The organism is Escherichia sp. MOD1-EC5495, assembly GCF_002965965.1.
GTDB classification, from domain to species: domain Bacteria; phylum Pseudomonadota; class Gammaproteobacteria; order Enterobacterales; family Enterobacteriaceae; genus Escherichia; species Escherichia ruysiae.
In genome coordinates, this window is the sequence record NZ_PTRI01000001.1 from 1 (window position 1) to 57,671 (window position 57,671).

Genomic DNA, 57,671 nt, shown 5'->3' on the forward strand with positions numbered 1-57,671 from the left:
GTAATGAACGTTTCACCACCTTTGAAGTGGCGGAACTGGTTATGCCGCGCGTTGTAAAAAGCAACGACGTGCGTGAACCGTTTAATGAAGAGAAATTGCGCAGCGGAATGCTGCGGGCGCTGGAAAAACGTCCGGTAAGTTCCGACGACGTTGAAATGGCGATCAACCATATAAAGTCACAGCTCCGCGCCACCGGTGAGCGTGAAGTGCCGAGCAAGATGATTGGCAATCTGGTGATGGAACAATTGAAAAAACTCGATAAAGTCGCCTATATCCGTTTTGCCTCTGTCTATCGCAGTTTCGAAGATATCAAAGAATTTGGCGAAGAGATCGCGCGCCTGGAGGATTAAACCGTGCAGGACGAGTATTACATGGCGCGGGCGCTAAAGCTGGCGCAACGAGGACGTTTCACTACTCACCCAAACCCAAATGTTGGGTGTGTCATTGTGAAAGATGGCGAAATTGTCGGCGAAGGTTACCATCACCGTGCAGGTGAACCACACGCTGAAGTACATGCGTTGCGTATGGCGGGTGAAAAAGCCAAAGGCGCGACTGCTTATGTCACTCTCGAACCTTGCAGTCATCATGGTCGAACGCCGCCGTGCTGTGACGCACTCACCGCCGCTGGCGTAGCGCGCGTGGTCGCTGCGATGCAGGATCCGAATCCGCAGGTCGCCGGACGTGGACTTTACCGCCTGCAACAGGCTGGCATTGACGTCAGCCACGGTTTGATGATGAGTGAAGCCGAGCAATTGAATAAAGGCTTTCTTAAACGAATGCGCACCGGCTTTCCTTATATCCAGTTAAAACTTGGCGCATCGCTTGATGGTCGTACGGCGATGGCGAGCGGTGAGAGTCAGTGGATCACTTCCCCCCAGGCGCGGCGTGATGTTCAACGTCTGCGTGCGCAAAGTCATGCCATTTTAACCAGCAGCGCCACGGTGCTGGCGGACGATCCGGCCTTAACGGTGCGTTGGTCTGAACTGGATGAACAAACTCAGGCGCTCTATTCGCAAGAAAATCTGCGTCAGCCGGTGCGCGTCGTCATTGACAGTGATAATCGCGTGACGCCAGAACACCGCATTGTGCAACAGCCGGGCGAGACCTGGTTTGCCCGAACGCAGGATGACGCCCGCGAGTGGCCGGAAACAGTGCGCACCTTGCTGATCCCGGAACATAACGGGCATCTGGATTTGGTTGTGCTGATGATGCAACTGGGCAAGCAACAAATTAATAGTGTGTGGGTAGAGGCGGGATCAACGCTCGCTGGCGCACTGCTACAGGCCGGTTTAGTCGATGAGCTGATTGTCTATATCGCACCTAAACTTTTAGGTAGCGACGCCCGTGGATTATGTACGCTGCCGGGGCTTGAGAAGTTAGCCGACGCCCCCCAATTTAAATTCAAAGAGATACGTCATGTAGGCCCGGATGTTTGCCTGCATTTAGTGGGTGCATGATCTCCCGGCTCGAAAGGGAAGCAGCGCACGAAATATTATGCTAAAATCCGCCCCCCTGCGGGGCCATAACTCGAACCCGAAGGAAAAAAATGAACATTATTGAAGCTAACGTTGCTACCCCGGACGCTCGCGTCGCCATCACCATTGCGCGTTTCAACAACTTTATCAATGACAGCCTGCTGGAAGGTGCGATTGACGCACTGAAACGTATTGGTCAGGTAAAAGATGAAAATATTACCGTTGTTTGGGTGCCAGGTGCTTATGAGCTGCCGCTGGCGGCGGGTGCACTGGCTAAAACCGGTAAATACGACGCGGTGATTGCGCTGGGTACGGTTATTCGTGGTGGCACTGCCCACTTTGAATATGTCGCTGGTGGTGCAAGCAACGGCCTGGCGCATGTTGCCCAGGACAGCGAAATTCCGGTTGCTTTTGGGGTTCTGACCACTGAAAGCATTGAACAAGCGATCGAACGTGCTGGTACCAAAGCTGGCAACAAAGGTGCAGAAGCTGCACTGACCGCGCTTGAAATGATTAATGTATTGAAAGCCATCAAGGCCTGAAATTAGTAAGGGGAAATCCGTGAAACCTGCTGCTCGTCGCCGCGCTCGTGAGTGTGCCGTCCAGGCGCTCTACTCCTGGCAGTTGTCCCAGAACGACATCGCTGATGTTGAATACCAGTTCCTGGCTGAACAGGATGTAAAAGACGTTGACGTCCTGTACTTCCGTGAGCTGCTGGCCGGGGTGGCGACTAACACCGCATACCTCGACGGACTGATGAAGCCATATCTGTCCCGCCTGCTGGAAGAACTGGGCCAGGTAGAAAAAGCAGTACTGCGCATTGCGCTGTACGAGCTGTCTAAACGTAGCGATGTGCCGTATAAAGTGGCCATTAACGAAGCGATCGAACTGGCAAAATCGTTCGGCGCAGAAGACAGCCATAAGTTCGTCAACGGCGTACTCGATAAAGCAGCACCTGTGATTCGCCCTAACAAAAAGTGATATCCAGGCCGGCAGAGTAACGGAAAGCATTTCCGCACTCTCCGGCCTTTTCTTTTTTACCTGCTGAGGCATAACGTATGGCATGTGGCGAGTTCTCCCTGATTGCCCGTTATTTTGACCGTGTAAGAAGCTCTCGTCTTGATGTCGAACTTGGCATCGGTGACGATTGTGCACTTCTCAATATCCCCGAGAAACAGACCCTGGCGATCAGCACCGATACGCTGGTGGCGGGCAATCACTTCCTCCCTGATATCGATCCTGCGGATCTGGCATATAAAGCACTGGCGGTAAACTTAAGCGATCTGGCGGCGATGGGTGCCGATCCGGCCTGGCTGACGCTGGCATTGACTTTACCGAACGTAGACGAAGCGTGGCTTGAATCTTTCAGCGACAGTCTTTTCGAGCTGCTTAATTATTACGATATGCAACTCATTGGCGGCGATACCACGCGTGGACCGCTATCAATGACGTTGGGTATCCACGGCTTTGTCCCGATGGGACGAGCCTTAACGCGCTCTGGTGCGAAACCGGGTGACTGGATTTATGTGACTGGTACGCCGGGTGATAGCGCCGCCGGACTGGCGATTTTGCAAAACCGTTTGCAGGTTGCCGATGCTAAAGATGCGGAGTATTTAATCAAACGTCATCTCCGCCCATCGCCGCGAATTTTACAGGGGCAGGCACTGCGCGATCTGGCGAGTTCAGCCATCGATCTCTCTGACGGTCTGATCTCCGACCTCGGGCATATCGTGAAAGCCAGCGACTGCGGCGCACGCATTGACCTGACATTGTTGCCATTCTCTGACGCACTTTCACGTCACGTCGAACCGGAACAGGCGCTGCGTTGGGCGCTGTCTGGCGGTGAAGATTACGAGTTGTGTTTCACTGTACCGGAACTTAACCGAGGCGCGCTGGATGTGGCTTTGGGACATCTTGGCGTACCGTTTACCTGTATCGGGCAAATGACCGCCGATATCGAAGGGCTTTGTTTTGTTCGTGACGGCGAACCTGTCACGTTAGACTGGAAAGGATATGACCATTTTGCCACGCCATAAAGATGTCGCGAAAAGTCGCCTGAAAATGAGTAACCCATGGCACTTATTGGCTACGGGGTTCGGGAGTGGGTTAAGTCCGATTGTCCCTGGTACGATGGGCTCGCTGGCGGCGATTCCATTCTGGTATCTGATGACCTTTTTGCCCTGGCAGCTTTATTCGCTGGTGGTGATGCTGGGGATCTGTATCGGCGTCTATCTTTGCCATCAGACGGCGAAAGATATGGGCGTGCACGATCACGGCAGCATTGTCTGGGACGAATTTATCGGCATGTGGATCACCCTGATGGCGCTGCCGACCAATGACTGGCAGTGGGTTGCCGCCGGGTTTGTGATTTTCCGTATTCTGGATATGTGGAAACCGTGGCCGATCCGCTGGTTTGATCGCAATGTGCATGGCGGCATGGGGATCATGATCGATGATATCGTCGCCGGGGTTATTTCCGCTGGAATACTCTATTTTATCGGCCATCACTGGCCGCTGGGTATTCTGTCGTAGGCCGAATAAGGCGTTCACGCCGCATCCGGCGGTTGCGCACTGATGCCTGATACGACGCTTGTTGCGTCTTATCAGGCCTGGATTTCTATTTAAATCCCACCACCGGATGCGGTTTATACGGTGTTTCCAGTTCGGCAATTTGTTCCGGCTTCAGGGTGATATCCACCGCATTCAGTAACTCATCTAGCTGTTCTTCCCGCGACGTTCCGATAATCGGTGCGGCAATGCCCGGTTTGCTCAATAACCACGCCAGAGCCACTTGTGCCCGCGTAGCACCCAATTCTTCACTCACGCCCGTTAATCGTTCTGCAATCCGCGCGTCATTTTCGTCGCTTTCGTTGTAGAGATTTTTTCCTACTTCATCGGAAACCAGTCGTGCAGTGGTCTCTCCCCACGGACGAGTCAGACGTCCCCGCGCCAGCGGACTCCACGGGATCACCGCGATGCCCTCCTGATAACATAGCGGCAGCATCTCGCGCTCTTCTTCACGATAAATCAGATTGTAGTGATCCTGCATACTGACAAACTGCGCCCAGCCATGCTGTTTTTGTAGTTCCAGCGCCTGAGCAAACTGCGAAGCGTGCATGGATGACGCGCCGATATAACGCGCTTTCCCGGCTTTTACCACGTCGTTCAGGGCTTCCAGCGTCTCTTCGATCGGCGTGTTGTAATCCCAGCGATGAATTTGCAGGATATCGACATAATCCATACCGAGACGACGCAGGCTGTCGTCAATAGAGCGCAAAATTTGTGCGCGGGATAATCCTTCTGGTAAATCACCAACGCGATGGAATACTTTGGTGGCAACGACCACATCTTCACGGCGGGCGAAGTCCCGCAATGCGCGACCGACGATCTCTTCGCTGCTGCCGTCAGAATAACTGTTGGCGGTATCAAAGAAATTTATGCCGCCTTCCAGCGCCCGTTTGATGATTGGACGGCTGCTCTCTTCCGGCAGAGTCCATGCGTGATTACCGCGATCTGGCTCGCCAAAGGTCATACAGCCGAGGCAAAGTCGGGAAACGCGAAGGTCGGTTTTTCCTAAGGGGTTGTATTGCATGCTGCCACTCCTGCCATGAATAATTTCTTAAGCATAGCAGGAGTGGAGTAGGGATTATGCCAGCCAGGCCTTGATTTTGGCTTCCATACCAGCGGCATCGAGGCCGAGTTCGGTGCGCATTTCTTCCTGAGTTCCTTGCGGAATAAAGAAGTCCGGCAGACCAATGTTCAGCACGGGTACTGGTTTACGATGGGCCATCAGCACTTCGTTCACGCCACTGCCCGCGCCGCCCATAATGGCGTTTTCTTCAACGGTGACCAGCGCCTCATGGCTGGCGGCCATTTCCAGAATTAACGCTTCATCAAGCGGCTTCACAAAACGCATATCGACCAGCGTAGCGTTCAGCGATTCGGCGACTTTCGCCGCTTCTGGCATTAGCGTACCAAAGTTGAGGATCGCTAGCTTTTCACCACGACGCTTCACGATGCCTTTGCCAATCGGCAGTTTTTCCAGCGGCGTCAGTTCCACGCCGACGGCATTGCCGCGCGGGTAGCGCACCGCTGACGGCCCCTCGTTATAGTGATAGCCGGTATGGAGCATTTGGCGACATTCGTTTTCATCGCTCGGGGTCATAATGACCATTTCCGGTATGCAGCGCAGGTAAGAGAGATCAAAAGCGCCCTGATGGGTTTGACCGTCAGCACCAACAATGCCCGCGCGGTCGATGGCGAACAGAACCGGTAGCTTTTGAATCGCCACGTCATGCAGTACCTGATCATAGGCGCGTTGCAGGAAGGTGGAGTAGATCGCCACGATTGGTTTGTACCCCCCAATCGCCAGACCTGCAGCAAAGGTCACTGCGTGTTGCTCAGCGATTGCCACATCAAAATAGCGATCCGGGAATTTACGTGAGAATTCGACCATGCCAGAACCTTCACGCATCGCCGGAGTAATCGCCATCAGCTTGTTGTCTTTCGCTGCGGTTTCGCACAACCAGTCGCCAAAGATTTTTGAATAGCTCGGCAAACCGCCACTGCTTTTGGGCAGGCAACCGCTGGAGGGATCAAATTTAGGTACGGCGTGGAAGGTGATTGGGTCTTTTTCTGCCGGTTCATAACCACGACCTTTTTTGGTCATGATATGCAGGAACTGCGGGCCTTTCAGGTCGCGCATGTTCTTTAGCGTAGTGATAAGCCCCAGCACATCGTGACCGTCAACCGGGCCGATGTAGTTAAAGCCCAGCTCTTCAAACAACGTGCCAGGCACCACCATGCCTTTAATATGTTCTTCGGTACGTTTGAGCAGCTCTTTAATTGGCGGCACGCCAGAGAAAACTTTTTTCCCGCCTTCGCGCAGAGAAGAGTAAAGCTTACCGGAAAGCAGCTGCGCCAGATGGTTGTTGAGCGCGCCGACATTTTCGGAAATCGACATTTCATTGTCGTTGAGGACTACCAGCATATCAGGACGGATATCGCCCGCATGGTTCATCGCTTCAAACGCCATGCCAGCGGTAATCGCGCCGTCGCCAATTACACAGACGGTGCGGCGATTTTTGCCTTCTTTCTCGGCAGCAACCGCAATACCAATTCCGGCACTGATGGAGGTTGATGAATGCCCGACGCTTAATACGTCATATTCGCTTTCACCGCGCCACGGGAACGGGTGCAGACCACCTTTCTGACGGATGGTGCCGATTTTGTCGCGGCGTCCGGTCAAAATTTTATGCGGATAAGCCTGATGTCCCACATCCCAAATCAATTGGTCAAACGGGGTGTTATAGACGTAGTGCAGCGCCACGGTCAGTTCGACCGTGCCCAGCCCGGAGGCGAAGTGCCCGCTGGAACGGCTCACGCTGTCGAGTAAATAGCGGCGCAGTTCGTCGCAGAGTTTCGGTAAACTCTCTTTTGGCAACAGTCGTAACTCCTGGGTGGAGTCGACCAGTGCCAGGGTCGGGTATTTGGCAATATCAAAACTCATCAGGGGCCTATTAATACTTATTGTTTATTTATTACGCTGGATGATGTAGTCCGCTAGCGCTTCCAGTGCCGAGGTATCGAGTGACTGTTCAGCCAGTTGTTTCAGCGACTGGCGGGCATCGTCGATCAGATCCCGGGCTTTCTTCCGGGCTTGCTCAAGACCCAGAAGTGCAGGGTAGGTGCTTTTACCAAGTTGCTGGTCGGCACCCTGGCGTTTTCCCAACGTTGCAGTATCTCCCACCACATCCAGGATGTCATCCTGAACCTGGAAGGCAAGGCCGATGCTTTCTGCATACTTGTCGAGTACTGGCAGTGCATTTCGTCCTTTATCTCCGGCGCTTAATGCACCAAGGCGAACGGCGGCGCGAATCAATGCGCCGGTTTTATGGCGATGAATACGCTCGAGTGCGTCCAGAGGTACGTGTTTGCCCTCCGCGTCTAAATCTAATGCCTGACCGCCGCACATACCGGCAATACCGCTAGCGTTCGCCAGTTCAGAAATCATCGCAATTCTGTCGCGATCTGACACTTCCGGCATATCGGCATCGCTTAAAATCGAGAACGCCAGCGTTTGTAAAGCATCGCCAGCGAGAATCGCGTTCGCTTCACCAAATTTCACATGGCAGGTCGGCAACCCACGACGCAGATCGTCATCATCCATTGCCGGTAAATCATCATGAATTAATGAGTAAGCGTGGATACACTCTACGGCGGCAGCGGGTGCGTCTAACGTGCTCATGCTAACGCCGAGCATTTGACCAGTAGCATAAACCAGGAAAGGTCGCAGGCGCTTACCACCTAATAATGCGCCATACTGCATGGTTTCTACCACGGGAGTGTTCTGAAAGGGCAGTGGGGCGATAAAACGGCTCAGCGCCTGGTTGGCCTGCTTAACACAGGCTTCGAGTTGCTGCGGAAAGTCCATTACTCATTGTCCGGTGTAAAAGGTGTAAGAGAGGCGTCTTCGTTGTCAGACAGCAGGATTTGTACGCGCTGTTCGGCTTGTTGTAATTTGGCCTGCCCTTGACGTGCCAGCTGCACGCCACGTTCGAACTCGTTCAGTGCCTCTTCCAGCGGCAGGTCGCCACTTTCCAGACGGGTCACAATCTGTTCCAGCTCGCTTAGCGCCTTTTCAAAGCTGGCGGGCGCCTCATTTTTCTTCGGCATAATGAATGTCTGACTCTCAATATTTTACGCCCCGCCATGGTAACGGACTCAGGGCAAATAGCAAATAACGCGCAATGGTAAGGTGATGTGCGCAGCAAAGCGATGTTAGTGGTATACTTCCGCGCCTGGATGCAGCCGCAGGTGTGGGCTGCTGTATTTTTCCCTATACAAGTCGCTTAAGACTTGCCAACGAACCATTGCCGCCATGAAGTTTATCATTAAATTGTTCCCGGAAATCACCATCAAGAGCCAATCTGTGCGCTTGCGCTTTATAAAAATCCTTACCGGGAATATTCGTAACGTTTTAAAGCACTATGATGAGACGCTCGCTGTCGTCCGTCACTGGGATAACATCGAAGTTCGCGCAAAAGATGAAAACCAGCGTCTGGCCATTCGCGACGCCCTGACCCGTATTCCGGGTATCCACCATATTCTCGAAGTCGAAGACGTGCCGTTTACTGACATGCACGATATTTTTGAGAAAGCGTTGGTTCAGTATCGCGATCAGCTGGAAGGAAAAACCTTCTGCGTACGCGTGAAGCGCCGTGGCAAACATGATTTTAGCTCGATTGATGTGGAACGTTACGTCGGCGGCGGTTTAAATCAGCATATTGAATCCGCGCGCGTGAAGTTGACTAACCCGGATGTGACAGTCCATCTGGAAGTTGAAGACGATCGTCTGCTGCTGATCAAAGGGCGCTACGAAGGTATTGGTGGTTTCCCGATCGGCACCCAGGAAGATGTGCTGTCGCTGATCTCCGGTGGTTTTGACTCCGGCGTTTCCAGCTATATGTTGATGCGTCGCGGCTGCCGCGTGCATTACTGCTTCTTTAACCTCGGCGGCGCGGCGCATGAAATCGGCGTTCGTCAGGTGGCACATTATCTGTGGAACCGCTTCGGTAGCTCTCACCGCGTGCGTTTTGTCGCCATTAACTTCGAGCCGGTAGTCGGGGAAATTCTTGAGAAAATCGACGACGGTCAGATGGGGGTTATCCTCAAACGTATGATGGTGCGTGCCGCGTCTAAAGTGGCTGAACGTTACGGCGTACAGGCGCTGGTCACCGGCGAGGCACTGGGCCAGGTGTCCAGCCAGACGCTGACCAACCTGCGCCTGATTGATAACGTCTCTGATACGCTGATCCTGCGTCCGCTGATCTCTTACGACAAAGAGCACATCATCAACCTGGCTCGCCAGATTGGCACCGAAGACTTTGCCCGCACGATGCCGGAATATTGCGGTGTGATCTCCAAGAGCCCGACGGTGAAAGCGGTTAAATCGAAGATTGAAGCGGAAGAAGAGAAGTTCGACTTCAGCATTCTCGAGAAAGTGGTTGAGGAAGCGAATAACGTTGATATCCGCGAAATCGCCCAGCAGACCGAGCAGGAAGTGGTTGAAGTGGAAACCGTCAATGGCTTCGGTCCGAACGACGTGATCCTCGATATCCGTTCTATCGATGAACAGGAAGATAAGCCACTGAAAGTCGAAGGGATTGATGTGGTTTCTCTGCCGTTCTATAAACTGAGCACCAAATTTGGCGATCTCGACCAGAACAAAACCTGGCTGTTGTGGTGTGAGCGCGGAGTGATGAGCCGCCTGCAGGCGCTCTATCTGCGCGAACAGGGCTTTAACAATGTGAAGGTGTATCGCCCGTAATTTGTAGTTTTAACGTCGCATCTGGTCAGATGCGACGCTTACCGCATCCGACACTACTCGTAATAATTATAAATCCCTGCCGCCATCACCAGTTGTGATGCCACTTCATGGGCTTTCTCGCGCCCAACCAGCAGGTCGATAATTTTCAGACCAAAATCAATAGCCGTACCCGGCCCCTGGCTGGTCAGCAATTTTACCCGTGCATCCCAGACGACGCGCTTGTCCTGCCATTGTTCAGCGGGAATTTTGTCTTTCAGCGTCGGGAAGCCGGTCATATTGCCAATCGGGAAGATATCGTGCGGCACCAGCACGGTAGCTGGCGTGGCGCAAATAGCGGCAACGATACGCCCGGAACGGTGGAACTGTTTAACAGTTTCGACCAGCAGGGTGCTATCGCGAAAACACTCCGCGCCTTTAATGCCGCCAGGCAGCACGATCACGTCATAATCACCATCCGCCACTTCGACCAGGGGCGCATCTGCCAGCAGCTTTACGCCGCGCGAGCAGGTAATCGCCAGGTTGCCATCGCTGGCGACGCTGGCAGTGGTGACATTAATGCCACCGCGAACCAGCAGATCGATAGTGGTGACCGCTTCGGTTTCTTCACTACCAGGGGCGAGGCAAACCAGTGCTGATGCGCTCATATTCACTCTCCTTTCTTTTTACCATTTCAAACAGGCGGGTGTTTTCCGGTACAGCAATCCCATGCGCGCGGGCGCGGCGTAAGAGAAAACCATTGATATAGTCGATTTCTGTATGGCGCATTGCGCGGATGTCCTGCAACATTGACGAAATGTTTTCTGCTGTGGCATCAATCACCTGCATCACGTAATCACGTAAATCTTCCGCTGAAGTATGATGCCCTTCGCGTTCGATTACCGCCGCGACTTCTTCGCATATCTGCATAATATCTTGCGGGTGATGACGTAATTCACCGTTCGGGCAATTCCAGATGGCAGTGAGCGGATTAATCACACAGTTTACCGCCAGCTTTCGCCACAGCTCGGCGCGAATATTGTTATGCCAGGCAACGTCAGGCAACACGGTTTGCAAAATATCCGCCAGATAACTGTAATCGCCGTCCTGTTGCCGTGCCGGGCCGATATGTGTGATACCGTTTGCCACGTGAATGATGACATTGCCGTCGCGGCGCGCTGCATGGGTGGTCGTGCCCATCAGTAAAGGTTGCCCGATGTTCTGTAACTCTTCAATGGTGCCCATGCCGTTGTGGATCAGCAAAATTGGCGTGGTTACAGGTAGCGTCGACGCCAGGCTTTTGACGGCATCAGACACCTGCCAGGCTTTCAGCGTCACCAGTAGTAGATCGCTGGTGGCCAGAAAATCAGGATCATTGGCGGTCAGCGATTCGTTAAATATCGAACCGTCTGTCTCCACCAGATTCACGCTACAATAAGGTTGCGGTACGCGCAGCCAGCCCTGAACCTCGTGACCCTGTTTGCAAAATGCTGTAAGCCATAATTGCCCTAAGGCACCGCATCCCAATACGGTAATTTTCATTGTTCCTCCTCACCCGCAACCACACCGGGTGTTCAATAAGGCTATCCCTTAATTGTGCATGGTGTTGTGACCATGCACAATTAAGGGATACGTCCTGGCGCAGGACTGTCTGTTATTTAACTTTGCAGGTATTATGCTTCGCATCAAAAATGAAGGGAGAGAAAAAGATGCCATCTTTCGATATTGTCTCTGAAGTTGATCTTCAGGAAGCGCGTAACGCGGTCGATAACGCGAGTCGCGAAGTAGAGTCTCGTTTTGACTTCCGTAACGTTGAAGCATCGTTTGAGCTGAACGACGCCAACAAAACTATCAAAGTGCTGAGCGAGTCCGATTTCCAGGTCAATCAGTTGCTGGATATTCTGCGTGCCAAACTGCTCAAACGCGGCATTGAAGGCAGTTCGCTGGATGTGCCGGAAAATATCGTTCATAGCGGTAAAACCTGGTTTGTGGAAGCGAAACTGAAGCAGGGCATTGAGAGCGCGACTCAGAAGAAAATCGTCAAGATGATCAAAGACAGCAAACTGAAAGTGCAGGCGCAAATTCAGGGCGATGAGATCCGCGTAACTGGCAAATCCCGTGACGATTTGCAGGCTGTGATGGCGATGGTTCGCGGTGGCGATCTCGGTCAGCCGTTCCAGTTCAAAAACTTCCGCGATTAATCTCGACAACGTGCGCTCTGTTCATGCCGGATGCGGCGTGAACGCCTTATCTGGCCTGCAATAGTTTGTGATTTCAAAAGATTACAGCAACTTTGTAGGCCTGGTAAGCGTAGCGCATCAGGCAATTTAGCCTCGTTTTTATGCCTGGCGAATTGCCTGTTCAACCTCAAAGCGATTCGTCACTTTGCTGTCGATTTTCACGTAAGCCGAATGTTCTTCTTCTGCAATCAACACTTCTTTGACGCCAGCCGTTTCCAGCAAACGCACTTTTAACGCCTCGTTTGCGGCAATGTCCGCCGGGATTTCAATGCGTAAACTGCTGACATATGGCGGTTCTTTCATGGTACTGGCGACTGCCAGCCACACCGCAGCCAGCATTGCACCAGCGAGAAATACGCCCTGACCGTCAAACATGCCGTCAATCCAGCCGCCCAGCGAACCGCCAATCGCCACGCCAAGAAACTGGCTGGTGGAGTAAACGCCCATCGCCGTGCCTTTGTAACCTGCTGGCGACTCTTTACTGATAAGTGAAGGCAGAAGGGCTTCCATCAAATTAAACGCCACAAAGAAAAGCTGCACGCCGACCACCAGTTGCCAGAACTGCGTTTGTGCGTTCCACAGTACAATTTCCGCAACCACGATCAACCCGACGCAGAAGACAAAAACTTGCTTCATCTTGCGCTTAACTTCGGCGTAGATAATGAAAGGCACAACCGAGCCAAAGGCGATTAACATCGTCGCCAGATAGACCTTCCAGTGTTCAGCCGCCGGAAAACCCGCGTTAGCCAGTTGCCCTGGCAGAGCAACAAACGTCGACATCAGCAACATGTGCAGACACATAATGCCGAAGTTGAGTTTCAGCAGGCGTGGTTCCGCCAGCACTTTACTGAAACTGCCTTTCACCATCCCGGACTCACGATTAAGTACGTGCGTGCGGCTGTTAGGCACAACCCAAATGGTCAACGCAATGCCGGTCGTTGCCAGAATAGCGATCATCCAGAAGAGCGCGTGTAGCCCAAGTTTGTGAGTGATGATCGGACCAAGCACCATTGCAATGGCGAAGGTAATGCCAAAACTGACACCGATAAATGCCATCGCTTTGGTGCGGTTTTGTTCACGAGTGAGATCGGAAAGCAGCGCCATAACGGCGGCGGCAATCGCACCGGAACCTTGTAACGCCCGACCCAGAATGATCCCCCAGATGGAGTCGGAAAGCGCGGCAATCACGCTACCCGCGACAAACACAGCTAACCCGCCAACGATAAGCGGTTTACGGCCTATGCGGTCGGAAAGCAGGCCAAATGGAATCTGAAAAACGGCCTGAGTCAGACCATAAATGCCAATCGCAATACCGATCAACGCTTCACTGGCGCCTTGCAGAGCCATGCCGTACGTGGTCAGAACCGGCAGAACCATAAACATGCCCAGCATACGCAATGAAAATACGGTTCCTAAACCCCAGGTCGCGCGCCGCTCGCCTGGCGTCATTTTATAATCGTTCATTACCACCTCTGTTTTAAATTCGTGACTAGTGTAAAGCGGCAAACGAATGGGGTAAACATGCGGATTTTTTAGTAAATATTTCGTGAGGGATATGTTTCTAATGCTAAGAAAAAAGGTGCCGTAGCACCTTTTTTAACAGGGAAGTCGCAGTTACCAAACTGCAGCCAGCAGCGTATGCGAGTCCGGCACCATAAAATCAACGGACATCATTACCGAAAGGGCAGTGATGGCGATGATAGAGAAGCCGAATAGCTTGCGCGCCCAGATTCGGTCATCAGCAACTTTATAACCACGCAGAGCCATACCTAACCACCAGACGCTGACTGCCGCAGCGACCACCAGATATTTGTATCCAGCGTAACCGCCAAGAGAGAGCATCAGCGTGGCAACAGCAAAGGCGATGATGTACAGCGTGATGTGATTCTTCGCCACTGAAATGCCTTTCACCACCGGCAGTACCGGAATGTTCGCCGCCTGATAATCCTTAAAGCGGAAAATGGCGATGGCATAAGAGTGGGGCATTTGCCACAGGCTGAAGATAGCCAGCAGGATTGCTGCGCCGCTATCGAAGTCGCCTGTTACTGCACAGTAGCCAATCACCGGCGGCGCTGCGCCGGAGAGCGAACCAATCAATGTGCCGTAGACTGAGTGGCGTTTCATGTACAGGCTATAAACGCCGACATAAACCACAAAGCCCATCACCCCCAGCCAGCAGGCCAGCGGATTCGCGCCAAACCACAGCAGCATAAAGCCAGCAATACCCAGCAAGGTGGCGTACACCAGCGAGACAGCAGGAGAGATCAGGCCTTTAACCAGCACCCGATTCTTCGTCCTTTCCATCTTTCTGTCGATATCCCTGTCGATGTAGTTGTTAAACACACAACCCGACGCCACAACCAGTGACACCCCAACCAGCGTGTAGATAAACAGGGGATAATCAATGCTGCCCTTTGAGGCCAGCAGGAATCCCCCTATCACCGAGATCAGGTTGCCAAAGATGATGCCTGGTTTCGTTACTTGCAGGTATTGCTTAAACATCATAACCGCCGCTCTTAGTGCATCATCATGTTGTAGTTAAGGTTCCACATGATCCAGATGGAGCCTACAACCAGGATAGCGATGATTAGCACGGTGAAGACAAACGCCGTCATGTTCCAGCCTTCATCTGATTTGGTATTCATGTGCAGGAAGCACACCAGATGCACCAGAACCTGTACCACTGCCATTGCCAGGATTGTTCCCAGAATTACGGCCGGTGAGGCAGAACCTGACATCACCATCCAGAACGGAATCACCGTCAGAATGATCGACAGGATAAAGCCTGTCATGTAGGTTTTTACGCTGCCATGGGATGCGCCGCCGCTCACGTTAGAATGACTCATTACATCGCCCCCATCAGATAAACAACAGTGAACACACAGATCCAAACCACATCCAGGAAGTGCCAGAACAGGCTCAGGCACATGATGCGGGTACGGTTAGTGCTGGTCAGGCCGCGACGAGCGATTTGTACCATCAGCACCGCCATCCAGATAAGACCGGAAGTGACGTGCAGACCGTGCGTGCCGACCAGCGCAAAGAACGCTGACAGGAAGCCGCTGCGATCCGGACCCATGCCGTTAACAATCAGGTGATGGAATTCATAGATTTCCATCCCGATAAATCCGGCACCAAACAACCAGGTCAACGCCAGCCAGGAGATAACCTGGCTTTTGTTGTTTTTGTACATGGCGATAGCCGCCATGCCGTAGGTGATGGAGCTGAACAACAGCAAGAAAGTTTCAACCAGAACGAACGGCAGTTCGAAAATGTCCTTACCTGTCGGGCCGCCTGCGGTGCCGTTCACCAGAACGGCATAGGTAGCAAACAAGATAGAGAACAGAATGCAGTCGCTCATCAGGTAGATCCAAAATCCGAAGATTTTGGTTCCGCCTGCATCGTGGTGCCCGTGTTCGTGCGCGTGGGCAGTCGCGTGCGTCAAAGTATCAGTTGCCATTTTTCAGCCCTGCCTTAGTAATCTCATCGAAATGCTGGTTTTCCAGTTTTTCGATTTCTGCCACCGGCACGTAGTAATCCACGTCCTCGTCGAAGCTTTTCACGATCCAGATGATGATCATGCCTGCGAAGCCAACAATCGCCAGCCACCAGATATGCCAGATCATGGCGAAACCGAAGATGGTGGAGAAAGCTGCAATGACGATACCTGCACCGCTGTTTTTCGGCATATGAATTTCTTCATAGTGGTCAGGCTTTTTATACGCTTCGCCTTTCTCTTTCATTTCCCAGAATGCATCACGCTCGTGAACGTGCGGCACAACGGCAAAGTTATAGAACGGAGGCGGGGAAGAGGTTGCCCACTCCAGCGTACGGCCACCCCACGGGTCGCCAGTCAGGTCACGGTTCTGGTCGCGGTCGCGAATAGAAACGTACATCTGAATCACGAGGCAGAGAATACCCAGCGCAATCAGTACCGCACCGCTGGCTGCAATCATCAGCATAGTGTGGAACTGCGGGTCAATCTGCTGGCTCAAACGACGGGTCATACCCATAAAGCCCAGCGCATACAGCGGCATAAAGGCAACGAAGAAGCCGATGATCCAGAACCAGAACGCGCGTTTACCCCAGGTTTCGTTCAGTTTGAAACCGAACGCTTTAGGCCACCAGTAGGTCATCCCTGCGAAGCAGCCGAAGACCACGCCGCCGATGATAACGTTATGGAAGTGCGCAATCAGGAACAGGCTGTTATGCAGAACGAAGTCCGCGCCCGGTACTGCCAGCAGCACGCCAGTCATACCGCCCACCGAGAAGGTGACGATAAAACCGATGGTCCACAGCATCGCGGAATGGAACACGATGCGACCCTGGTACATGGTGAACAGCCAGTTGAAGATCTTCACCCCGGTCGGGATGGCGATAATCATTGTGGTGATACCAAAGAAGGCGTTTACGTTCGCGCCCGCACCCATCGTAAAGAAGTGGTGCAGCCAGACGATGAACGACAGCACGGTGATACAGACGGTTGCCCATACCAGCGAGGTATAACCAAACAGACGTTTACGCGAGAAGGTTGCCGCAATTTCGGAGAACACACCGAAAACAGGCAGGATCAGGATGTAAACTTCCGGGTGTCCCCATGCCCAAATCAGGTTGATGTACATCATCATGTTGCCACCCATATCGTTGGTAAAGAAATGGGTGCCCAGATAGCGATCCAGGGTCAACAACGCGACGGTAACCGTCAGAATTGGAAAGGAAGCAATAATCAGAATGTTTGCGCACAGTGATGCCCAGGTAAATACTGGCATCTTGAACATGGTCATGCCCGGTGCGCGCATCTTCAGAATGGTAACGAAGAAGTTGATACCGGTTAGCGTCGTACCAATACCGGATAGCTGGAGACTCCATATCCAGTAATCGACACCGACCCCTGGACTGTACTCTATTCCCGATAGCGGTGGATAGGCCAGCCAGCCGGTCTGCGCAAACTCGCCCACGCCGAGAGAAACGTTAACCAGAATCACACCAACAACGGTAAACCAGAAGCTTAAGTTGTTGAGGAACGGGAACGCAACGTCACGCGCGCCGATCTGCAGCGGAACCACCAGGTTCATCAGACCGATAACGAAAGGCATCGCCACGAAGAAGATCATAATCACGCCGTGCGCGGTGAAGATCTGATCGTAGTGGTGAGGCGGCAGGAAGCCAGCTTCGCCCGCCGAGGCAAGGGCCTGCTGGCTACGCATCATAATGGCGTCAGCAAAACCACGCAGCAGCATCACAATTGCCACGATGATATACATGATACCAAGGCGTTTATGGTCGACGGAGGTCAGCCACTCTTTCCACAGGTAGGTCCACTTACCGAAGTAAGTGATCAGGCCAACGAGCGCCAGACCTCCCAAAATAATGGCAGCGATCGTAACCATGACGATAGGTTCATGGAACGGGACTGCATCAAGTGATAATTTTCCGAACATCTTTATTCTTCCTCAACCCCTTTAATGGGCGGATTCCGCGTGGCTCATGTCCATGCCTTCCATACCTTCGTGTGCGCTGTGCTCACCTTCTGGCTGGGTCATGTCCATGCTCTTACCGTGAGCCATAAACTTGTTAATCACATCGGCAAACAAATCTGGTTTCACGTTGGAGAAATATTCCACCTGGTTGTATTCGCTAGGCGCGGCCAGTTTTTCGAACGCAGCCATGTCAGACATGGTGTTCGGCGACTGTTTGGCTTTTGCGACCCATTGGTCGAATGCGGCACGATCCGGCGTTGCGATAGCTTTGAACTTCATGCCTGAGAAGCCCGGGCCGCTGTAGCTGGCGGAGATACCGTCATAAGTACCGGGTTCGTTGGCGATCAGATGCAGGCGAGTCTGCATACCGGCCATGGCATAAATCTGGCTACCCAGACGCGGAATAAAGAAGGAGTTCATCACGGAGTTGGAGGTCACTTTGAAGTACACCGGAGTGTTCGCCGGGAAAGCGATTTCATTCACGGTTGCAATGCCCTGTTCCGGGTAGATGAAGAACCATTTCCAGTCCATGGAAACCACTTCGATGGTAATGGGCTTCTCGTCGTGTGCCAGCGGCTTGCTAGGCTCAAGAGCGTGAGTGGTTTTCCAGGTCAGTACCGCAAGGAAGATGATGATTAAGATAGGCACCGTCCAGACCACAGCTTCCACTTTATTGGAGTGTGACCAGTTCGGGCTGTACTTAGCATCTTTATTGCTCGCACGGTACTTCCAGGCGAAACCAACAGCCATCAAGATTGCGGGAATAACGACAATCAACATCAGGCCAAATGCCGTCAGTATCAGTGAACGTTGCTCCAGACCAATCTGTCCTTTGGGATCTAACAGCGCAGAATTACAACCACTAAGCAATACAGTGCCTGCAAATAATGACAACCATCCCAAACTTTTATTGTATTTCCTGAGTCTCATTTAACGACCTCAATTCCACGGGATCTGGTGGCGTTTAAAGTGTGTGGGCATTTTACGGGAAGGTTACATTACTGTAAACATGATTAAATTCCTGTTACTTGGATTTGGCTGTAAGGTCACATATGTTGCAAAACATATCAGGTTGATTTTAAGAACCTGTTGCAAAAAGGCGTTATAACGAAAGGGGAGTGCAGAAGGTGGTGGGGATGGCAATTGGTATAACCAATCGAAAATAAAACAATTATTTAACAATTAATTATCATGAAAGTGACAAGGCAGGCGTGGAAAAATAAAGAGTCATTAGCTGAATCGTGTAAAAAAATAAAACATATAAATTACGTCAATAATTTCCGAAATCTAAGCCGCACAAAAGAACAAATATTATTAAGCGATGCTGATGCTTATTTAGCCGTAATAATTACGTCGTGTGATTACTACAGCTAAATTATATTCACAGATTACGTCAGATGCGTTTTTCGTAGCGCCAGATAATCCAGAAAACCACCAAGCACGACGCCGCCCAGGGCGACTAAAACGCCGACTTCCAGCAGAGCTGGCAGGAAAGAGAAGTGCGTCAAATCCAGCGCGTCCAGCGTCAACAACAGTAACCACACGGCTAACAGACTGACGCCCGCCGCCAGTGTCCACATGGCAAAAGCATAACCTGACGGATATTCGGTACGTGGGATAAAGTTGTCGTTGACCCGTGTATATTCAAGCGTCTGGCGGCAAACCAGCAGTAAAATAAGCCCAGGTACGGCGGCGGCGACGGAGAAAAGATAAAACGTCGGCCAGCCGTGTGATTCAACAAACCAGCCCGCCACGGGGCCGACATAAACCCGTCCGACAGCGGAAAGCGCCGAGAGCAGGGCAAACTGAGTAGCGGAGAATGACTTATTACACAGCGTCATTAACAGCGCCACAAATGCCGATGTGCCCATCCCGCCACACAGGTTTTCAAAAAAGACGGCTGCGCCCATGCTGTAGAGATGCTTATCAGTCACCGAAAGCAGCCAGTAACCGGCGTTGGACGCACCTTGTAAAAGGCCGAAAATCAGTAGTGCACGGAACAGCGAAAGACGCTGCATCAGAATACCACCGTACAACGCGCCGACGATGGTCGCCAGCAGACCGAGCGTTTTGTTAACCACGCCTACTTCACCGGCATCAAACCCGACGCCGCGAATCAAAAAGGTGGTAGTCAGACTCATGGCGAAAGCATCGCCCAGCTTATACAGCACGATTAAAAGCAGAATCAGCCATGCGTTATTGCGACCAAAGAAATCACGCAACGGTGCTACAACGGCTTGTTCCAGCGTTTTGGGTACAGGAATGGTGTCGGTTGGTTCTGGCGCAAGCAACGTTGCGATAATGCAGGGGATCAGCAGAGCCGCCATCAACCAGTACATGCCTTGCCAGCCCAGCCATTTATCTGCCAGCCATAAGGCTAAACCACCAGAAACCAGCATCCCTAAACGGTAACCCAGCACGCTGATTGCTGCACCTGCACCGCGTTCTTCCGCAGGAAGTACATCCGTTTTCCACGCATCAAAGACAATATCCTGAGAAGCGGAGCAAAAAGCGATAACCACCGCCAGTGCCGCCATCCAGCGAAGTTGCGTACCTGGTTCGAGAAAACCCATCGCCGCAATCGCCAGTAACAGCAACGCTTGCGTAGCGAGCAGCCATCCGCGTCGACGTCCGAGGAACGGCGGGGTATAGCGGTCCATCAGCGGCGACCAGAGAAATTTAAATACGTAAGCCTGGCCCACCAGAGAGAAGAAACCAATGGTTTTAAGATCGATATTCTCGACTGTCATCCACGCCTGTAACGTGCCGGATGTCAGGGCGAGCGGCAGCCCGGAAGCAAAACCCAGGATCAGCAAAATGGCTGAACGTGGCTGTTGGAAAATACGTAAATATTGACTGGACATGGGCGTCTACAGGCCCGATTTACACCGGGCCAGAGGGCAGAAATTAACGTGCGTTCTGCTTGATAAATTCGTGGATGCTGGTGTCCTGAGACATATCAGCAATGGTGTCGGTCAGCACACTGTTAACCGCATCAGCGATGTTTTTGTTGGAGGCCTGGAACGCACCTTCAACGTTGTAGCTGGCACGATAGTTTTTAGTCATTTTGTTGCCATTCTGCGCGGTGGCAATGATGGCGATATCTGCTTTGGTAGCAATGTTGTAGCGCACGTTGCCCTGGGACACGTCGGCATACAGTTGGCTAACGATGATTTGCAGATTAACCGGGCCATTCGGGCCAACCATATAACCGCGTGCGGTCATCTGTTTTTCCAGCACTTCTTGCAGCAGGAAACGCAGATCGCGGGAAGCGGTCAGGGTAACGATTTGATTATCGCGGGTGACTTTTGCCAGCGCCTGATCGGTACGCTGATCGGCACCATTAATGCTAACGGTGATGCCCATCAGGCTTGGATCTTGCTGTGGCAGCGTCATCGTCGGAGAAACTTCAATTGTTGTTGGCGGTTTTGCACATCCTGCAAGCATAAACAGAGCAACTAACGGGAAGAGGATTTTTTTGAACATGTTCTGGCTCTCAGAGACTTTTTAGCGTGTTTGGTAAAGATTCCCGCCATCATAACATCGCCAACGACGAGGGGAAGTGGGTAAGACATGTAAATTCATTATGTTGACGAAATAATCGCCTTGGGTAAAAGAAACACCGATGTGAAGCCTGTGAATCAATCTTTAAATCAGTAAACTTCATACGCTTGACAGAAAAAACAGGATGAAAGCTAATTATTTGTTGTTAAGCTGTAATGGAAACGGTTAAAGCGGCTAGTATTTAAAGGGATGGGTGACATCTCAGCGTTGTCGGAGGAGATATTTCATGATGATACGTGAGCGGATAGAAGAAAAATTAAGGACGGCGTTCCAACCCGTATTCCTCGAAGTTGTGGATGAAAGCTATCGTCACAATGTCCCAGCCGGCTCTGAAAGCCATTTTAAAGTTGTGCTGGTCAGCGATCGTTTTATGGGTGAACGTTTTCTGAATCGTCATCGAATGATTTACAGTACTTTAGCGGAGGAACTCTCTACTACCGTTCATGCGCTGGCTCTGCATACTTATACCATTAAAGAGTGGGAAGGATTGCAGGATACCATCTTTGCTTCTCCTCCCTGTCGTGGAGCAGGAAGCATTGCCTAAACGCATTTGCAACAGTTAGCGTTTTTCCAGTATGTTGTTAAAGATTTTATGAAAAACGGCCTGCGGGCCGTTTTGTTTTGTCTGGATTTTGCGCTTTTTGCCCAGCATTCAGACGAAAATTACCTGGGAATTGTGAAAAAATACGCGGCAGCGCGCAATAACCGTTCTCGACTCATAAAAGTGATGCCGCTATAATGCCGCGTCCTATTTGAATGCTTTCGGGATGATTCTGGTAACAGGGAATGTGATTGATTATAAGAACATCCCGGTTCCGCGAAGCCAACAACCTGTGCTTGCGGGGTAAGAGTTGACCGAGCACTGTGATTTTTTGAGGTAACAAGATGCAAGTTTCAGTTGAAACCACTCAAGGCCTTGGCCGCCGTGTAACGATTACTATCGCTGCTGACAGCATCGAGACCGCTGTTAAAAGCGAGCTGGTCAACGTTGCGAAAAAAGTACGTATTGACGGCTTCCGCAAAGGCAAAGTGCCAATGAATATCGTTGCTCAGCGTTATGGCGCGTCTGTACGCCAGGACGTTCTGGGCGACCTGATGAGCCGTAACTTCATTGACGCCATCATTAAAGAAAAAATCAATCCGGCTGGCGCACCGACTTACGTTCCGGGCGAATACAAGCTGGGTGAAGACTTCACCTACTCTGTAGAGTTTGAAGTTTATCCGGAAGTTGAACTGCAGGGTCTGGAAGCGATTGAAGTTGAAAAACCGATCGTTGAAGTGACCGACGCTGACGTTGACGGCATGTTAGATACTCTGCGTAAACAGCAGGCGACCTGGAAAGAAAAAGACGGTGCTGTTGAAGCAGAAGACCGTGTGACCATCGACTTCACTGGTTCTGTAGACGGCGAAGAGTTCGAAGGCGGTAAAGCGTCTGATTTCGTACTGGCGATGGGCCAGGGTCGTATGATCCCGGGCTTTGAAGACGGTATTAAAGGCCACAAAGCGGGCGAAGAATTCACCATCGACGTAACCTTCCCGGAAGAGTACCACGCAGAAAACCTGAAAGGTAAAGCAGCGAAATTCGCTATCAACCTGAAGAAAGTTGAAGAGCGTGAACTGCCGGAACTGACTGCTGAATTCATCAAACGTTTCGGTGTTGAAGATGGTTCCGTAGAAGGTCTGCGCGCTGAAGTGCGTAAAAACATGGAACGCGAGCTGAAGAGCGCCATCCGTAACCGCGTTAAGTCTCAGGCGATCGAAGGTCTGGTAAAAGCTAACGACATCGACGTACCGGCTGCGCTGATCGACAGCGAAATCGACGTTCTGCGTCGTCAGGCTGCACAGCGTTTCGGTGGCAACGAGAAACAAGCTCTGGAACTGCCGCGTGAACTGTTCGAAGAACAGGCTAAACGCCGCGTAGTTGTTGGCCTGCTGCTGGGTGAAGTTATCCGCACCAACGAGCTGAAAGCTGACGAAGAGCGTGTGAAAAGCCTGATCGAAGAGATGGCTTCTGCATACGAAGATCCGAAAGAAGTTATCGAATTCTACAGCAAAAACAAAGAACTGATGGACAACATGCGCAATGTTGCTCTGGAAGAACAGGCTGTTGAAGCTGTACTGGCGAAAGCGAAAGTGACTGAAAAAGAAACCACTTTCAACGAGCTGATGAACCAGCAGGCGTAATTTAAGCAGCATAACGCGCTAAATTCGCACAAAGGCCCGTCACCGCCAGGTGGTGGGCTTTTTTTTGTCATGAATTTTGCATGGAACCGTGCGAAAACCCTCTTTCGGTGTTAGCGTAACAACAAAAGATTGTTATGCTTGAAATAGGATGATGCCGTACCCATAACACAGGGACTAGCTGATAATCCGTCCATAAGGTTACAATCGGTACAGCAGGTTTTTTCAATTTTATCCAGGAGACGGAAATGTCATACAGCGGCGAACGAGATAACTTTGCACCCCATATGGCGCTGGTGCCGATGGTCATTGAACAGACCTCACGCGGTGAGCGCTCTTTTGATATCTATTCTCGTCTACTTAAGGAACGCGTCATTTTTCTGACTGGCCAGGTTGAAGACCACATGGCTAACCTGATTGTGGCGCAGATGCTGTTCCTGGAAGCAGAAAATCCAGAAAAAGATATCTATCTGTACATTAACTCCCCAGGCGGGGTGATCACTGCCGGGATGTCTATCTATGACACCATGCAGTTTATCAAGCCTGATGTCAGCACCATCTGTATGGGCCAGGCGGCCTCGATGGGCGCTTTCTTGCTGACCGCAGGGGCAAAAGGTAAACGTTTCTGCCTGCCGAATTCGCGCGTGATGATTCACCAGCCGTTGGGCGGCTATCAGGGCCAGGCGACCGATATCGAAATTCATGCCCGTGAAATTCTGAAAGTTAAAGGGCGCATGAATGAACTTATGGCGCTTCATACGGGTCAATCATTAGAACAGATTGAACGTGATACCGAGCGCGATCGCTTCCTTTCCGCCCCTGAAGCGGTGGAATACGGTCTGGTCGATTCGATTCTGACCCATCGTAATTGATGCCAGAGGCGCAACTGTGCCGCTATACTTATTCAGAGCGGCACAACGCTGTAAGCGGCTTGCGCCTGAGAATGGCATTTGCGTCGTCGTGTGCGGCACAAAGAACAAAGAAGAGGTTTTGACCCATGACAGATAAACGCAAAGATGGCTCAGGCAAATTGCTGTATTGCTCTTTTTGCGGCAAAAGCCAGCATGAAGTGCGCAAGCTGATTGCCGGTCCATCCGTGTATATCTGCGACGAATGTGTTGATTTATGTAATGACATCATTCGCGAAGAGATTAAAGAAGTTGCACCGCATCGTGAACGCAGTGCGCTACCGACGCCGCATGAAATTCGCAACCACCTGGACGATTACGTTATCGGTCAGGAACAGGCGAAAAAAGTGCTGGCGGTCGCGGTATACAACCACTACAAACGTCTGCGCAACGGCGATACCAGCAATGGTGTCGAGTTGGGCAAAAGTAACATTCTGCTGATCGGTCCGACCGGTTCTGGTAAAACGCTGCTGGCAGAAACGCTGGCGCGCCTGCTGGACGTTCCGTTCACCATGGCCGACGCGACCACGCTGACCGAAGCCGGTTATGTAGGCGAAGACGTTGAAAATATCATTCAGAAGCTGTTGCAGAAGTGCGACTATGACGTACAGAAAGCGCAGCGCGGGATTGTCTACATCGATGAAATCGACAAAATTTCTCGTAAGTCGGACAATCCTTCTATTACCCGAGACGTTTCCGGTGAAGGCGTACAGCAGGCACTGTTGAAACTGATCGAAGGTACGGTTGCCGCCGTTCCACCGCAGGGCGGGCGTAAACACCCGCAGCAGGAATTCTTGCAGGTTGATACCTCTAAGATCCTGTTTATCTGTGGTGGTGCGTTCGCTGGTCTGGATAAAGTCATTTCCCATCGTGTAGAAACCGGCTCCGGCATTGGTTTTGGCGCGACGGTAAAAGCGAAATCCGACAAAGCAAGCGAAGGCGAGCTGCTGGCGCAGGTTGAACCGGAAGATCTGATCAAGTTTGGTCTGATCCCTGAGTTCATCGGTCGTTTGCCAGTTGTCGCAACGCTGAATGAACTGAGCGAAGAAGCCCTGATTCAGATCCTCAAAGAGCCGAAAAACGCCCTGACCAAGCAGTATCAGGCGCTGTTTAATCTGGAAGGCGTTGATCTGGAATTCCGTGACGAGGCGCTGGATGCTATTGCTAAGAAAGCGATGGCGCGTAAAACCGGTGCCCGTGGTCTGCGTTCCATCGTAGAAGCTGCGCTGCTCGATACCATGTACGATCTGCCGTCCATGGAAGATGTCGAAAAAGTCGTTATCGACGAGTCGGTAATTGATGGCCAAAGCAAACCGTTGCTGATTTATGGCAAGCCGGAAGCTCAGCAGGCATCTGGTGAATAATTAACCATTCCCATACAATTAGTTAACCAAAAAGGGGGGATTTTATCTCCCCTTTAATTTTTCCTCTATTCTCGACGTTGAATGTGGGGGAAACATCCCCATATACTGACGTACATGTTAATAGATGGCGTGAAGCACAGTCGTGTCATCTGATTACCTGGCGGAAATTAAACTAAGAGAGAGCTCTATGAATCCTGAGCGTTCTGAACGCATTGAAATCCCCGTATTGCCGCTGCGCGATGTGGTGGTTTATCCGCACATGGTCATCCCCTTATTTGTCGGGCGGGAAAAATCTATCCGTTGTCTGGAAGCGGCGATGGACCATGATAAAAAAATTATGCTGGTCGCGCAGAAAGAAGCCTCAACGGATGAGCCGGGTGTAAACGATCTTTTCACCGTCGGGACCGTGGCCTCTATATTGCAGATGCTGAAACTGCCTGACGGCACCGTCAAAGTGCTGGTCGAGGGGTTACAGCGCGCGCGTATTTCTGCGCTCTCTGACAATGGCGAACATTTTTCTGCGAAGGCGGAGTATCTGGAGTCGCCGACCATTGATGAGCGGGAACAGGAAGTGCTGGTGCGTACCGCAATCAGCCAGTTCGAAGGCTACATCAAGCTGAACAAAAAAATCCCACCAGAAGTGCTGACGTCGCTGAACAGCATTGACGATCCGGCGCGCCTGGCGGATACCATTGCCGCGCATATGCCGCTGAAACTGGCTGACAAACAGTCCGTTCTTGAGATGTCCGACGTTAACGAACGTCTGGAATATCTGATGGCGATGATGGAATCGGAAATCGATCTGCTGCAGGTTGAGAAACGCATTCGCAACCGCGTTAAAAAGCAGATGGAGAAATCCCAGCGTGAGTACTATCTGAACGAGCAAATGAAAGCTATTCAGAAAGAACTCGGTGAAATGGACGATGCGCCGGACGAAAACGAAGCCCTGAAGCGCAAAATCGACGCGGCGAAAATGCCGAAAGAGGCAAAAGAGAAAGCGGAAGCAGAACTGCAGAAGCTGAAAATGATGTCTCCGATGTCGGCAGAAGCGACCGTGGTGCGTGGCTATATCGACTGGATGGTGCAGGTGCCGTGGAATGCGCGTAGCAAGGTCAAAAAAGACCTGCGTCAGGCGCAGGAAATCCTTGATACCGACCATTATGGTCTGGAGCGCGTGAAAGATCGCATCCTTGAGTATCTTGCGGTTCAAAGCCGTGTAAACAAAATCAAGGGGCCGATCCTTTGCCTGGTTGGGCCGCCAGGGGTAGGTAAAACTTCTCTGGGGCAGTCCATCGCCAAAGCTACCGGACGTAAATATGTCCGTATGGCGCTGGGCGGCGTGCGTGATGAAGCGGAAATCCGTGGTCACCGCCGTACTTACATCGGTTCTATGCCGGGTAAATTGATCCAGAAAATGGCGAAAGTGGGCGTTAAAAACCCGCTGTTCCTGCTCGATGAGATCGACAAAATGTCTTCTGACATGCGTGGCGATCCGGCCTCCGCACTGCTTGAAGTGCTGGATCCAGAGCAGAACGTCGCGTTCAGCGACCACTACCTGGAAGTGGATTACGACCTTAGCGACGTGATGTTTGTCGCGACGTCGAATTCCATGAACATTCCGGCACCGCTGCTGGATCGTATGGAAGTGATTCGCCTCTCCGGTTATACCGAAGATGAAAAACTGAACATCGCCAAACGTCACCTGCTGCCGAAGCAGATTGAACGTAATGCACTGAAAAAAGGTGAGCTGACCGTCGACGATAGCGCCATTATCGGCATTATTCGTTACTACACCCGTGAGGCGGGCGTGCGTGGTCTGGAGCGTGAAATCTCCAAACTGTGCCGTAAAGCGGTTAAGCAGTTACTGCTCGATAAGTCTCTAAAACATATCGAAATTAACGGCGATAACCTGCATGACTACCTCGGTGTTCAGCGTTTCGACTATGGTCGCGCAGATAACGAAAACCGTGTCGGTCAGGTAACGGGTCTGGCGTGGACGGAAGTGGGCGGCGACTTGTTGACCATTGAAACCGCGTGCGTCCCGGGCAAAGGTAAACTGACCTATACCGGATCGCTTGGTGAAGTAATGCAGGAGTCCATTCAGGCGGCGTTAACGGTGGTTCGTGCGCGTGCGGAAAAACTGGGGATCAACCCTGATTTTTACGAAAAACGCGACATCCACGTTCACGTACCGGAAGGTGCGACGCCAAAAGATGGTCCGAGTGCCGGTATTGCCATGTGCACTGCGCTGGTTTCTTGCCTGACCGGTAACCCGGTTCGCGCCGATGTGGCGATGACTGGCGAGATTACTCTGCGTGGTCAGGTGTTGCCAATCGGTGGTTTGAAAGAAAAACTGCTGGCTGCGCATCGCGGCGGGATTAAAACAGTGTTAATTCCGTTCGAAAATAAACGCGATCTGGAAGAGATTCCGGACAACGTGATTGCCGATCTGGACATTCATCCTGTGAAGCGTATTGAGGAAGTTCTGACTCTGGCGCTGCAAAATGAACCGTCTGGTATGCAGGTTGTGACTGCAAAATAGTGACCTTGCGCAAATTGCACTAATAAAAAAAGGGCTGGCGGGCCAATTCGGACTTGCCAGCCTTTTTTTGTCTCGTTAAGTTAGAGGGCGGATTAGGCTTGCCCTTATTAAGGGGTGTTGTAAGGGGATGGCTGGCCTGATATAACTGCTGCGTGTTCGCACCTTGAAGGATTCAAGTGCGAGATAAATTATAAAGAGGAAGAGAAGAGTGAATAAATCTCAATTGATTGACAAGATTGCTGCAGGGGCTGATATCTCTAAAGCTGCGGCTGGCCGTGCGTTAGATGCTATTATTGCTTCCGTAACTGAATCCCTGAAAGAAGGGGATGATGTAGCACTGGTAGGTTTTGGTACTTTTGCCGTTAAAGAGCGTGCCGCCCGTACTGGTCGCAACCCGCAGACCGGTAAAGAGATCACTATCGCTGCAGCTAAAGTACCGAGCTTCCGTGCAGGTAAAGCACTGAAAGACGCGGTAAACTAAGTGTTGTCCCCATTGGGGATGTGACGAAGTTCAAGGGCGCATCTACTGATGTGCCTTTTTTATTTGTATTCCGTGACTTTCTGCGCATTGTGGGCTGACAATTGCCCCCGTTTCTTGTCACAATAGGCCTTTGCGCGCAGCGATATGTTGCGTGAGGTACACAGTCATCTACAGCGGAGTGTTGTTACACCATGATGGACAGCTTACGCACGGCTGCAAACAGTCTCGTGCTCAAGATTATTTTCGGTATCATTATCGTGTCGTTCATATTGACCGGCGTGAGTGGTTACCTGATTGGCGCAGGCAATAACTACGCCGCAAAAGTGAATGACCAGGAAATCAGCCGTGGGCAGTTCGAGAACGCCTTCAACAGCGAGCGTAATCGTATGCAGCAACAGTTGGGCGATCAATACTCTGAGCTGGCGGCGAACGAAGGCTATATGAAAACCCTGCGTCAACAGGTGCTGAATCGTCTGATCGACGAGGCGCTGCTGGATCAGTACGCTCGTGAACTAAAACTGGGTATCAGCGATGAGCAGGTTAAACAGGCGATTTTCGCAACTCCGGCTTTCCAGGTTGACGGCAAGTTCGATAACAGCCGCTACAACGATATCCTTAACCGAATGGGAATGAGTGCCGATCAATACGCGCAGGCGCTGCGTAACCAGCTCACCACCCAACAGCTGATTGCTGGCGTTGCCGGCACCGACTTTATGTTGAAAGGTGAAACCGACGAACTGGCGGCACTGGTAGCTCAACAACGTGTAGTGCATGAAGCGACTATCGACGTTAACGCGCTGGCAGCTAAACAAGCTGTGACCGAACCAGAAATCACCAGCTACTACGAGCAAAACAAAAACAATTTCATGACTCCGGAACAGTTCCGCGTGAGCTACATCAAGCTGGATGCCGCCACGATGCAGCAACCGGTTAGCGATGCGGATATCCAGAGCTACTACGATCAGCATCAGGATCAATTCACCCAGCCACAGCGTACCCGCTACAGCATCATCCAGACTAAAACTGAAGATGAAGCGAAAGCAGTACTTGAGGAGCTGAATAAAGGCGGTGATTTTGCTGCGTTAGCAAAAGAAAAATCTGCCGATATTATCTCTGCCCGTAACGGCGGCGATATGGGGTGGTTAGAAGATGCCACTATCCCGGACGAACTGAAAAATGCCGGTCTGAAAGAAAAAGGCCAACTGTCTGGTGTCATCAAATCTTCGGTCGGTTTCCTGATTGTACGTCTGGACGACATTCAGCCAGCGAAAGTGAAATCGTTAGACGAAGTACGTGACGACATTGCGGCGAAAGTGAAACACGAAAAAGCCCTCGATGCGTACTACGCGCTGCAGCAGAAAGTGAGCGATGCGGCAAGCAACGACACCGAATCTCTGGCTGGTGCAGAGCAGGCTGCGGGCGTTAAAGCCACTCAGACTGGCTGGTTCAGCAAAGATAACCTGCCGGAAGAGTTAAACTTCAAGCCGGTGGCAGACGCTATCTTTAACGGCGGTCTGGTAGGTGAAAACGGCGCGCCGGGCATCAACTCTGACATCATCACTGTAGACGGCGATCGCGCATTCGTACTGCGCATCAGCGAGCACAAACCGGAAGCAGTGAAACCGCTGGCAGATGTTCAGGAACAAGTTAAGGCACTGGTTCAGCACAACAAAGCTGAGCAACAGGCGAAAGTGGATGCTGAAAAACTGCTGGTTGATTTGAAAGCGGGCAAAGGTGCGGAAGCTATGCAGGCAGCTGGTCTGAAATTTGGCGAGCCGAAAACCTTAAGCCGTTCCGGCCGTGACCCGATTAGCCAGGCCGCGTTTGCACTGCCACTGCCAGCGAAAGACAAACCGAGCTACGGTATGGCGATCGATATGCAAGGCAATGTCGTTCTGCTGGCGCTGGACGAAGTGAAACAAGGTTCTATGCCGGAAGATCAGAAAAAAGCGATGGTGCAGGGTATCACCCAGAACAACGCACAAATCGTCTTTGAAGCTCTGATGAGTAACCTGCGTAAAGAGGCGAAAATCAAAATTGGCGATGCGCTGGAACAGCAATAATCCTGAAGCCGCCTCGCAAAAAAATGCTTTGCAGCTGTAACAAGAAAAGGTCGCTTTCGCGGCCTTTTCCATTTCTGAACATTGCCATTTGTTTACTGTTTTCACTGCCGTTAAGGTGATTCCACTGTTAACAAACAAGGAGAAAACAGTATGAAACACGGAATTAAAGCATTGTTCATTACCCTGTCCCTGGCCTGTGCCGGAATGTCTCATAGTGCGCTGGCAGCAGCTCCTGCGGCGAAACCGGCAGCGGAAGCCCCTGCAGCACAAAGCAAAGCGGCAGTACCGGCAAAAGCCAGTGACGAAGAAGGCACCAGGGTCAGCATTAATAATGCCAGCGCGGAAGAGTTAGCCCGCGCGATGAATGGCGTTGGCCTGAAGAAAGCGCAGGCAATTGTCAGTTATCGCGAAGAGTACGGCCCGTTTAAAACGGTGGAGGATCTAAAACAGGTGCCGGGAATGGGCAATTCGCTGGTGGAACGTAATCTGGCGGTATTAACCCTGTAATTAATTTGCATAGTGGCAATTTTTTGCCAGACTGAAGAGGTCATACCAGTTATGACCTCTGTACTTATAACAGTTCTTATAACAACAACGTAAGGTTATTGCGCTATGCAAACACAAATCAAAGTTCGTGGATATCATCTCGACGTCTACCAGCACGTTAACAACGCCCGCTACCTTGAGTTTCTCGAAGAAGCCCGCTGGGATGGGCTGGAAAATAGCGACAGCTTTCAGTGGATGACCGCCCATAACATCGCTTTCGTCGTGGTCAATATCAATATTAACTATCGTCGCCCGGCGGTATTAAGCGACCTGTTAACCATTACCAGTCAGTTGCAGCAATTAAACGGTAAAAGCGGAATCTTAAGTCAGGTCATTACTCTTGAGCCGGAAGGGCAGGTGGTAGCAGATGCGCTTATCACGTTTGTTTGTATCGATCTCAAAACGCAGAAAGCATTAGCTCTGGAAGGGGAACTGCGCGAAAAACTGGAGCAGATGGTTCAGTAAAAATTTTGTTGTGCCGGATGCTCAAGCCGCATCCGGCGAGACCCCGAATAATTACTGCAATCCGGTTTTCTGCTTCATCGCTGCCATCACCGCCGGCTTATCAGCCAGATAATGATTCAAACCGTTGGCGCGTAAATTACACGCTGCACAATGACCGCAACCGTCGCCTTTAATGCCGTTATAGCAGGTTAGCGTTTCGTTACGTACTAAATCCAGCTTGCCGTAATAATCCGCCAGCGCCCAGGTTTCCGCTTTATCAATCCACATTAGCGGCGTTTCAAAACGAATATCTTTCGCCATACCCAGACTGACGGCATGGTTCAGTGCTTTCACAAACTCATCACGACAATCCGGGTAGCCGGAGAAATCCGTTTCGCAGACGCCGGTGATCACTGCTTCTGCTTTAACCTGATACGCATATATCGCCGCCAGCGTCAGGAACAAAATATTACGCCCAGGGACAAACGTATTCGGGATACCATCGGCTTCAGGTTCATAATCAGGCACCGGAATGCTGTCACGCGTCAGGCTGCTGACCGCCAGCTCGTTGAGTAGCGTCACATCCAGCACCTTATGCGCGCGTGCACCCAGTTTCAATGCCAGTTCGCGTGCCACGTCAATCTCTGCGCGATGGCGCTGACCGTAATCGAACGTCACGCAATGGACTTCATCATATTGCTGCAATGCCTGTACCAGACAGGTGGTTGAATCCTGACCTCCACTAAACACAACGACGGCACGTTTCATAGATAATCCTGCTAAATCGATAAAAACGTTATGGTAACGCCTGCGGTTAACCCCGACCAGTGCTTCATTGCGACGGCGCGGGAAGCCAGGCTTCGGTAAATTCAAACCAGCCGCACGGTGTCAGTCGCACACCATTTACTCCAGGCGGGGCGCTAATGCGATAGTGATAATTGAACAGCGGCGTCAGCGTTGCTTCTACCATTAACTGGCTAAACACGGTTTTCAGCGCGTTATTCCGCTTTTCTTCATCAGCCATCAACTGCACGGTATCCAGTGTCGATTGCAGATGTGCATATGCTGGAGCGTCGAAAACATATGACCAGAGTGGATCGCAACGCAGCCATTGCTCCAGGGTATATTCCGGCGCTTCGCCAATTAACCTGTCGCCCATCATCAAATCTGCCTGTGCCAGTGGGGTAGTGTCGTCCCAGTTTTTCGCGTTATGAAAAACAGTCGTTAATTCGCAACCTTCTGCTGCCAGCGTCGTTCGTAATTGTTCTGCCATTGCATGAAGTTCCACTGGCAGGTGATAAGCCAGCGTTAATGTTTCTGGTAGTTTGACCTCATCCGGTACATCCCATTGTGGAATAGCCCAGCCAGGCAGCAATGCATTACTGGCAGTGATCAGATTTTCTCCGACTTCTAACGTTTGTAGTAAACCGGATTGATGGATAATGGAGATCACTTTTCGCGCCTGCCAGAGGGACAGTCGGGGACTTTTGCGCAACGTTAAATAGCAAAAACCTAAACTGATGCCGCTACTGACCTGGCTGACCCGTGGCAACTCTTCAGGTTTACCGATGGTTATTTGTACTGGATGCTGACAACTGGTTCCCAAATCTTTTTCAAAAAGTGGTGGGGTTATCCAGTACTCAACCGCTTTAAGCAGCGGATGACGTAAATGGTAATAATCATGGCTTTCGAGTCGCACCAGTTCCGCTGTGAATTTTGTTAAGCGAAAAGGACCCGTGCCGATCAGTGGGAATTGCGGATGCGCCAGATGGCTGCAATAGCTCGCCAGCCGGTGAGCAAGCCAGTAATCGGGGCGATGTAAAAAGAAGGTCAGACACTGCGGATGGGTGACCTCAATACGCTTCACGCTAATAAATAATTGATCCAGTGCTGGCAGTTGTAACAGCATCAATAATCGCTGGTGTAAGTGTGAGGCTTTTACTGCATCGCCGTTATGCCAGTGTAGGGTTGAACGAAGATAAAAGTCCCAGCGTAACCCGTCAGCAGAGGTTTCCCAGTGATGCGCTAAATCGCCAATCGGGCGCTGGGTATTATTATCGAAGCGGGTCAGGCCGGAAAATATCTGCCCGGCGAGATGCTGCTCGGCACGACCGGGTAAAAAGCCCGGTTGTAGCGGTTCGAGCGGGCGATAATAGGGAATACGCAACGTCGGCGTATCGTTTTGCCATTGCCCGCCCATAAACGGTTGTAACAGGGTGCGCAGCTCTCCTGGGGCCAGTTGCGCCAGCTCCAGCACATCTTGCTGCTTTCCGGTTTCCAGTGCCTGTTCCATCATCGCATTGCGTAGCGATTCTGGCGTGACCAGAAAGCGTAGTTGTCCGCGCTTTCCGCGTCCTGACTGCGCCTGCCACTCCAGCCATCCCGACTCCTGAGCCTGACGTAATAGTGTGCGCACATGGCGTTCGCTGCAAAAACAGCGTTCGGCCAGTTCGCTGACGGTGACGGATTGCGGCTCTCCGGCAGAAGGTTGCCACAGACGTTGATACTGGTTAAGACGGTTAAGCAGTCGCATATAAACCCGGAACAATATTATTTAACTATTCACTATTACTTCCGTATATATCAGGTGATACTCAATCACCATTAACCGTGTCACAGAGTGGAGAAAGAAATGGCTCGTCTGGCAGCATTTGATATGGACGGCACTTTATTGATGCCTGATCACCATTTAGGTGAGAAAACCCTCTCGACTCTGGCGCGTCTGCGTGAACGTGATATTACCCTCACTTTTGCTACAGGTCGCCATGCGCTGGAGATGCAGCATATTATCGGGGTGCTATCGCTGGATGCGTATTTAATTACCGGCAACGGTACGCGCGTGCACTCTCTGGGAGGCGAACTTTTACATCGTGATGATTTGCCTGCGGACGTGGCGGAATTAGTGCTCTACCAGAAATGGGATACCCAGGCCAGTATGCATATCTTCAATGACAATGGCTGGTTTACCGGGCAAGAGATCCCAGCATTGTTGCAGGCATTTGTGTATAGCGGTTTCCGTTATCAGATTATCGATGTCAAAAAAATGCCGCTCGACAGCGTCACCAAGATCTGTTTCTGTGGCGATCACGACGATCTTATGCGCTTGCATACCCAACTAAACGAAGCATTAGGCGAGCGCGCACATTTGTGTTTTTCGGCAATTAATTGCCTGGAAGTGCTGCCGGTGGGGTGTAATAAAGGCGCGGCGTTGGCGGTGCTGACCCAACATTTAGGTTTTTCACTGCGCGACTGTATGGCCTTTGGTGATGCGATGAACGATCGCGAAATGTTAGGCAGCGTCGGTAGCGGATTTATTATGGGCAATGCGATGCCGCAACTGCGCGCGGAACTCCCTCATTTACCAGTGATTGGACATTGCCGAAATCAGGCGGTCTCTCACTATTTGACGCACTGGCTGGACAATCCACATCTACCTTATTCCCCCGAATAACGAGATCTCTTCCAGCGCCGGGCAATAGCCCGGTTTTTTTTACTTTGAATTTGTCATTTTGTGCAGTGTCGTTTAAACCGCACAGAATAAATTGTCGGTATTTCGCCTTTAAAATAGAATTAAAAGAGAAAATAATTCTCTGTGGATTGGCTATGTTAGATAAAATTGACCGTAAGCTGCTGGCCTTGCTACAGCAGGATTGCACCCTCTCTTTGCAGGCACTGGCAGAAGCCGTTAATCTGACAACCACGCCTTGTTGGAAGCGTCTGAAACGGCTGGAGGATGACGGTATCCTTATCGGCAAAGTCGCCCTGCTGGATCCGGAAAAAATTGGCCTTGGGCTGACTGCTTTTGTGCTGATTAAAACGCAACATCACAGCAGCGAATGGTATTGCCGATTTGTCACGGTGGTAACGGAAATGCCAGAAGTTCTGGGGTTCTGGCGCATGGCCGGTGAATATGATTATCTGATGCGTGTTCAGGTTGCCGATATGAAACGCTATGACGAGTTTTATAAGCGTCTGGTCAACAGCGTTCCAGGGCTGTCGGACGTTACTTCCAGCTTCGCGATGGAACAGATTAAATACACCACTTCTTTACCCATCGAATAAATATCCAGAATCAGGTCAGGACACAACGCGTGCGATTATTTGCTCAACTAAGCTGGTATTTCCGTCGGGAATGGCGTCGCTATCTCGGGGCTGTGGCCTTGCTTGTCATTATCGCGATACTGCAACTGGTTCCGCCGAAAGTGGTCGGTATTGTTGTCGATGGAGTGACGGAACAACACTTTACTACCGGGCAGATCCTGATGTGGATCGCCACCATGGTGCTGATTGCAGTCGTGGTTTATCTCCTGCGTTACGTCTGGCGCGTACTGCTGTTTGGCGCGTCTTATCAACTGGCTGTTGAACTGCGTGAAGATTATTACCACCAGCTAAGCCGCCAGCATCCAGAGTTTTACCTGCGTCATCGTACGGGCGACCTCATGGCTCGTGCGACCAATGACGTCGATCGGGTCGTGTTTGCTGCCGGGGAAGGGGTGCTGACGCTGGTGGATTCACTGGTGATGGGCTGCGCAGTGTTGATTATGATGTCAACGCAAATTAGCTGGCAGTTGACCTTATTCGCACTATTACCGATGCCAGTGATGGCAATCATGATTAAGCGCAACGGCGATGCCTTGCATGAACGCTTTAAGCTGGCGCAGGCGGCATTTTCCAGTCTCAACGATCGCACCCAAGAGAGCCTCACCAGTATCCGCATGATCAAAGCCTTTGGTCTGGAAGATCGCCAGTCGGCGCTATTTGCCGCAGATGCTGAAGACACTGGCAAGAAAAACATGCGTGTGGCGCGTATTGATGCCCGTTTTGATCCGACTATCTATATCGCGATTGGCATGGCGAATTTGCTGGCGATTGGCGGGGGAAGCTGGATGGTGGTGCAGGGCAGCTTAACGCTGGGGCAGCTCACCAGTTTTATGATGTATCTGGGGTTAATGATTTGGCCGATGCTGGCGCTGGCCTGGATGTTTAACATTGTGGAACGCGGCAGCGCGGCATATAGCCGTATTCGGACGATGCTGGCTGAAGCGCCGGTGGTGAATGATGGTAGCGAACCAGTGCCGCAAGGGCGTGGCGAACTGGATGTAAATATTCGCCAGTTTACTTATCCACAAACTGATCATCCTGCGCTGGAGAATGTCAGTTTCGCACTCAAACCCGGTCAGATGCTGGGTATTTGCGGACCGACCGGTTCTGGCAAAAGTACTCTGCTGTCACTCATTCAGCGTCATTTCGACGTCAGCGAGGGGGATATCCGCTTTCATGATATTCCTCTGACGAAGTTACAACTCGATAGCTGGCGTAGCCGCCTGGCGGTGGTCAGCCAGACGCCATTCCTTTTTTCCGACACCGTGGCGAACAACATCGCGCTGGGTTGCCCGAATGCCACCCAGCAAGAGATTGAACACGTAGCGCGGTTAGCCAGCGTACATGACGATATTTTGCGTCTACCGCAAGGTTACGACACAGAAGTGGGCGAGCGCGGCGTGATGCTTTCCGGTGGACAAAAGCAGCGCATATCCATTGCTCGTGCGTTATTAGTCAACGCAGAAATCCTTATCCTTGATGATGCGCTTTCGGCGGTGGACGGACGCACAGAGCATCAGATCCTGCATAACCTGCGCCAGTGGGGGCAGGGAAGAACAGTAATCATCAGTGCCCATCGCCTTTCTGCGCTGACGGAGGCCAGTGAGATTATTGTGATGCAGCACGGACACATCGCCCAGCGTGGCAATCATGATGCGCTGGCGCAACAAAGCGGCTGGTATCGCGATATGTATCGCTATCAACAACTGGAGGCGGCGCTCGACGACGCTCCGGAAATTCGCGAGGAGGCCGCCGATGCGTAGTTTTAGCCAACTGTGGCCGACTCTCAAGCGCCTGTTAGCGTATGGTTCGCCGTGGCGTAAACCTCTGGGGATTGCGGTTCTGATGATGTGGATTGCGGCGGCGGCAGAAGTCAGTGGACCGCTACTCATCAGCTATTTCATCGATAATATGGTGGCAAAAAATAATCTGCCGTTGAAAGTGGTTGCCGGTCTGGCGGCGGCGTATGTTGGGCTGCAACTGTTTGCCGCTGGACTGCACTACGCACAGTCGCTGTTGTTTAATCGGGCGGCGGTTGGCGTGGTACAACAGTTGCGAACGGATGTGATGGATGCTGCGCTACGCCAGCCATTAAGCGAGTTTGATACCCAGCCGGTCGGTCAGGTGATTTCCCGCGTCACTAATGACACTGAAGTGATCCGCGACCTCTACGTTACCGTAGTGGCAACTGTCCTGCGCAGCGCCGCACTGGTGGGTGCGATGCTGGTGGCGATGTTCAGCCTCGACTGGAGAATGGCACTGGTGGCGATAATGATTTTCCCGGTGGTGCTGGTGGTGATGGTGATATACCAGCGTTACAGTACGCCGATTGTCCGCCGTGTGCGCGCCTATCTGGCGGATATCAACGACGGCTTTAACGAAATCATCAATGGCATGAGCGTTATCCAGCAGTTCCGTCAGCAGGCGCGATTTGGCGAACGTATGGGGGAGGCCAGTCGTTCACACTATATGGCGAGGATGCAAACCCTGCGCCTCGACGGTTTTCTGCTGCGTCCGCTGCTGAGTCTGTTTTCATCGCTCATTCTTTGTGGCTTGTTAATGCTGTTTGGCTTCTCCGCCAGCGGCACCATTGAAGTGGGCGTGCTGTATGCGTTTATCAGCTATCTTGGGCGGCTTAACGAACCCTTAATCGAACTGACCACGCAACAGGCGATGCTGCAACAGGCTGTGGTGGCGGGTGAACGCGTGTTCGAACTGATGGATGGGCCGCGTCAGCAATATGGCAATGATGATCGCCCGTTACAGAGTGGCACCATCGAAGTCGATAACGTGTCATTTGCTTATCGCGATGACAATCTGGTACTGAAGAACATTAATCTCTCTGTGCCTTCGCGTAACTTTGTGGCGCTGGTGGGGCATACCGGCAGCGGTAAAAGTACCCTCGCCAGTTTATTGATGGGCTATTACCCGCTAACGGAAGGTGAGATTCGTCTCGACGGTCGTCCATTAAATTCGCTAAGTCACAGCGCATTACGCCAGGGTGTGGCGATGGTGCAGCAAGATCCGGTGGTGCTGGCGGATACTTTCCTCGCCAACGTGACGCTGGGGCGCGATATCTCCGAAGCGCGCGTCTGGCAGGCACTGGAAACCGTGCAACTGGCGGATCTGGCGCGCAGCATGAGCGACGGTATTTATACGCCGCTGGGCGAGCAGGGGAATAATCTTTCCGTCGGGCAGAAGCAACTGCTGGCGCTGGCGCGCGTGCTGGTGGAGACGCCGCAAATCCTGATCCTTGATGAGGCAACCGCCAGTATCGATTCCGGTACTGAACAGGCGATCCAGCACGCACTGGCGGCGGTGCGTGAACATACCACGCTGGTGGTGATTGCTCACCGCTTATCGACCATTGTCGATGCCGACACCATTCTGGTGCTTCATCGTGGGCAAGCAGTGGAGCAGGGCACTCACCAGCAGCTGCTGGCGGCCCAGGGACGCTACTGGCAGATGTATCAACTGCAACTTGCGGGCGAAGAGCTGGCAGCCAGCGTGCGTGAAGAGGAATCATTGAGCGCCTGAATAGCGCAATATTTCATCGTTGGTGCAAAAATGTAACGCACTGTGCACCGTCATAGTGCGTTTTCATTTTCAATCTTCTTAACTTCCTGCTCTCTTTCTCGTTTTTCATTTCTGGCATACCGCTTGCAATACCTTCTTCGTGTAGCAGAACCATTACCGAATTCTGACCGGAGGGGATCTATGAAGCTGGTGACCGTGATAATCAAACCATTCAAGCTGGAAGATGTTCGTGAAGCGTTATCTTCCATTGGTATTCAGGGCCTGACCGTCACCGAAGTGAAAGGTTTCGGGCGTCAGAAAGGACATGCCGAGCTGTACCGGGGGGCGGAATACAGCGTCAATTTCCTGCCAAAAGTAAAAATTGATGTGGCGATTGCTGATGACCAACTCGATGAAGTAATCGATATCGTCAGCAAGGCGGCTTACACCGGAAAAATTGGCGACGGCAAAATCTTCGTCGCTGAATTGCAACGCGTCATTCGTATTCGTACCGGCGAAGCCGACGAAGCGGCGCTGTAATCTCTGGCACACAGCAACAGGAACGAAAAATGAAGATAGCGACGATAAAAACTGGGCTTGCTTCACTGGCGATGCTGCCGGGACTGGTAATGGCTGCACCTGCGGTGGCCGATAAAGCCGACAATGCGTTTATGATGATTTGTACTGCGCTGGTGCTGTTTATGACTATTCCGGGGATTGCCCTGTTTTACGGTGGGTTGATTCGCGGCAAAAACGTGCTGTCGATGCTGACGCAGGTGACGGTGACGTTTGCACTGGTCTGTATTCTCTGGGTGGTTTACGGTTACTCGCTGGCGTTTGGTGAGGGCAACAACTTCTTCGGCAACATTAACTGGCTGATGCTGAAAAACATCGAACTGACGGCGGTGATGGGCAGCATTTATCAGTATATCCACGTAGCGTTTCAGGGATCGTTTGCCTGCATTACCGTAGGCTTGATTGTTGGGGCGCTGGCGGAACGAATCCGCTTCTCAGCTGTGTTGATTTTCGTGGTGGTATGGCTGACGCTCTCTTACATTCCGATTGCGCATATGGTGTGGGGCGGTGGTTTGCTGGCTTCTCACGGTGCGCTGGATTTCGCGGGTGGCACGGTGGTGCACATTAACGCCGCAATCGCCGGTCTGGTGGGCGCGTATCTGATAGGAAAACGCGTGGGCTTCGGTAAAGAGGCGTTTAAACCGCACAACCTGCCGATGGTCTTCACCGGGACTGCCATTCTCTATATCGGTTGGTTTGGCTTTAACGCCGGGTCAGCGGGCACGGCGAATGAAATCGCGGCACTGGCATTTGTGAATACGGTGGTCGCAACGGCGGCGGCAATTCTTGGCTGGATCTTCGGTGAATGGGCGCTGCGTGGTAAGCCTTCTCTGCTGGGAGCGTGTTCTGGCGCGATTGCCGGTCTGGTCGGCGTGACGCCTGCCTGTGGCTACATTGGTGTTGGCGGCGCGTTGATTATCGGCGTGGTAGCCGGTCTGGCGGGCTTGTGGGGCGTTACCATGCTCAAACGCCTGCTGCGGGTCGATGATCCTTGCGATGTCTTTGGGGTACACGGCGTTTGTGGCATCGTCGGCTGTATCATGACCGGGATTTTTGCCGCCAGTTCGCTGGGTGGTGTGGGCTTCGCCGAAGGTGTGACGATGGGGCATCAGCTGCTGATACAGCTGGAAAGCATCGCCATTACGATTGTCTGGTCTGGTGTGGTGGCGTTTATCGGCTACAAACTGGCGGATTTGACAGTTGGCCTGCGTGTACCAGAAGAGCAGGAGCGCGAAGGACTGGACGTTAACAGTCACGGCGAAAATGCTTATAACGCGTAACAAGCACTGCAAAAAATAGCCGGACGGTTTTCACCTCCGGCTGTTTTTTTAATTGTGATTACGCATTACCCCTTCCTGAACGGTCGAGGCAACCAGCACGCCGTCCTGGGTATAAAACTCGCCGCGCACAAATCCACGGGCGCTGGACGCCGACGTGCTCTCCACGCTATACAACAGCCATTCGTTCAGATTAAACGGACGATGGAACCACATCGAATGGTCGATGGTGGCAATCTGGATCCCCGGCTCGAGAAAACCGATGCCGTGCGGCTGCAGGGCAACAGGCAGGAAGTTAAGATCAGAAGCGTAACCGAGTAAGTACTGATGAACGCGCAGATCATCTGGCACGCTACCATTTGCGCGGATCCATACCTGACGATGAGGTTCTGCGACGTGACCTTTCAGCGGGTTATGAAATTCCACCGGACGGACTTCCAGCGGACGATCGCAGATGAATTTATCTTTCAACACTGGCGGCAGCAGGTGCGCCAGCGATTGGGCGATTTGCGTTTCTGAAGGCAGACCATCAGGTGCTGGTGCGGGCGGCATTGCTTTTTGGTGCTCGAATCCGGTCTCTGGTGCCTGGAAAGAGGCCGTCATATAAAAAATCGGTTTACCGTTTTGAATAGCAGCAACCCGACGGGCGCTGAAGCTGTTACCGTCACGCAGCGTTTCAACATCATAAATAATCGGCTTTTTACTATCGCCTGGGCGAAGAAAGTAGCTGTGAAACGAATGTACCAGACGCTCTTCAGGGACAGTTTCTTTTGCAGCATACAAGGCCTGACCCACAACCTGGCCACCAAAGACCTGGCGTAAACCTAAATCTTCACTCTGGCCGCGAAAGAGTCCTTCCTCAATTTTTTCCAGATTTAACAATGTCAGTAAATTTTTTAGCGCCTGACTCATATAACTCTCCAGTAACAAAGCTGCCGCAGCAAGCCAAAGTGAGTTGAGTATAACGCAATTTTGGTACTGGTCCGATGGGTGCAATGGTCTGAATTACGGGCTAAATGCAGGCGTTAATACGTGACATGTGCCACACTTATTGACGTTACTATTTTGTTAACCACTCTTCCGGCGAGGAAAGTTAGCCCGCTGGTGCATTGATAATAAGGAGAAGTGAATGAAACTCGTGCACATGGCCAGTGGTTTAGCGGTTGCGATTGCGTTGGCGGCTTGCGCGGATAAAAGCGCGGATATCCAGACGCCAGCACCGGCTGCAAATACGTCTATTGCAGCGACACAGCAACCTGCTATACAACAACCGAATGTTTCCGGTACGGTCTGGATCCGTCAGAAAGTCGCACTGCCGCCTGATGCCGTGCTGACCGTGACACTTTCTGACGCGTCGTTAGCGGATGCGCCTTCTAAAGTTCTGGCGCAGAAAGCAGTACGTACCGAAGGTAAACAGTCACCGTTCAGTTTTGTTCTGCCATTTAACCCGGCAGACGTTCAACCGAACGCACGTATCCTGTTGAGTGCGGCGGTTACCGTGAACGACAAACTGGTGTTTATCACCGATACCGTTCAACCGGTGATCAATCAGGGCGGAACCAAAGCTGACCTGACATTAGTGCCGGTTCAGCAAACCGCCGTGCCGGTTCAGGCCAGCGGTGGTGCGACGACTACCGTACCTTCGACTTCACCAACTCAGGTGAATCCGTCTTCGGCAGTTCCGGCCCCTACGCAATACTAAACGCCATTAACCCTCTCCGCCTGGAGAGGGTTAGTAATCCCAGCGATAACGCTGTAAGTCGATTTGCCCGCTTCCCGATATCATCACGCCTTCTGCCAGTAATGCCTGCCGTTGACGCTGCAAATCCGGGCCGGTTAACGAAATTGTGCCGTGACGATTAACCACCCGATGCCAGGGGAGGGTGCTGCCTTCGGGTAGACGCTTTAATACTCCACCGACCTGGCGTGCGGCGCGGGGTGATCCCGCCAGTTTCGCGACATCGCCGTAAGTGGTGACGTAGCCTTCGGGAATAGCGGCGACGATTTGCCAGACGCGTTGGGGAAATGAATCTTCTTTTTCCATCTTTTCTTCCTGAGGTAATTTTTCAGCATAATCTGGAAAAACGCCAGAGTGAAGCCGCATTGCGCAAGAAACCAGCATCCGGCACGCAATGGGTTGCAATTAGCAGGGGCAGCAGTGATAATGCGCCTGCGCGTTGGTTCTCAACGCTCTCAATGGGGGCTCTGTTGGTTCTCCCGCAACGCTACTCTGTTTACCAGGTCAGGTCCGGAAGGAAGCAGCCAAGGCAGATGACGCGTGTGCCGGGATGTAGCTGGCAGGGCCCCCACCCATTTCTGCTCCCGCCGTTTCGTCAAAAAATCCTAATATGGCTAAACTTTAACCACGACTGACGCCGCAAGAATTGTCTGGCTGCGCAGTACGCTTCGGAGGTATTTCTGATGAAGTATGTTGATGGTTTTGTGGTTGCTGTTCCTGCCGAAAATAAAGATGCCTATCGAGAAATGGCCGCAAAGGCCGCGCCACTGTTTAAAGAGTTTGGCGCGCTTCGCATTGTTGAATGTTGGGCCAGCGATGTGCCAGACGGCAAAGTGACCGATTTTCGTATGGCAGTGAAAGCGGAAGAGAATGAGGAAGTGGTGTTTAGCTGGATTGAATATCCTTCAAAAGAGGTCCGCGACGCTGCCAATCAAAAAATGATGTCTGACCCACGAATGAAAGAGTTCGGCGAATCAATGCCGTTTGATGGCAAACGGATGATTTACGGTGGGTTTGAGTCAATCATCGACGAGTAGCGTGACGGGCTGTGCGGCGTGCCGCCAGCCCCCAAAATTTACAGATGGTATTCTGCCCAGCGTATGAAATCTTCTTTTGGCAACGCTTTGCTGTACAGCCAACCCTGACCGTAATGCACGCCATGCTGACGTAGCCACTCTTCCTGTTTACCCGTTTCGATCCCTTCCGCCACCATTTTCAGTTTCAACGTTTTTGCCATTTCGATGATATGCGGTGTGACGTTTTTATATTCCAGCGCATCAACGAAAGATTTATCGATCTTCAGAATGTCGACATCCAGATCCTGTAAATAACTTAAACTTGAATACCCCGTACCAAAATCATCGAGATAAATTTCATGGCCCGCCTCCCGGTAGCGAGAAATTATCGGGGCGCTGGTTTTCGGAGCGGCAAACTCACGTTCAGTGAGTTCAAGAGCGATCTGTTTGGGGTTAACCTGGTAGTGATTGATCATGTCTCGCAGCAGTTGTGGAATTTTTTCCGAGGCGAGCACGGTGGATTCAAGATTGATGGAAATATGTTGTTCCGGGTGCTGTCGCAGCCAGTCGCCCATATCTTCAAACACGTTTCTTATAATCAGCAGCGTCAGTGGCTCAGAAAGACCCGTTTGCTGTGCCAGCGGAATAAAACTATCTGGCGACAACCAACTACCGTCTGTCTGCGGCCAGCGCGCCAGTGCTTCAGCTCCGACAATTTTGCCATTGGCTAAGGAGACAATCGGCTGGTAGTGCACGCAAATATCACGATTTTCGATGGCATCCTGCAGGCGATGATGCGGAGACTGGATACGGCGCAAAATGCGCAACACAAACATTGCTGCCAGCAGGCCAATTAACAACCCTACAGGCAACCAGATAAAGACCTGCCGATGCCAGCCTTTTTGCAACATTTTCGTTGAAGCCCAGGTGATGATGGAAATATTCATCTCCGGGAAGGGCAGAATATCGTAAATGATCCCATTATTTTCGATATGCTCACCGGGGGTTTTTTGCAGTTGGGTAATAATACCCCGGGCAATTTCGTCGCTGCTGGTTATGACAATATTATGGGCATTGCCAATAATGGCGGCATCAATTTGCCATGAGCTATAAGGAATCACGTCGATAAAGGAAGCGGGGTCGATCATCACTACATAATGTGCGGTTCCCATAGCAACCATGTAACGGGTAATACCTAAGTCATTGTGTGAGGTTAACCAGACCCGATAACCATCTTTTGAAATCTTCCCCGGCTCCGGGAAGGTATCCGGTGGGCTTTCATGTTCCAGAGAAGAGCATTGGGGAACGTTGTTATCGATATAAACCACTTCCTGAATATAGCGATAGCTGTATGAAACCCGGCGCATTTCCATGAGATGCTCTTCACTACAGGCTCCGCCTTGCCATCTTTCCAGCTCTTGTAGTGCATCTTTCCCTTGCGTCGCCACTTTATTGGCCCGAATAGCGACGCGGGAGGAATAGGTATTCAGCTCTTCAACAAACGACGTTTCTACCTGCTGATGGGCCAGCCAGATGCTTAAGCCGACAGGCAGCAGTACTGAAAGAATCAGTACTCCCGAAATCAGGCCGACCAGATGTCGTGTTCTCACCAGCATGTCCTTATTAACACAGTGTAGGGAAAGTATATCTGATTGTGAAAAAAGGCTGGCAGGAGATAAGTGGGTAAGGTCAGTATTTCATGAAATGATGGGTGGCAACGATCATTGTCAATTGACCAGGCGCAGAGCTTATGCCTGGTGTGAAATCCTGACTTAAGATGTTGATTCGGCGCGAGCCAGGGTGAAAATATCGTAAAAAGACAGCTCACCTTTACGGGCGATCATTTTTTGCAACTGTTCTTTGTGGATATTCGCGACACGCGGCGAGTTCAGTATGGTTTCAACCAGCGCAGCAGGGACAAAGCGCGTGTTATACCATTCGCCGTTATAGCAAACGCGAAAATCCAGTACGTCGATATCTTCGTAGCGGTAGCGTGGGTAGACATCAAAAAAGAAGAAACCGTTGAGCAGGATGAATAACACTACCAGGAGCCAGACTGAACCTGACAGCGTTTCGGACTGCAACATCACTGCCAGCGTGGCAAAAAAGGCAACATACATGCCAATAAACAGCCCCGGATGTTTGCGGATAAAACTGATACTAAAGCGGGGCTTGTTGTCGCGTTTTTCGCGCGTATTCAGAGACTCAATCGTTTCGGTCAGCAGGCGTTGTATTTCGGTCATCTTTTGCCTTCGTGGTATCTGCAACTCTCCAGGGAACACCCTATTTTAACGTGGGAATGATATGAGAAAAGTAACAGATTAACTACAATTTTGCATAACAGTTGCAAATTGTAGTTACAGTTTTTTAATGATTCTGGCCGGGTTACCGCCTACGACAACATTATCAGGGACATCTTTGGTGACGACGGCTCCTGATGCCACTACGACGTTATCGCCAATAGTAACCCCCGGGTTAATGATGGCACGACCACCAATCCAGACGTTGTTACCGATAGTCACCGGTTTCCCTAGTTCAGCACCGCTATTACGTGCTACGGGATCGACAGGATGGGTCGCGGTATAAATATGGACGCCAGGCGCCAGCATACAATTATCGCCTATACGAATAGGGCAGACATCAAGCATCACGCAATCGAAGTTCGCGTAAAACCCTTTACCGAGAAAAATGTTATAGCCATAGTCGCAGCGAAAGGAGGACTCAATATACGCATCCGCAACCTGACCGAGTAAATCGGTGAGGATTTGTTGGCGTAATGATTGATCTTCCGGCAAGGAATGATTGTATTGGTGAATAAGCTGACGAGCGCGCAGGCGATCGCGAGATAAAGTCTCATCTGCCGAGCGATACAACTCACCAGCAATCATCTTTTCTTTTTCTGTGCTCATTACTGACGACCCGGTTGCTGGAAATGGGGCAACACAGTAATACGAAATGTCAGTGATGAGAACGTTCCCGTTACCTCTGTGTGACGGAGGTCACACGCGGCATGTCGTCATAGTAAAAATAAAATATGTCTAATAAACAGATGGTTATAGTTCAGGGGTTATACTGTTTAATTATCGAATAAATTTCCACACCGAGGAAGGGATTTTGTCGTAAAGCTTATTCATGGTCAATTCTGCAAGACGGTGATCTGCGGCTGAGTAAAATACCGCCAGTTCATTATCTGATAATTCGTATTTATTTTTCTCGATAACACGTTCCAGCGTGTCAATTGTCTGACAACGACGCAAACGCATCAAATAATCGGTTTTCGTTAAAGGCTTATCGGACATACTTCTACCCATGGTTGTAATAATTAGAACAAGATAAACTCGCAGGATTCTCTTTAGTGGCGTTCACAAAACAACGGAACAGTCGGTTACCTGACTTCCGCCATTTCTGGAGATCCTGCATATTAATACCATAACTACTGAACAACATAAAGGTGTCGTCCAGATATTCATCTATCTGCTCAATGAGCTTATTGTCTTCATTATACTTAATTTTGTAATTAAGTGCGAAGGTCGCAATATGCTCAATGAGTTCATTTAGCTGCAGATTGATAGCCGAGGTAGGGTCGTTAACCCAACCATGATTGCTTTCTTCAAGGTTTGCAAGACAGTCATGATACAGGGTTTCGCAGAGAAATTTAAGCTGTGCAATATCATGTCTTTTTGGTGAGTATTCATCCATAACGCGTCCCCTTCTTAGTGGTTGAACTAACGGACACCTTTCGGGGTGGGAAAACCTACTGACCTGGACTTGCCCTCACAGTTGTTAGATTAACTATAATCCACTCTATGAAGGTTTTCATCGCATTATTACGAAAAATTACAATTAGTGGGAGGAGGAGGAAAAGGCTTACTTTTTCACCCTGCATCAACCACGTAAAGGCTAAAGCAGTTTGTTTGATGCTATTCATAACGTAATCAGGATCCTTGCATCGGGGGTGATAAAATGAGACGGGAGTTTGTCACACTAATACCCAGGATTACTCTGATTATGATGTAATTGATATGAATAAATAAAGGATTGCCGCAAATAATTAAGAATAGCCTCTAGATGTCTATGGGTTATTATACCTATTGCTACCACTTAATATAAATTAACTAACAATAAGCATTTTTTATGAATTTTATGTAGCGTTAAAACTAACTTCCGTTTGTGAGCTTAGCTGTAAACATTGTTATTTTAAGATTATACGTATTAAAAAGGCCGCTTGCGCGGCCTTAGTGATTACGAGATCTATCAATGATGATCGACAGTATGGTTATGTTCGATATCTTCATTCTTGCGACTAAAGCGGCGGCGAACCACCACAAAGAACACCGGAACGAAGAAGATTGCCAGTACTGTTGCTGTCACCATCCCGCCCATTACGCCGGTCCCTACTGCGTTTTGTGCGCCGGAACCAGCACCAGTGCTGATAACCAGCGGCATAACACCGAGGATAAACGCCAGTGAGGTCATCAGGATTGGGCGTAAACGCATACGCACCGCGTCCAGAGTTGCTTCAATCAGACCTTTACCTTCTTTATCCATCAAGTCTTTGGCGAATTCGACGATAAGTATCGCGTTCTTCGCCGACAACCCAATGGTTGTAAGCAGGCCCACCTGGAAGTATACGTCATTGGTTAAGCCACGGAAGGTAGCTGCCAGCAACGCACCGATAACCCCCAGCGGAACAACCAGCATAACGGAGAACGGAATCGACCAGCTCTCATACAGCGCCGCCAGACACAGGAACACCACAATCAACGAAATTGCGTACAGCGAAGGCGCCTGGTTGCCAGAGAGACGTTCCTGATAGGACATCCCCGTCCAGTCGTAGCCAACCCCCGTAGGCAGTTTGCTCGCCAGTTGTTCCATCAACGCCATCGCTTCACCGGTACTCTTACCCGGTGCCGCCTGACCTAAGATCTCCATGGATGGCAGACCGTTGTAACGTTCCAGACGTGGCGAACCGTATTCCCAACGGGAAGAGGAGAACGCCGAGAATGGCACCATCTGACCATTAGCAGCGCGGACATACCAGTTACCGATATCTTCCGGCAACATGCGGTATTTCGCTTCTGACATCACGTAAACTTTCTTCACACGACCACGGTCGATAAAGTCGTTCACGTAGCTGCCACCCCATGCCGCACCCAGAGTGGTGTTAATGTCGTTGATAGAAACACCCAGCGCCTGAGCTTTTTCTTGGTCGATATCAATCTTAAACTGCGGCGTGTCTTCCAGACCGTTTGGACGCACGCTGGTCAGCAGATCAGGATGTTTCGCTGCTTCGCCCAGCAACTGGTTACGTGCCTGGGTCAGTTTTTCGTGACCGAGGCCGGCCTGGTCAATCAACTCAAAGTCAAAACCGGTTGCCGTACCCAGTTCCACAATCGCAGGCAGGTTAAAGGCGAACACCATCGCATCTTTAATCTGCGAGAAGGCGCGCGTTGCACGCGTGGTAATTGCTTCAACTTTGTTCTCATCACCCGGACGGTCAGCCCAGTCCTTCAACGAAACGAACGCAATACCCGTGTTCTGACCACGTCCCGCAAAGCCGAAGCCGTTAACGGCGAACACCGACTCAACGTTGTTCTTTTCTTTGGTCAGATAGTAATTCGTCACTTCGTTGAGCACTTTCTGCGTGCGTTCCTGCGTTGCGCCTGCAGGTAACTGAACCATGGTCATAAATACGCCCTGGTCTTCATCCGGCAAGAAGGAGCTTGGCAGACGCACAAACAGATAGGCCATGCCGACCACGATGATCAGATACAGCACCAGATAACGCCCCGTACTGCGCAGAATACCGCCTACGCTGTCGGTGTAGTGGTGCGTGCTCTTCTCGAACATGCGGTTAAACCAGCCAAAGAAGCCTTTTTTGCCTTCACCGTGATCGCCTTTAGCGATAGGTTTTAGCATGGTCGCACAAAGCGCCGGAGTCAGGATCAACGCCACCAGTACTGACAGTGCCATTGCCGAAACAATGGTAATGGAGAACTGACGATAGATTGCACCAGTCGAACCGCCGAAGAAGGCCATCGGTACGAATACCGCAGAGAGCACCATCGCGATACCAACCAGCGCGCCCTGAATCTGCCCCATCGATTTACGAGTGGCTTCTTTCGGCGGCAAACCTTCTTCCGCCATCACACGTTCCACGTTTTCTACGACAACGATGGCGTCATCCACCAACAGGCCGATAGCGAGCACCATCCCGAACATCGTTAGCGTGTTTATCGAGAAGCCAAAGGCTGCAAGGACCGCAAAGGTTCCAAGCAATACCACCGGAACGGCAATGGTTGGAATCAACGTCGCGCGGAAGTTCTGCAAGAACAGATACATTACCAGGAACACGAGGATGATCGCTTCAACCAGCGTTTTAACCACTTCGTGAATGGAGATTTTCACGAATGGCGTAGTGTCGTACGGGTAAACGATTTTCAGACCTGACGGGAAGAACGGCTCCATCTTCGCCAGTTCAGCACGGATAGCCGCAGCCGTATCCAGCGCGTTCGCACCGGTCGCCAGTTTGATACCCAGACCAGAAGCGGGTTGTCCGTTAAACTCTGCGATGATGTCGTAGTTCTCACCACCCAGCTCAATTTTCGCCACATCACGCAGCAGCACGCGGGAACCGTCCTGATTCACTTTCAGCAGAATTTTGCCGAACTCTTCAGTGGAGGTCAGACGCGTCTGAGCAATAATAGAGGCGTTAAGCTGCTGGCCTTTCACCGGCGGCGTACCACCGAGCTGACCGGCCGCGACCTGGGCGTTCTGTGCTTTGATAGCGGTAATGACATCAACCGGCGTTAACTGGTATTTGTTCAACTCATTCGGGTTCATCCAGATACGCATTGCATACTGTGAACCGAACAGCTGAACGTCACCGACGCCTGATGTACGGCTGATGGCATCTTTCATATTCGCCGCTACATAGTCAGAGATATCCTCCTGCGTCATGGAGCCATCGGTGTTGATAACGCCGACAACCATCAGGAAGCTACTGGAAGATTTCTCAACGCTCACCCCTTGCTGCTGTACTTCCTGCGGCAGTAATGGCATCGCCAGTTGCAGTTTGTTCTGCACCTGAACCTGCGCAATATCCGCATCAGTACCAGACTCAAAGGTCAGGGTGATCTGCACAGTACCCGTGGAGTCACTGTTGGAGGACATGTACATCAGGTTATCGATACCGTTCATATTTTGTTCGATAACCTGTGTAACAGTATCCTGCACTGTTTTTGCATCAGCGCCAGGATAGGAAGCGGAGATCGTTACTGCCGGCGGTGCAATCGTAGGATATTGCGCCACCGGCAGTTTGAGGATCGCCAGCCCCCCTGCCAACATGATGATGATGGCGATCACCCATGCAAAAATCGGGCGATCAATAAAGAAATTAGGCATGTCTTAACGGCTCCTGTTTAAGTTAAGACTTGGACTGTTCAGGCTGAGCACCGCTTGCGTCTTGCTGGTTGTTATCAGCGGTTATCTCTTGTGCTTTCACCTGGACACCAGGACGCACTTTCTGCAGCCCACTTACTACTACTCGTTCGCCTGCTTTCAGACCTTCAGTCACCAGCCACTTATCGCCAATGGCCTGGCTTGCGACGATCGGACGAGTTTCCACTTTGTCATCCGCGCCAACGACCAGTACGGTAGCTTCGCCGCGTGGTGTACGAGTTACACCTTGTTGCGGAACTAAAATGGCGGTTGGATTAAGCCCTTCTTCCAGACGTGCGCGCACGAACATGCCCGGCAGCAGGGTGTGATCCGGGTTCGGGAAGATAGCGCGTAAAGTGATAGAACCGGTGGTCTGATCAACGGTAACGTCAGAGAACTCCAGCGTACCTTCCTGCGGGAACTTAATGCCGTCACTGGTGATCAGCGACACTTTGGCTTTACCGTTCTCTTGCTTCAGTGTGCCGTTGGCGAGTTCTTGTTTCAGACGCAGGAAATCGTTACTGGACTGAGTAACATCAACGTAGATCGGATCCAGTTGCTGCACGGTCGCCAGTGCAGTTGCCTGACCGTTTTGCACCAATGCGCCTTCCGTCACGTTCGATTTACCAATACGGCCGGTAATCGGAGAGGTGACTTTGGTGTAAGCCAGATTGATGCGCGCGGTTTCAACAGCCGCTTTCGCCGCAGTGACAGCCGCATTTGCCTGTTGCGCATCAGCCAGCGCCTGATCGTACTCTTGCTTACTGATGTACTGAGTACCCAGCAGCTTCTGGTAACGATTAACAGTCAATTGCGCGATATTGGCTGCTGCCTGCGCTTTAGCCAGATCGCCCTTTGCACTGTCGTACGCCGCCTGATAGGTCGCAGGATCAATCTGATAGAGAGAGACACCTGCTTCGATGTCGCTACCTTCTTTGAAATTACGCTTCAGGATAATCCCGCTAACTTGAGGACGAACTTCTGCGATCCGGTAGGCACTGGTGCGACCCGGAAGCTCGGTTGTGATCTGCAGAGGTTCAGTTTTGACTGTTACTACCCCAACAGCGGGCATCTGCTGGCCACCTTGTTGGGCCTGTTTGTCGTCACATCCTGTAAGCGCTAAGCTGCCTGAGAGCATCAGAACGATCGCCAGAGGCGTAAACCCTCTGTTTTTGTTCATATGTAAACCTCGAGTGTCCGATTTCAAATTGGTCAATGGTCAAAAGTCGATAAACCCATTGCTGCGTTTATATTATCGTCGTGCTATGGTACATACATTCATAAATGTATGTAAATCTAACGCCTGTAAATTCACGAACATATGGCACGAAAAACCAAACAAGAAGCGCAAGAAACGCGCCAACACATCCTCGATGTGGCTTTACGTCTTTTCTCACAGCAGGGGGTATCATCCACCTCACTGGGAGAGATTGCAAAAGCAGCAGGCGTTACGCGTGGTGCAATCTACTGGCATTTTAAAGATAAGTCGGATTTGTTCAGTGAGATCTGGGAGCTGTCAGAATCCAATATTGGTGAACTAGAGCTTGAGTATCAGGCAAAATTCCCTGACGATCCACTCTCAGTATTAAGAGAAATACTAATTCATGTTCTTGAATCGACGGTGACAGAAGAACGCCGTCGATTATTGATGGAGATTATTTTCCACAAATGTGAATTTGTCGGGGAAATGGCTGTTGTTCAACAGGCACAACGTAATCTCTGTCTGGAAAGTTATGACCGTATAGAACAAACGTTAAGACATTGTATTGAAGCGAAAATGTTGCCGGCAGATTTAATGACGCGTCGCGCAGCAATTATTATGCGCGGCTATATTTCCGGCTTAATGGAAAATTGGCTCTTTGCCCCGCAATCTTTTGACCTCAAAAAAGAAGCCCGCGATTACGTTGCCATATTGCTGGAAATGTATCTTCTTTGCCCTACGCTTCGTACACCGGCCAGCAACGAAAAATCCTGAATCAGACTCCAGGATTTTTCCTGGACATTTTCGCTGTTGCTATTCTGGCTCTCTACGCCGTGCTATTCTAGCCGCTTGACTATTTCAGGTCGTTCTTCAGGTTCAGAAACCTTCATTCATCATGACTATGTTCCAGTATTACAAACGATCACGGCATTTTGTTTTTTCAGCATTTATTGCTTTTGTTTTGGTCTTGTTATGCCAGAACACGGCCTTTGCGCGGGCGTCATCGAATGGTGATCTACCGACGAAAGCGGATCTACAGGCACAACTTGACTCGCTTAATAAACAAAAAGATCTTTCTGCTCAGGACAAACTGGTTCAGCAGGATCTGACAGACACATTAGCCACTCTCGATAAAATCGATCGCGTAAAAGAAGAGACGGTTCAGTTACGACAAAAAGTGGCTGAAGCGCCAGAAAAAATGCGCCAGGCGACCGCAGCGTTAACCGCACTTAGCGATGTGGACAACGACGACGAAACGCGCAAAATTCTGAGCACGCTTTCGTTGCGCCAACTGGAAACTCGCGTTGCTCAGGCGCTGGACGATTTGCAAAACGCACAAAACGATCTGGCGTCTTATAACAGCCAGTTAGTTTCTTTACAGACGCAGCCTGAACGCGTGCAAAATGCGATGTATACCGCCTCACAGCAGCTGCAACAAATTCGCAGCCGCCTGGATGGCACGGAAGTCGGTGAGACAGCCTTACGTCCCAGCCAGAAAGTGCTGATGCAGGCGCAGCAGGCTTTGTTGAATGCCGAGATTGACCAGCAACGTAAAAGCCTTGAAGGGAACACTGTCTTACAGGATACCCTGCAAAAGCAACGCGATTACGTGACGGCGAACAGCACTCGTCTGGAACATGAACTGCAACTATTGCAGGAGGCGGTGAACAGCAAGCGTCTGACATTAACTGAAAAAACGGCGCAGGAAGCGGTAACGCCGGACGAAGCTGCGCGTATTCAGGCTAATCCGCTGGTGAAACAAGAGCTGGAAATTAACCAGCAGTTAAGTCAGCGTCTGATTAGCGCCACTGAAAACGGCAATTTGTTGATGCAGCAAAACATCAAAGTCAAAAACTGGCTGGAGCGGGCGCTGCAATCGGAACGCAATATCAAAGAGCAGATTTCTGTCCTGAAGGGCAGCCTGCTGCTGTCACGTATTCTTTATCAGCAACAACAAACGCTGCCCTCGGCGGACGAACTGGAAAATATGACCAACCGCATTGCGGATTTGCGTCTCGAACAGTTCGAAGTGAACCAGCAGCGTGACGCACTCTTCCAGAGCGATGCTTATGTCGCCAAACTGGAAGAGGGTCATGCGAATGAAGTCAACGATGAAGTTCGTGACGCATTGTTGCAAGTAGTTGATATGCGTCGCGAATTGCTGGATCAGCTTAACAAACAGTTGGGCAACCAACTCATGATGGCCATTAACCTGCAAATCAACCAGCAACAGTTAATGAGCGTATCGAAAAACCTGAAATCCATCCTGACCCAGCAGATTTTCTGGGTGAACAGTAACCGCCCGATGGACTGGGACTGGATTAAAGCGTTCCCACAAACGCTGCAGGATGAATTCAAGTCAATGAAAATTACGGTGAACTGGGAAAAAGCCTGGCCTGCCGTCTTTATCGCTTTCCTCGCAGGTTTACCGCTGCTGCTGATTGCCGGGTTAATTCACTGGCGTCTGGGATGGCTGAAAGCGTATCAACAAAAGCTGGCTTCCGCCGTAGGTTCCCTGCGTAACGACAGCCAGCTCAACACACCAAAAGCGATCCTTATCGATCTGATCCGCGCGCTGCCGGTGTGTCTGATTATTCTCGCCGTCGGTTTAATTCTGCTCACCATGCAGCTCAACATCAGTGAACTACTGTGGTCGTTCAGCAAAAAACTGGCGATTTTTTGGCTGGTATTTGGTCTGTGCTGGAAGGTGCTGGAGAAAAATGGCGTTGCTGTTCGTCACTTTGGTATGCCGGAACAGCAGACCAGCCACTGGCGTCGGCAAATTGTCCGCATCAGCCTCGCGTTGCTGCCGATCCATTTCTGGTCTGTGGTGGCAGAACTCTCCCCACTGCATCTGATGGATGATGTACTGGGACAGGCGATGATTTTCTTCAACCTGCTGCTGATTGCCTTTCTGGTGTGGCCGATGTGCCGCGAAAGCTGGCGTGATAAAGAGTCGCACACCATGCGTCTGGTCACCATTACCGTGTTGTCGATTATCCCGATTGCGCTGATGGTGCTGACCGCCACGGGTTATTTCTACACCACGCTGCGCCTCTCCGGGCGTTGGATTGAAACCGTTTATCTGGTGATCATCTGGAACCTGCTGTACCAGACCGTACTGCGCGGATTAAGCGTGGCGGCACGGCGTATCGCCTGGCGCCGTGCGCTGGCGCGTCGGCAGAATCTGGTGAAAGAGGGGGCTGAAGGCGCCGAACCGCCGGAAGAACCCACCATTGCACTGGAGCAGGTTAACCAGCAGACGCTGCGTATTACCATGCTGCTGATGTTTGCACTGTTTGGTTTGATGTTCTGGGCGATTTGGTCCGATTTGATCACCGTGTTCAGCTATCTCGACAGCATCACACTGTGGCATTACAACGGCACTGAAGCCGGGGCTGCGGTGGTGAAAAGCGTCACTATGGGCAGTCTGTTGTTTGCGATTATCGCATCGATGGTTGCCTGGGCGCTGATCCGCAACCTGCCTGGTTTGCTGGAAGTGCTGGTGCTCTCGCGGTTGAACATGCGCCAGGGCGCGTCGTACGCCATTACCACCATCCTTAACTACATCATCATTGCCGTTGGTGCGATGACAGTGTTTGGGTCGCTTGGTGTGTCATGGGATAAACTCCAGTGGCTGGCTGCGGCATTATCTGTAGGTCTGGGTTTTGGTTTACAAGAGATCTTCGGTAACTTCGTTTCTGGTTTGATCATCCTGTTCGAACGTCCGGTGCGCATTGGCGATACGGTAACTATCGGTACTTTCTCCGGAACGGTCAGTAAGATCCGTATTCGTGCAACGACTATTACGGACTTCGATCGCAAAGAAGTGATCATCCCGAACAAAGCGTTCGTAACCGAGCGTCTGATCAACTGGTCGTTAACCGACACCACCACTCGTCTGGTGATCCGTCTGGGTGTGGCTTACGGTTCTGATCTGGAAAAAGTACGCAGAGTCCTGCTTCAGGCAGCGACTGAGCATCCAAGGGTGATGCACGAACCGATGCCGGAAGTCTTCTTTACTGCGTTTGGCGCCAGCACGCTGGATCACGAGCTGCGCCTGTACGTTCGTGAACTGCGCGACCGTAGCCGTACTGTCGATGAACTGAACCGTACTATCGATCAGTTGTGCCGTGAAAACGACATCAACATTGCCTTTAACCAACTTGAAGTGCATCTGCATAACGAGAAGGGCGATGAAGTGACGGAAGTGAAACGAGACTACAAAGGCGACGATCCGACGCCTGCGGTAGGGTAATAACGAAAGGGGCGGCATTTAGCCGCCCCATTTATTTTTCGCTTTGAGCCTCATCATCGTTCTGTAATTTCTTTTCATAATCACGTTTTACAATATCCAGCGCGCGCAGCACGGTACTGGCTGGGATCTGATTTTCTTCCAGCAGCACAATTAAATCGACGGCCAGTTTGACATCGTCAGGGGCATTTTCCAGTGACATACTCTCTCCATTGTTAGCGGGTTAAACGCGCTAACCTGTTTTCGATTTTTTCCAGCGCATGGCGACACCGCGCCAGACGCGCTTCGTAGGCTTCTACTTCACGATGCAGCGTTTGCTGCTCTACTAAATCGGTTGCCTGTGCCAGACGGGCTTTACGTTCCGCTACCATCTCACGTAATCGCCGTTCAAAATCCTGATGTTGAATCCTTTTTCGTTGCCAGCGGGCAATTTTTGGCGGCGCGCTGTCCCACTCGCGCAGTGACCAGGATGCCGCTTCACGGGCAATCGCTTCCAGTTGGGCGACCAGGTGTTCTGCCAGCCAGGCTACTTGCGGCAGCTGCTGCTGTTCGACTGCGTGACGAAGCGCAGCCATGTTATCGCCCGCCTCATCGAGACAAGCCTGTAACGTTGTCGCGCGAGTCTGAAAAAGATGCCTGTCGAAACGGGCGCTTAACGTGCTGAACTGCGCCACCGGGACACAACGCTGGCGCAGCGTGGCGAGCTGACCTTCCAGTTTTTCCAGCAGCAGGGTCGTTTTCACGATAAGACCTCAATGAAAATGATAATTGTTATGCTAAAGTAGCCACTCTGTAAGCTGACAACACTCAATATGCAACGAATCATTTTAATCATCATTGGCTGGCTGGCGGTAGTGTTGGGTACGCTGGGGGTGGTATTACCGGTATTACCGACTACGCCGTTTATCCTGTTGGCTGCCTGGTGCTTTGCCCGCTCTTCCCCGCGTTTTCACGCCTG

The 57,671-nt window shown here is 51.3% G+C and carries 55 protein-coding genes and 1 other RNA gene (1 of these 56 running past the window's edge); 29 read left to right on the forward strand and 27 right to left on the reverse strand.

Annotation, left to right across the window (positions count from 1 at the left end):
- From nrdR to pgpA, 6 genes are all read left to right on the forward strand, one after another.
- On the forward strand, positions 1 to 350 hold a 350-nt coding region (nrdR, locus tag BEG40_RS00005; RefSeq protein WP_097363765.1), incomplete at its 5' end, for a transcriptional regulator NrdR.
- A gap of 3 nt (positions 351 to 353) precedes the next feature.
- A complete protein-coding gene (ribD, locus tag BEG40_RS00010) occupies positions 354 to 1,457 on the forward strand; it encodes a bifunctional diaminohydroxyphosphoribosylaminopyrimidine deaminase/5-amino-6-(5-phosphoribosylamino)uracil reductase RibD (protein ID WP_105284652.1) in 1,104 nt (367 codons plus the stop codon).
- Positions 1,458 to 1,546: 89 nt separating this feature from the next.
- On the forward strand, positions 1,547 to 2,017 hold the full coding sequence (ribH, locus tag BEG40_RS00015; RefSeq protein ID WP_001021161.1) for a 6,7-dimethyl-8-ribityllumazine synthase: 471 nt from the start codon (positions 1,547 to 1,549) through the stop codon (positions 2,015 to 2,017).
- 19 nt (positions 2,018 to 2,036) lie between these two features.
- On the forward strand, positions 2,037 to 2,456 hold the full coding sequence (nusB, locus tag BEG40_RS00020) for a transcription antitermination factor NusB (protein WP_000801125.1): 420 nt from the start codon (positions 2,037 to 2,039) through the stop codon (positions 2,454 to 2,456).
- A 77-nt stretch (positions 2,457 to 2,533) separates the two neighbouring features.
- Positions 2,534 to 3,511, forward strand: coding sequence for a thiamine-phosphate kinase (gene thiL, locus BEG40_RS00025; RefSeq protein ID WP_105284653.1), 978 nt, complete (start codon positions 2,534 to 2,536; stop codon positions 3,509 to 3,511).
- Positions 3,489 to 4,007: a phosphatidylglycerophosphatase A gene (gene pgpA, locus BEG40_RS00030; protein WP_000154037.1), complete on the forward strand. Its 519-nt coding sequence runs from the start codon at positions 3,489 to 3,491 to the stop codon at positions 4,005 to 4,007. The genes thiL and pgpA overlap by 23 nt, the downstream gene beginning before the upstream one ends.
- A gap of 85 nt (positions 4,008 to 4,092) precedes the next feature.
- Here pgpA and yajO read toward each other — a convergent pair whose 3' ends face one another.
- From yajO to xseB, 4 genes are read right to left on the reverse strand one after another with little or no spacing between them, the layout of a single operon-like run.
- Complete coding sequence (gene yajO / locus BEG40_RS00035) at positions 4,093 to 5,067, reverse strand: 1-deoxyxylulose-5-phosphate synthase YajO (protein WP_105284654.1); 975 nt, start codon at positions 5,065 to 5,067, stop codon at positions 4,093 to 4,095.
- Positions 5,068 to 5,121: 54 nt separating this feature from the next.
- Positions 5,122 to 6,984 carry a 1-deoxy-D-xylulose-5-phosphate synthase gene (gene dxs / locus BEG40_RS00040; RefSeq protein ID WP_105284655.1) on the reverse strand — a complete coding sequence of 621 codons (1,863 nt, stop codon included), beginning with the start codon at positions 6,982 to 6,984 and terminating at the stop codon, positions 5,122 to 5,124.
- 24 nt (positions 6,985 to 7,008) lie between these two features.
- On the reverse strand, positions 7,009 to 7,908 hold the full coding sequence (gene ispA, locus BEG40_RS00045; protein ID WP_000347246.1) for a (2E,6E)-farnesyl diphosphate synthase: 900 nt from the start codon (positions 7,906 to 7,908) through the stop codon (positions 7,009 to 7,011).
- A complete protein-coding gene (gene xseB / locus BEG40_RS00050; protein WP_001124935.1) occupies positions 7,908 to 8,150 on the reverse strand; it encodes an exodeoxyribonuclease VII small subunit in 243 nt (80 codons plus the stop codon). Before xseB ends, ispA begins: the two co-directional genes overlap by 1 nt.
- 205 nt (positions 8,151 to 8,355) lie before the next feature.
- Here xseB and thiI point away from each other — a divergent pair, with 205 nt between their 5' ends.
- Complete coding sequence (gene thiI / locus BEG40_RS00055) at positions 8,356 to 9,804, forward strand: tRNA uracil 4-sulfurtransferase ThiI (RefSeq protein ID WP_000668671.1); 1,449 nt, start codon at positions 8,356 to 8,358, stop codon at positions 9,802 to 9,804.
- 53 nt (positions 9,805 to 9,857) lie between these two features.
- Here the strand turns inward: thiI and yajL are convergent, their stop codons facing one another.
- A complete protein-coding gene (yajL, locus tag BEG40_RS00060) occupies positions 9,858 to 10,448 on the reverse strand; it encodes a protein deglycase YajL (RefSeq protein ID WP_105284656.1) in 591 nt (196 codons plus the stop codon).
- Entirely contained in the window at positions 10,411 to 11,322 is a 912-nt protein-coding gene (panE, locus tag BEG40_RS00065) for a 2-dehydropantoate 2-reductase (protein ID WP_000705824.1), read from the reverse strand. The genes yajL and panE overlap by 38 nt, the downstream gene beginning before the upstream one ends.
- A 167-nt stretch (positions 11,323 to 11,489) precedes the next feature.
- Here panE and yajQ point away from each other — a divergent pair, with 167 nt between their 5' ends.
- Positions 11,490 to 11,981 (forward strand): nucleotide binding protein YajQ, encoded by a 492-nt coding sequence (gene yajQ, locus BEG40_RS00070; protein ID WP_001138897.1) that lies wholly within the window; start codon positions 11,490 to 11,492, stop codon positions 11,979 to 11,981.
- A gap of 138 nt (positions 11,982 to 12,119) precedes the next feature.
- Here yajQ and BEG40_RS00075 read toward each other — a convergent pair whose 3' ends face one another.
- The 8 genes from BEG40_RS00075 to BEG40_RS00115 form a co-directional block, all read right to left on the reverse strand.
- Positions 12,120 to 13,484 (reverse strand): MFS transporter, encoded by a 1,365-nt coding sequence (locus BEG40_RS00075; protein WP_105284657.1) that lies wholly within the window; start codon positions 13,482 to 13,484, stop codon positions 12,120 to 12,122.
- A gap of 150 nt (positions 13,485 to 13,634) precedes the next feature.
- Positions 13,635 to 14,525 carry a heme o synthase gene (gene cyoE / locus BEG40_RS00080; protein WP_000971333.1) on the reverse strand — a complete coding sequence of 297 codons (891 nt, stop codon included), beginning with the start codon at positions 14,523 to 14,525 and terminating at the stop codon, positions 13,635 to 13,637.
- 11 nt (positions 14,526 to 14,536) lie between these two features.
- Complete coding sequence (locus BEG40_RS00085; protein ID WP_000019801.1) at positions 14,537 to 14,866, reverse strand: cytochrome o ubiquinol oxidase subunit IV; 330 nt, start codon at positions 14,864 to 14,866, stop codon at positions 14,537 to 14,539.
- On the reverse strand, positions 14,866 to 15,480 hold the full coding sequence (locus tag BEG40_RS00090) for a cytochrome o ubiquinol oxidase subunit III (RefSeq protein WP_000179819.1): 615 nt from the start codon (positions 15,478 to 15,480) through the stop codon (positions 14,866 to 14,868). The genes BEG40_RS00085 and BEG40_RS00090 overlap by 1 nt, the downstream gene beginning before the upstream one ends.
- Complete coding sequence (gene cyoB / locus BEG40_RS00095) at positions 15,470 to 17,461, reverse strand: cytochrome o ubiquinol oxidase subunit I (RefSeq protein ID WP_105284658.1); 1,992 nt, start codon at positions 17,459 to 17,461, stop codon at positions 15,470 to 15,472. Before cyoB ends, BEG40_RS00090 begins: the two co-directional genes overlap by 11 nt.
- A 21-nt stretch (positions 17,462 to 17,482) precedes the next feature.
- Positions 17,483 to 18,430: a cytochrome o ubiquinol oxidase subunit II gene (gene cyoA / locus BEG40_RS00100; protein ID WP_001239436.1), complete on the reverse strand. Its 948-nt coding sequence runs from the start codon at positions 18,428 to 18,430 to the stop codon at positions 17,483 to 17,485.
- Positions 18,431 to 18,888: 458 nt separating this feature from the next.
- The gene (gene ampG / locus BEG40_RS00110) at positions 18,889 to 20,364 is read right to left on the reverse strand and encodes a muropeptide MFS transporter AmpG (protein WP_105284660.1); all 1,476 of its coding nucleotides are present in this window, start codon (positions 20,362 to 20,364) and stop codon (positions 18,889 to 18,891) included.
- Positions 20,365 to 20,407: 43 nt separating this feature from the next.
- Positions 20,408 to 20,986: a lipoprotein gene (locus tag BEG40_RS00115; protein ID WP_000473500.1), complete on the reverse strand. Its 579-nt coding sequence runs from the start codon at positions 20,984 to 20,986 to the stop codon at positions 20,408 to 20,410.
- A 304-nt stretch (positions 20,987 to 21,290) separates the two neighbouring features.
- On the opposite strand from BEG40_RS00115, the gene bolA reads away from it, so the two are divergent.
- From bolA to fadM, 9 genes are all read left to right on the forward strand, one after another.
- Positions 21,291 to 21,608, forward strand: a complete 318-nt coding sequence (gene bolA, locus BEG40_RS00125; protein WP_000973458.1) for a transcriptional regulator BolA — start codon at positions 21,291 to 21,293, stop codon at positions 21,606 to 21,608.
- A gap of 341 nt (positions 21,609 to 21,949) precedes the next feature.
- Positions 21,950 to 23,248, forward strand: a complete 1,299-nt coding sequence (gene tig / locus BEG40_RS00135; RefSeq protein WP_053286994.1) for a trigger factor — start codon at positions 21,950 to 21,952, stop codon at positions 23,246 to 23,248.
- Between the two features lie 245 nt (positions 23,249 to 23,493).
- Positions 23,494 to 24,117 (forward strand): ATP-dependent Clp endopeptidase proteolytic subunit ClpP, encoded by a 624-nt coding sequence (clpP, locus tag BEG40_RS00140; protein ID WP_000122253.1) that lies wholly within the window; start codon positions 23,494 to 23,496, stop codon positions 24,115 to 24,117.
- Between the two features lie 125 nt (positions 24,118 to 24,242).
- Positions 24,243 to 25,517 carry an ATP-dependent protease ATP-binding subunit ClpX gene (gene clpX, locus BEG40_RS00145; protein WP_000130305.1) on the forward strand — a complete coding sequence of 425 codons (1,275 nt, stop codon included), beginning with the start codon at positions 24,243 to 24,245 and terminating at the stop codon, positions 25,515 to 25,517.
- 187 nt (positions 25,518 to 25,704) lie between these two features.
- Positions 25,705 to 28,059, forward strand: a complete 2,355-nt coding sequence (lon, locus tag BEG40_RS00150; protein ID WP_001295325.1) for an endopeptidase La — start codon at positions 25,705 to 25,707, stop codon at positions 28,057 to 28,059.
- 190 nt (positions 28,060 to 28,249) lie between these two features.
- Positions 28,250 to 28,540 (forward strand): nucleoid-associated protein HU-beta, encoded by a 291-nt coding sequence (gene hupB / locus BEG40_RS00155; protein ID WP_254892905.1) that lies wholly within the window; start codon positions 28,250 to 28,252, stop codon positions 28,538 to 28,540.
- A gap of 191 nt (positions 28,541 to 28,731) precedes the next feature.
- Complete coding sequence (gene ppiD, locus BEG40_RS00160; RefSeq protein ID WP_105284662.1) at positions 28,732 to 30,603, forward strand: peptidylprolyl isomerase; 1,872 nt, start codon at positions 28,732 to 28,734, stop codon at positions 30,601 to 30,603.
- 150 nt (positions 30,604 to 30,753) lie between these two features.
- Positions 30,754 to 31,110 (forward strand): helix-hairpin-helix domain-containing protein, encoded by a 357-nt coding sequence (locus tag BEG40_RS00165; RefSeq protein ID WP_105284663.1) that lies wholly within the window; start codon positions 30,754 to 30,756, stop codon positions 31,108 to 31,110.
- Positions 31,111 to 31,215: 105 nt separating this feature from the next.
- Complete coding sequence (gene fadM / locus BEG40_RS00170) at positions 31,216 to 31,614, forward strand: long-chain acyl-CoA thioesterase FadM (RefSeq protein WP_001194535.1); 399 nt, start codon at positions 31,216 to 31,218, stop codon at positions 31,612 to 31,614.
- Between the two features lie 51 nt (positions 31,615 to 31,665).
- Here fadM and queC read toward each other — a convergent pair whose 3' ends face one another.
- Both queC and BEG40_RS00180 read right to left on the reverse strand, forming a co-directional pair.
- Positions 31,666 to 32,361 (reverse strand): 7-cyano-7-deazaguanine synthase QueC, encoded by a 696-nt coding sequence (gene queC / locus BEG40_RS00175; protein WP_000817223.1) that lies wholly within the window; start codon positions 32,359 to 32,361, stop codon positions 31,666 to 31,668.
- A gap of 64 nt (positions 32,362 to 32,425) precedes the next feature.
- Positions 32,426 to 34,126: an SgrR family transcriptional regulator gene (locus BEG40_RS00180; RefSeq protein WP_105284664.1), complete on the reverse strand. Its 1,701-nt coding sequence runs from the start codon at positions 34,124 to 34,126 to the stop codon at positions 32,426 to 32,428.
- 99 nt (positions 34,127 to 34,225) lie between these two features.
- On the opposite strand from BEG40_RS00180, the gene cof reads away from it, so the two are divergent.
- From cof to amtB, 6 genes are all read left to right on the forward strand, one after another.
- Entirely contained in the window at positions 34,226 to 35,044 is an 819-nt protein-coding gene (gene cof / locus BEG40_RS00185) for an HMP-PP phosphatase (protein WP_105284665.1), read from the forward strand.
- A 152-nt stretch (positions 35,045 to 35,196) separates the two neighbouring features.
- On the forward strand, positions 35,197 to 35,655 hold the full coding sequence (gene decR / locus BEG40_RS00190) for a DNA-binding transcriptional regulator DecR (protein ID WP_000884589.1): 459 nt from the start codon (positions 35,197 to 35,199) through the stop codon (positions 35,653 to 35,655).
- Positions 35,656 to 35,684: 29 nt separating this feature from the next.
- On the forward strand, positions 35,685 to 37,457 hold the full coding sequence (locus BEG40_RS00195; protein WP_105284666.1) for a SmdA family multidrug ABC transporter permease/ATP-binding protein: 1,773 nt from the start codon (positions 35,685 to 35,687) through the stop codon (positions 37,455 to 37,457).
- Complete coding sequence (locus BEG40_RS00200) at positions 37,450 to 39,231, forward strand: SmdB family multidrug efflux ABC transporter permease/ATP-binding protein (RefSeq protein ID WP_001256162.1); 1,782 nt, start codon at positions 37,450 to 37,452, stop codon at positions 39,229 to 39,231. Before BEG40_RS00195 ends, BEG40_RS00200 begins: the two co-directional genes overlap by 8 nt.
- Before the next feature lie 180 nt (positions 39,232 to 39,411).
- Complete coding sequence (gene glnK / locus BEG40_RS00205; RefSeq protein ID WP_000780338.1) at positions 39,412 to 39,750, forward strand: P-II family nitrogen regulator; 339 nt, start codon at positions 39,412 to 39,414, stop codon at positions 39,748 to 39,750.
- 29 nt (positions 39,751 to 39,779) lie between these two features.
- A complete protein-coding gene (gene amtB / locus BEG40_RS00210; RefSeq protein ID WP_105284667.1) occupies positions 39,780 to 41,066 on the forward strand; it encodes an ammonium transporter AmtB in 1,287 nt (428 codons plus the stop codon).
- Between the two features lie 48 nt (positions 41,067 to 41,114).
- Here the strand turns inward: amtB and tesB are convergent, their stop codons facing one another.
- Positions 41,115 to 41,975, reverse strand: a complete 861-nt coding sequence (gene tesB, locus BEG40_RS00215) for an acyl-CoA thioesterase II (protein WP_010351654.1) — start codon at positions 41,973 to 41,975, stop codon at positions 41,115 to 41,117.
- A gap of 217 nt (positions 41,976 to 42,192) precedes the next feature.
- Here tesB and BEG40_RS00220 point away from each other — a divergent pair, with 217 nt between their 5' ends.
- Positions 42,193 to 42,765 (forward strand): YbaY family lipoprotein, encoded by a 573-nt coding sequence (locus BEG40_RS00220; protein ID WP_000779815.1) that lies wholly within the window; start codon positions 42,193 to 42,195, stop codon positions 42,763 to 42,765.
- 30 nt (positions 42,766 to 42,795) lie between these two features.
- Here BEG40_RS00220 and BEG40_RS00225 read toward each other — a convergent pair whose 3' ends face one another.
- Entirely contained in the window at positions 42,796 to 43,107 is a 312-nt protein-coding gene (locus BEG40_RS00225) for an MGMT family protein (protein WP_198600199.1), read from the reverse strand.
- 162 nt (positions 43,108 to 43,269) lie between these two features.
- Between BEG40_RS00225 and ffs the strand changes: the two genes are divergently transcribed.
- Together ffs and BEG40_RS00235 are read left to right on the forward strand one after the other, a co-directional pair.
- Positions 43,270 to 43,366, forward strand: an RNA gene (gene ffs / locus BEG40_RS00230) — signal recognition particle sRNA small type.
- A gap of 118 nt (positions 43,367 to 43,484) precedes the next feature.
- Entirely contained in the window at positions 43,485 to 43,838 is a 354-nt protein-coding gene (locus tag BEG40_RS00235) for a DUF1428 domain-containing protein (RefSeq protein WP_000878148.1), read from the forward strand.
- Between the two features lie 38 nt (positions 43,839 to 43,876).
- On the opposite strand, the gene pdeB is transcribed toward BEG40_RS00235, so the two are convergent.
- From pdeB to acrA, 7 genes are all read right to left on the reverse strand, one after another.
- Complete coding sequence (pdeB, locus tag BEG40_RS00240) at positions 43,877 to 45,427, reverse strand: cyclic di-3',5'-guanosine monophosphate phosphodiesterase PdeB (RefSeq protein WP_105284767.1); 1,551 nt, start codon at positions 45,425 to 45,427, stop codon at positions 43,877 to 43,879.
- A 162-nt stretch (positions 45,428 to 45,589) separates the two neighbouring features.
- On the reverse strand, positions 45,590 to 46,060 hold the full coding sequence (locus BEG40_RS00245) for a YlaC family protein (protein ID WP_010351650.1): 471 nt from the start codon (positions 46,058 to 46,060) through the stop codon (positions 45,590 to 45,592).
- 114 nt (positions 46,061 to 46,174) lie between these two features.
- Positions 46,175 to 46,726, reverse strand: coding sequence for a maltose O-acetyltransferase (gene maa, locus BEG40_RS00250; RefSeq protein ID WP_105284669.1), 552 nt, complete (start codon positions 46,724 to 46,726; stop codon positions 46,175 to 46,177).
- 171 nt (positions 46,727 to 46,897) lie between these two features.
- Positions 46,898 to 47,116: a hemolysin expression-modulating protein Hha gene (gene hha / locus BEG40_RS00255; protein ID WP_001280991.1), complete on the reverse strand. Its 219-nt coding sequence runs from the start codon at positions 47,114 to 47,116 to the stop codon at positions 46,898 to 46,900.
- A 4-nt stretch (positions 47,117 to 47,120) separates the two neighbouring features.
- Positions 47,121 to 47,516: an Hha toxicity modulator TomB gene (gene tomB, locus BEG40_RS00260; RefSeq protein ID WP_000344801.1), complete on the reverse strand. Its 396-nt coding sequence runs from the start codon at positions 47,514 to 47,516 to the stop codon at positions 47,121 to 47,123.
- A gap of 555 nt (positions 47,517 to 48,071) precedes the next feature.
- Positions 48,072 to 51,221, reverse strand: coding sequence for an efflux RND transporter permease AcrB (acrB, locus tag BEG40_RS00265; protein ID WP_001132458.1), 3,150 nt, complete (start codon positions 51,219 to 51,221; stop codon positions 48,072 to 48,074).
- 22 nt (positions 51,222 to 51,243) lie between these two features.
- The gene (gene acrA, locus BEG40_RS00270) at positions 51,244 to 52,437 is read right to left on the reverse strand and encodes a multidrug efflux RND transporter periplasmic adaptor subunit AcrA (protein ID WP_105284670.1); all 1,194 of its coding nucleotides are present in this window, start codon (positions 52,435 to 52,437) and stop codon (positions 51,244 to 51,246) included.
- Positions 52,438 to 52,578: 141 nt separating this feature from the next.
- Here acrA and acrR point away from each other — a divergent pair, with 141 nt between their 5' ends.
- Positions 52,579 to 53,232: a multidrug efflux transporter transcriptional repressor AcrR gene (gene acrR, locus BEG40_RS00275; protein WP_000101733.1), complete on the forward strand. Its 654-nt coding sequence runs from the start codon at positions 52,579 to 52,581 to the stop codon at positions 53,230 to 53,232.
- A 121-nt stretch (positions 53,233 to 53,353) separates the two neighbouring features.
- A complete protein-coding gene (gene mscK / locus BEG40_RS00285) occupies positions 53,354 to 56,716 on the forward strand; it encodes a mechanosensitive channel MscK (protein WP_105284671.1) in 3,363 nt (1,120 codons plus the stop codon).
- Positions 56,717 to 56,747: 31 nt separating this feature from the next.
- Here mscK and rsmS read toward each other — a convergent pair whose 3' ends face one another.
- Both rsmS and priC read right to left on the reverse strand, forming a co-directional pair.
- On the reverse strand, positions 56,748 to 56,915 hold the full coding sequence (gene rsmS, locus BEG40_RS00290; protein WP_000051150.1) for a pleiotropic regulatory protein RsmS: 168 nt from the start codon (positions 56,913 to 56,915) through the stop codon (positions 56,748 to 56,750).
- A gap of 13 nt (positions 56,916 to 56,928) precedes the next feature.
- Positions 56,929 to 57,456 (reverse strand): primosomal replication protein N'', encoded by a 528-nt coding sequence (gene priC / locus BEG40_RS00295; protein ID WP_000858964.1) that lies wholly within the window; start codon positions 57,454 to 57,456, stop codon positions 56,929 to 56,931.
- Positions 57,457 to 57,525: 69 nt separating this feature from the next.
- Here priC and BEG40_RS00300 point away from each other — a divergent pair, with 69 nt between their 5' ends.
- Positions 57,526 to 57,671 carry the 5' end (the start) of a DUF454 family protein gene (locus tag BEG40_RS00300; protein WP_001188909.1) on the forward strand. The gene runs 232 nt beyond the window's last position, so the window shows 146 of its 378 coding nt (coding positions 1-146); it begins with the start codon at positions 57,526 to 57,528; its stop codon lies beyond the right edge, outside the window.

Bases quoted from the DNA above. Each gene is read 5' to 3' on its own strand.
- ribH (WP_001021161.1), top strand. From the start codon at position 1,547: ATGAACATTATTGAAGCTAACGTTGCTACCCCGGACGCTCGCGTCGCC.
- thiL (WP_105284653.1), top strand. From the start codon at position 2,534: ATGGCATGTGGCGAGTTCTCCCTGATTGCCCGTTATTTTGACCGTGTA.
- pgpA (WP_000154037.1), top strand. From the start codon at position 3,489: ATGACCATTTTGCCACGCCATAAAGATGTCGCGAAAAGTCGCCTGAAA.
- yajO (WP_105284654.1), bottom strand. From the start codon at position 5,067: ATGCAATACAACCCCTTAGGAAAAACCGACCTTCGCGTTTCCCGACTT.
- dxs (WP_105284655.1), bottom strand. From the start codon at position 6,984: ATGAGTTTTGATATTGCCAAATACCCGACCCTGGCACTGGTCGACTCC.
- ispA (WP_000347246.1), bottom strand. From the start codon at position 7,908: ATGGACTTTCCGCAGCAACTCGAAGCCTGTGTTAAGCAGGCCAACCAG.
- xseB (WP_001124935.1), bottom strand. From the start codon at position 8,150: ATGCCGAAGAAAAATGAGGCGCCCGCCAGCTTTGAAAAGGCGCTAAGC.
- thiI (WP_000668671.1), top strand. From the start codon at position 8,356: ATGAAGTTTATCATTAAATTGTTCCCGGAAATCACCATCAAGAGCCAA.
- yajL (WP_105284656.1), bottom strand. From the start codon at position 10,448: ATGAGCGCATCAGCACTGGTTTGCCTCGCCCCTGGTAGTGAAGAAACC.
- panE (WP_000705824.1), bottom strand. From the start codon at position 11,322: ATGAAAATTACCGTATTGGGATGCGGTGCCTTAGGGCAATTATGGCTT.
- yajQ (WP_001138897.1), top strand. From the start codon at position 11,490: ATGCCATCTTTCGATATTGTCTCTGAAGTTGATCTTCAGGAAGCGCGT.
- BEG40_RS00075 (WP_105284657.1), bottom strand. From the start codon at position 13,484: ATGAACGATTATAAAATGACGCCAGGCGAGCGGCGCGCGACCTGGGGT.
- cyoE (WP_000971333.1), bottom strand. From the start codon at position 14,525: ATGATGTTTAAGCAATACCTGCAAGTAACGAAACCAGGCATCATCTTT.
- BEG40_RS00085 (WP_000019801.1), bottom strand. From the start codon at position 14,866: ATGAGTCATTCTAACGTGAGCGGCGGCGCATCCCATGGCAGCGTAAAA.
- BEG40_RS00090 (WP_000179819.1), bottom strand. From the start codon at position 15,480: ATGGCAACTGATACTTTGACGCACGCGACTGCCCACGCGCACGAACAC.
- cyoB (WP_105284658.1), bottom strand. From the start codon at position 17,461: ATGTTCGGAAAATTATCACTTGATGCAGTCCCGTTCCATGAACCTATC.
- cyoA (WP_001239436.1), bottom strand. From the start codon at position 18,430: ATGAGACTCAGGAAATACAATAAAAGTTTGGGATGGTTGTCATTATTT.
- ampG (WP_105284660.1), bottom strand. From the start codon at position 20,364: ATGTCCAGTCAATATTTACGTATTTTCCAACAGCCACGTTCAGCCATT.
- BEG40_RS00115 (WP_000473500.1), bottom strand. From the start codon at position 20,986: ATGTTCAAAAAAATCCTCTTCCCGTTAGTTGCTCTGTTTATGCTTGCA.
- bolA (WP_000973458.1), top strand. From the start codon at position 21,291: ATGATGATACGTGAGCGGATAGAAGAAAAATTAAGGACGGCGTTCCAA.
- tig (WP_053286994.1), top strand. From the start codon at position 21,950: ATGCAAGTTTCAGTTGAAACCACTCAAGGCCTTGGCCGCCGTGTAACG.
- clpP (WP_000122253.1), top strand. From the start codon at position 23,494: ATGTCATACAGCGGCGAACGAGATAACTTTGCACCCCATATGGCGCTG.
- clpX (WP_000130305.1), top strand. From the start codon at position 24,243: ATGACAGATAAACGCAAAGATGGCTCAGGCAAATTGCTGTATTGCTCT.
- lon (WP_001295325.1), top strand. From the start codon at position 25,705: ATGAATCCTGAGCGTTCTGAACGCATTGAAATCCCCGTATTGCCGCTG.
- ppiD (WP_105284662.1), top strand. From the start codon at position 28,732: ATGATGGACAGCTTACGCACGGCTGCAAACAGTCTCGTGCTCAAGATT.
- BEG40_RS00165 (WP_105284663.1), top strand. From the start codon at position 30,754: ATGAAACACGGAATTAAAGCATTGTTCATTACCCTGTCCCTGGCCTGT.
- fadM (WP_001194535.1), top strand. From the start codon at position 31,216: ATGCAAACACAAATCAAAGTTCGTGGATATCATCTCGACGTCTACCAG.
- queC (WP_000817223.1), bottom strand. From the start codon at position 32,361: ATGAAACGTGCCGTCGTTGTGTTTAGTGGAGGTCAGGATTCAACCACC.
- BEG40_RS00180 (WP_105284664.1), bottom strand. From the start codon at position 34,126: ATGCGACTGCTTAACCGTCTTAACCAGTATCAACGTCTGTGGCAACCT.
- cof (WP_105284665.1), top strand. From the start codon at position 34,226: ATGGCTCGTCTGGCAGCATTTGATATGGACGGCACTTTATTGATGCCT.
- decR (WP_000884589.1), top strand. From the start codon at position 35,197: ATGTTAGATAAAATTGACCGTAAGCTGCTGGCCTTGCTACAGCAGGAT.
- BEG40_RS00200 (WP_001256162.1), top strand. From the start codon at position 37,450: ATGCGTAGTTTTAGCCAACTGTGGCCGACTCTCAAGCGCCTGTTAGCG.
- glnK (WP_000780338.1), top strand. From the start codon at position 39,412: ATGAAGCTGGTGACCGTGATAATCAAACCATTCAAGCTGGAAGATGTT.
- amtB (WP_105284667.1), top strand. From the start codon at position 39,780: ATGAAGATAGCGACGATAAAAACTGGGCTTGCTTCACTGGCGATGCTG.
- tesB (WP_010351654.1), bottom strand. From the start codon at position 41,975: ATGAGTCAGGCGCTAAAAAATTTACTGACATTGTTAAATCTGGAAAAA.
- BEG40_RS00220 (WP_000779815.1), top strand. From the start codon at position 42,193: ATGAAACTCGTGCACATGGCCAGTGGTTTAGCGGTTGCGATTGCGTTG.
- BEG40_RS00225 (WP_198600199.1), bottom strand. From the start codon at position 43,107: ATGGAAAAAGAAGATTCATTTCCCCAACGCGTCTGGCAAATCGTCGCC.
- BEG40_RS00235 (WP_000878148.1), top strand. From the start codon at position 43,485: ATGAAGTATGTTGATGGTTTTGTGGTTGCTGTTCCTGCCGAAAATAAA.
- BEG40_RS00245 (WP_010351650.1), bottom strand. From the start codon at position 46,060: ATGACCGAAATACAACGCCTGCTGACCGAAACGATTGAGTCTCTGAAT.
- maa (WP_105284669.1), bottom strand. From the start codon at position 46,726: ATGAGCACAGAAAAAGAAAAGATGATTGCTGGTGAGTTGTATCGCTCG.
- hha (WP_001280991.1), bottom strand. From the start codon at position 47,116: ATGTCCGATAAGCCTTTAACGAAAACCGATTATTTGATGCGTTTGCGT.
- tomB (WP_000344801.1), bottom strand. From the start codon at position 47,516: ATGGATGAATACTCACCAAAAAGACATGATATTGCACAGCTTAAATTT.
- acrB (WP_001132458.1), bottom strand. From the start codon at position 51,221: ATGCCTAATTTCTTTATTGATCGCCCGATTTTTGCATGGGTGATCGCC.
- acrA (WP_105284670.1), bottom strand. From the start codon at position 52,437: ATGAACAAAAACAGAGGGTTTACGCCTCTGGCGATCGTTCTGATGCTC.
- acrR (WP_000101733.1), top strand. From the start codon at position 52,579: ATGGCACGAAAAACCAAACAAGAAGCGCAAGAAACGCGCCAACACATC.
- mscK (WP_105284671.1), top strand. From the start codon at position 53,354: ATGACTATGTTCCAGTATTACAAACGATCACGGCATTTTGTTTTTTCA.
- rsmS (WP_000051150.1), bottom strand. From the start codon at position 56,915: ATGTCACTGGAAAATGCCCCTGACGATGTCAAACTGGCCGTCGATTTA.